This window comes from Nocardiopsis sp. N85 (assembly GCF_028882275.1).
Taxonomy (GTDB): domain Bacteria; phylum Actinomycetota; class Actinomycetes; order Streptosporangiales; family Streptosporangiaceae; genus Nocardiopsis; species Nocardiopsis lambiniae.
Genome location: NZ_JARBUT010000005.1, coordinates 1 through 56954 on the forward strand (window position 1 = coordinate 1; position 56954 = coordinate 56954).

Below are 56954 nucleotides of genomic sequence, written 5' to 3' on the forward strand. Positions count from 1 at the left end.
GGTCCTGTGGTCGCCCCGTTCTGGGTGGCGCGTGGCCTTGACGGCCGTCCTCCGCGAAGGAGCAGAGCCGGTAATCGAATGAGAAGACGACCTCTTGGTGTAGCTCGTGGTGCAGGTTGGCCACCCGCTGGCGCCAGCCGTCCCGCTCAGGCAGCGGCGAAAACGTATCCTGCACGGGGTGTCCAGCTCGGGCGGCGGCTGCCAGTCCCCTTGGCCGAGCCTCCCGCAGCTGATCCAGTGCAGGAACTCCCGCCAGAGATCCCGCTCCGAAGCCCACCCGACGAGGTGGGCCTGTTGGGCCAGTTGCCGTCCTACTCGCTCTTCTCCTCCGTTCACTATCCCCCAAGTATCAACAAAAATTTCTTTCTTCGCTGAGGGCTCTGTAGGCGGGCTCTGGTTTAGGTGGCGGACGGGGGCGAAACCACTGACGGGGTTCGGGCAGGTCAGCATGATTCAGATCTACGGCTGCCGACCCGCCATCTCACCCGTTCAAAAATACCTAGGTCAGGATGTTGGGGAGAAAGCCAGCAGGCCATTGAGGTGGATCGTCAGGGTCCCACACCGCTGGAAGGCCGCGAGCTGATTCCACTACGAAATCCTCGCCTTTGAAGTCGCAGTCAATGAAGACCGATGTGGAGAAATCCGCTCCAGTCAAAACTGCCCGTGAGAATTGGCACTCGCGGAATTCTGTTCCCGGGGCGTTGACGTAGCTTAAGTCTGTGCCCGTGAACAGAACTCTCCTGAATCGACAGTTGCCGAGCCAGGACCGTTCCATGAACATGTCCTGCCAGTTACCCGAACCAATCAGAACGTTGACCAGGGTCGCGTCTTTGAGGCTGGCACCGTACAAGGGAATGCCGTCAGCGAACTCGAGTCCGCTGACATCGATGCCGTCGAGATAGGAGTAGCGCAGGTCGATCTGGTCGGATGGCACTTGGGCGAGTCCCAACGCAGTCAAGGTATCGCTGGCCTCTGCGACCGTGCTCCCATCGTCCGGGAGACGAGCACTGAGATGATTAACCAAGGCAGCTATCCCCGCATTTCGATCGGGGTGATCGAGCGGCAACCTCTCAGCGATTAGAGCGATAGCGGCGGAGCGGCGTTCGGCGCTCGACGAAGACAGGTCCTGTGCCAACTCTCCGATCAGCGGAGGTCGCATGCTCTGCGGTTCTTCGGAGGGAAGGAAGTATCCAGCCAGGGAAATACCGGTGACGGTCACAATACCGACCAGGAACGTTCTGCGACCGAGGGGGACACCTCCGCCAACGAAGATCTGTATCAGATGGCCGCCGACCGAACTGTTCTGGACCGACTGTCGATCTTGGCTCCGACTCGGCGGATCGGCGTTCCCGGAGGTCATCGACCGCGTCTCCGCTGGCGGAGGTTCTGCCGGACCTTGCTCTTGGAGACTGTTTGCTGCTCGGCCCCGTGTTGTTCAAGACTCCCACCGACCTCGGTACCGGAGACCGACTGGCGAGATGGCGGGTTCGAGTCCGGCTGGCCGGTGAGTGTCAACCATGCCTGAAGGGCCGCTCCCACCACTACGAGTGCGATCACCGCGGCCAGCCAGGCCAGGTCCCAACGCTGAGTGAGCATGCCTGTGGCGACGTTTATCGCGGCGGCGATGGCAACGGTCGCACCTGCAGCCAAGCCTTGCCGCGTTCTGAAAGCCACCACATCACCCCGAATCCTGTCAGTAAGGGAGCATCCCCTGGGTCATGAGGGAGCAAACCCGCGCCCATGTACCAGACAGAGATCCAGGACGGCCCATCGCGGCCTACGTCATGCACCTCCGAGGCTAGCCAGGGGGCACCGGTAGCCATCTGATGAGCCCCCAACAGGCGCGGAGGCTGGACCGGAGGCTGCGGAGGCTACCGGAGGCTGAGAGTCAAGTTCAGCCTCCGCAACGTTCTCGCAGGTGAGGCTCCGTCTCTCTAGCAGTGCGGAGGCTGCGGAGGCTAGTTCTTCTTACTCTCTAAAAGGTGAAGTACAGCAGGTGCCCCCCAATGGCTAGCCATGGAGGGGGGAGCGCGCTGCCGGGAGCGGGCCTTCGAGGGGGCTCTGGTCGGGTGGCGGACGGGGGGAGCGTCTGGGGCGGTGTTCGGGTAGGTCAGCGCGATTCAGCCCTACGGCCTCCGGAGCCGTGTGCGCAGGTTCGAATCCTGCAGGGGGCACACAAGACGGACCAGCGAATTCACCTCGCTGACCAGGCGATACGGCGTCCTTTGGGGCGCCTTTCGTGTTTCCGGGCCCGTTCCTCCCCCGGACACGCGACGGACGGGACGCGCCGGGGCCCTGCGGCCCCGCACCCGACGGGGCGGGCAGGTGCGCGGGAGTCGCCGATGGGGCGCCACGGGAAGCGGACCGTAGGATGACGGCACCGTGAGGCGACGAGGGGACAACGGAGGGCCTGCGCCGTGAACGAGTCGAGTACGGGTGATCCGCTCCCCGCGGAACCTTCCTGGCGGCCGGTCTCTCGGAGCCGTGCCTACGAGCTCGTGGTCGACCGCGTCGAGGAGCAGATCATCGGCGGGGCGCTCAAGGTGGGCGACCACCTGCCCCCGGAACGCGAACTCGCCGCCTGGCTGGAGGTCAGCCGCGCCGCCGTGCGCGAGGCCATCCGGACCCTGGAGGCGCACGGGGTGGTCCGGTCCTCGGTCGGTTCCGGAAAGGGCGCCGGCACCGTGGTCACCGCGATGCCCAGCGGCGCGCTCACCCGGATGCTGCGCCTGCACGTGGCGCTGACCAGCTTCCCGCTGGTGGACGTCATCGAGGCGCGGGTGATGCTCGAACGCACCAGCGCGGCCCTGGCCGCGCGCGAGGCCGACGCCGGGCACCTGGCGCGGATGCGCGCCCCGTTGGACGCCATGGACGACGTGACCCTCACTCGCGAGGAGTTCAACGAGTTCGACACCCGTTTCCACGTGGCGATCGCCGAGGCCGCCGGGAACCGGCTGGTCTCGGACATGACCATCGCCATCCGCGAGTCGATGAAACAGCAGGTCCTCTCCGGTTTCCGGAGCGCCGGGGACTGGGCGGACCTGGCAGAGGTGCTGCGCGGACACCACCGGGATCTCCTGGAGGCGATCGAGGCGCGCCGGGGCGAACGCGCGGCGGACCTGGTGGAGGAGCACATCCGCTACGCGTACGCGCGGCTGCCGGGGCTGCGGGCCGGCGACCGGTGACACCCCCGAGGGGCGGTGACCGGGTTCAGCCCGCGGCGATGGGCCAGCTCCCGTCGATGACCGCCTCCGGGTCGCGGCCACGGCGCAGGTAGGCCTGGAAGGACGCGGCCTGTTCGGCCTTCCACCCGACCTGGGCGGTGTGCAGCGCGTCCAGGTCCAGGGCGGTGAGCTCCTCGTGGGCCGTTCCGATCCGCCAGGCCAGCCGGGCGGCGGCCAGCGCGTCGGCCGCGGCCCCGTGCGCCTGCCGTTCGTCCAGGGACACGCCGTGGTGGGCGCACACGTCGATGAGCCTGCGGCCGCCCCGCCGGTAGGGGTCGGTGTGCTTGTCGAGCACCAGGGGGTCGATGACCCGCAGGTCCGCCAGGAAGCCGGTGGACAGTCCGTGGCGGTCCAGTTCGGCGGAGAGCAGACCCAGGTCGTAGGGGGCGTTGTAGACCACCACCGGGACCCCGTCGGCGCCGAGCTTCTCCAGGGCGGCGGCGATCTCGGTGACGACCTGCACCGCCGGCCGACCGTGTTCCCGGGCCTGGGCCGTGGTGATGCCGTGGATGGCGGTCGCCTCCTCGGGGATCTCCACACCCGGGTCGGCCAGCCAGGTCCGGGCCTCCTTGGTCCGGGCGGTCGGATCGATCAGCCACAGTGCGGCGGTGACGATCCGGTCGGTGGAGACGTCCAGCCCGGTGGACTCGAAGTCCAGTGCGGCCATGGGGCGGGTGTGCCAGCTCATGTATGCCCTTCCGTTCGCGGTGCAGTCCTATCGTGCCCCCTCTCGATGACGTTCGGTGCCCGATCCCGCCGGGCGGCCGGGCGGCGGCGGCCATGGCGGCGACGCCGAGGACGGTGATGGCCGCTCCGGTCCACGGCGGTGAGGGGCGGCCGGGCCCGGCCGCCCCGGTGTCGAGCGCGGCGATGTCGGCGCACGAGGCGAGCGCGGGCGGACCCCACGACGAATCCGCCGAGGCCGGTGTCGAAGCCCCGGTGGCGGGGGCGTGGAGCGCGAGCGGCGTGGAAGTGCTCCTCGGGGGAGGACGCCCCGTTCCGCGCGCCCTGGTCGCCGGCGCGGCGAAAATAGTTGCACGCGCCTTCTATCTGCGCAAGCTGCTAGCCTTTGCCTCCTGATACCGGGAGGCCGACATGGGCATCGCCGACGACGCCGTCGAGATCCGAGCCCACGGCTGGCGCACCCTCGCCGCCGTGCACGCACTCGTCGAGACCGCCTTGGAGAAGGCGCTCCAAGGCGGGCACGGGATCTCGGTCGTCGAGTACACCGTTCTGGACGCCCTGGACCGCCAGGACGGCCGGCACATGCGGATGCGCCGGCTCGCCCACACCGCCGCCCTGTCCAACAGCGCCACCACGCGCCTGGTCACCCGTTTGGAGGACCGGGGACTGCTCACCCGGGTCCTGTGCGCGGACGACCGGCGGGGCATCCACACCGAGCTCGCCCCGGCCGGCGTGGAACTGCTCGCCGAGGCCCGGCCCACCCACGACCGGGTGCTGCGCGGAGCGCTCGACGAGGCCGGGGCCACGCCGGAACTGGCCCCCCTGGTGGGCGCCCTGCGTGCTCTGGAGCCCCGTCCGAGCCGCTGAGACCCGTTGTCCACAGGGGACCCGGTCCCTCTGGTGCGCCCGGTCCGCGCGACCTAGTTTGGACACATGAAATTCCTGGTACGCGAACGCGTCTTCGACATCGGTGACGACTACTGGGTCACCGACGAGAACGACCGCAAGGTCTACCTCGTCGATGGCAAGGCCCTGCGCATCCGTACGACCTTCGAACTACAGGACATCGAGGGCAACGTCCTCACCACCATCCGCCGCAAACTGTTCAAGGTGCGCGACCAGATGCGCATCGAGCGCGACGGCAGGACCGTGGCCACCGTGCGCGAGCGGTTCTTCGACCCCCTCAAGGAGAAGCTCATCGTGGAGATGGAGGACGCCCCCGACTGGGAGGTCACCGGCGACTTCTTCGGCAAGGAGTACGTGATCTCCGACGAGCACGGCACCGTCGCGCACATCTCCCGCAAGTGGTTCCGCGTCCGCGACACCTACGCGGTGGACGTCAACACCCACCGGTCCGACATCGGCGGCGACCCGGCCCTGGCGATCAGCGTCGCCGTCGCGGTGGACACCCTCACCCGCGACGACAAGGACGACAAGGGTGAGAAGGACGACGACTGACCAGGCGGGTCGGCCCCCCGAGGTCGGGCCCCCACCCGCTCGGCCCGACCTCGCCCAAGCCGCTTGACATCCATAGGAGCGTCCTCCGAGGGAGCGTCCGGGCGCGGAGCCCACTGAACCGGGTCGCCGCCCGGGGCCGTCCGGCGGACCGGACGGCCCCGGGGCCCGCCGCTCCGCGGGAATCCCCGGCCGTGCACGGGGACCCCGCGCACGGCTCCGGCCGCCGAGGCCGGTCTCAGGTGTCGCGGCGGACGAACAGCACCGCGGCGAGCAGCCACACGGCCAGCACCCGGGCCCGCCATCACCGCTCCGCCCTCGATGGCGGCCAGGGGGTGTTCTGGAATCCGTCCAGCGCGAACATCTGTGCTCCGGTCCGGTCGGGGAGGTAGTCCGCCAGACCGGTGAGCATCGAGAGGTGGAAGGACAGTGCCATCGCGATCAGCACGACCATCGACACCGCCGTGTTGCGCACGACCGCGGTGAGACCCGCGGACAGCAGGGCGAGGGGCACCCGGTAGACGACGGCGCCGGCCATCGCGTCCAGCACCTCCGACTCCGGGAGTCGGTCCGTGGGCAGGCCGTGCTCCCCCAGCCCGATCTGGGTGGCGGTGAACGAGGCGACCACGGTGACCGCGGCCACGGCAAGGGCGGCGGCCGCCGGTACCACGGCCTTGCCTCCCAGCGGGCGCGGCCGTCCGGGCACGGCGAGCAGCGCGGTGCGGATCTGCCCGCCGCGGTACTCGGTGCCCACCGCCAGAGCGCCCAGGGTCACCATTACGACCTGCCCGTAGGAGACGGGCGTCGAACCCGCTCGACTCGGGGGTGAAACCGGCCACGATCAGCTCCGGACGGTGGGTCGGCGCATCGCCGACCGACCAGGCGGACAGCCACGCGAGTCCGATGCTGAGGAGCGGGGTCGCCGGCATCGTGAGCACGGGGGCGGTCAGGGCGCCGAGCTCGTACGCCTCGGCGCGGACGACGGCGAGCACCGGTCGCCCTCGGTGAGCGCGAAGAACGCCTCCTCCAGGGAGGGGTGGGCCGCGGTGACCTCGCCGGGCGTGTGGGAGACGATGTCGTGGACCTCTCCGGCCAGGTGCAGCCGCTCACGGGTACGCGCCTCGGCCGCGACCGCCTCGACGGCGCGCCGCTCCTGCTGGTGGCGTTCCCGGACCGAGCGCCCCAGCAGCCACGACGGTCCCATGAGCACCGCACCCGTCACCAGGGCGGGAAGAGGCCCCTCCTCCAGGGGTCGCCGACGGAGACCGGGATCAGCACCGCGACCAGCAGGTACATCCCGTGCCGGGGTCGTGTCCTCACCCGGTCGGCGGTCAGGGCCCGGAGGTACAGCGCCCAGGCCGCGGGCAACAGCGGGAACGCCCCCGGCCGGCGAACGCCGCGACCAGCCCGGCCGCGGTCACGGTCACGGTGAAGGCGGCCGGGGGCAGCCGCCGGCGCAGGAGGATTCCGAGCGCGCAGATCCCGACCACGGCGGCGTGCGCCCAGGCCGCGGGGCGGAGGAGGCCCCGGCGGGGAGCACCTCGGGCAGAGGAACAGGTGGCCCAGGGCGACCGCACCGTCCAGGGCGTACCGGCGGGGCGTGGCCCCGTCCTCGGCCCGGAGTTCGGTCCAGTGCCGGCCGGTCACCCGGTCGGCACGATCAGGTCCCGTTCCCAGGGCAGGAAGGGTTCTCGGCGGCTGTGCAGGACCGGCCGCGGGGGCCGGTCCTCGGCGACGCAGCGGGAGAGTTCCAGTGCGGCCATCTCCCCCGTCGTGTGGAAGGCCCGCGGAGTGGAGTCCTCACCGTGCCAGCGGGCGTCGACCAGTCGCACGAGGGCTTCCAGCGGTGGCGTCGCGGTCCCCTCCGACCAGGCCGACCGGACGCCGTCGGCGAAGGCCGCGACGAGCTCGCCGGGCATCCGTTCACCGCGGGGCCCGTGAGGGGGGACGGCGGCGACGAAGACGAACCCGTCCGGGGTCCCTGCGGGCAAGGGCTCGGCTTCCGCCCAGGCCACGGCGAAGTGTCCGCCGCAACTCTGGAGGACGTTGCGGACGTAGACGCCCGAGACCGGGCGTATCAGGGGTGTGCGGCTCTGGGAGGGCACGTGGCCCCTCCTTCCGGCGGGCTGACTCCGACGATTCCGATGAGGTCGTCTTTCCCGATCAAGGCACCGAAGATACCTTTTCGTCCCTTCGTCGTCCGAACCGGGACCGAAGCCGGTCACGTCCGGGCCGGAATCGGCCGACACCCGGTCGTGTCAGTACCCGGTCGCGCCGTCGATACGTTCGCGCAGCAGGTCCGCGTGGCCGTTGTGGCGGGCGTACTCGCCGATCAGCTTCACCAGGATGACCCGCAGTTGCGTGGGTCCGCCGTGGACGGCGTCGGCCCCGAGGTCGTCGAGCGAGGAGGCCGCCGTGATCTCCCGTGAGCGCTCGACCTCGGCGCGCCATCGGGCGAGCGCCTCGACCGGGTCCCCGGACAGGTCCTCGAAGTCCTGGTCGGGGTCGTCGTCGGAGTAGTGGAGCATCGGCACCTCCTCGCCGGCGAAGCGGATGCGCAGCCACCACCGCTCCCCCCCGGCCAGGTGGCGGATCAGGCCGTGCAGGCTCAACGTGGAGGGCGGCACCGCCCGCCGGGAGAGCGGTTCGGCGGCGAGCCCTGCGCACTTGGCCTCGAAGGTGGTGCGGTGCCAGTCGAGGTGGGTGGTCAGCACCTCCCTTTCGCTCCCGTGCGGGGGCGGGGACGGCCGGTCCGCGTCGATGCGGGGGGAGAGGTTCCTCTCGGGGATGCGTGTCATCCCCCCATCCTTTCCCAGGGCACCGACGATCACCCGACCGGTGGACCGGCGGCCCGTCGTGGTTCGGCCGCGCGCCCGCCGTGGTGCCGGGCCGGCGCGCATGCCGCAGACCGTCGGGGGAACAGGAAAAGGCGCACGAAAGAGGATGAATCGGATGCTCGGGATAGGGGGCCGTCGCGAGATCGGTCGGCTACCCGTCGACGACCCCGGGCGCGGCGTTGGTCTCCCCGGTCGCCCCGCCGGTGACCCTGATCCTGGTGGCCACGCCCCGGTGGGCGGGCCGGGGCCGTTCCCGTCGCGCCTCTGGGCGCGGACCGGCACGGAGGACGGGCCGCCCGACCGCCGGGCTCACCCGCCCCGGAGCCCGCGCCGGCACCGGAAGCGGATCCGCGCCGCCCGTGGCGGTCGCCCTCGACCCCGCGCCTCACCCGCCGGCTCCCCCGTGTCCGCCCTGCTCGGCGTCCCCCTCGGTCTGCTCGGCCCGTGCGCCGCGCTGCTGCCGGTGAGCGCCCTCCGGTACCCGTTCCGGTGGGCGCTGCCGGGGGGCACGCGGTTCCTGTGGATGCGGGTGGCCGACCCGGCCACGGCCGTGCTCGCGACTTCGGTGGAGATCGTCCTCGGGCTGTTCCCGCTGCGTTGGGCGGTGATCCCCGCGGCGCGTGTGCACGCCCGGCTCACCCTGGCCCGGCTCCTCCCCTCCCGGGCGGAGCCGCTCGCGGCCCGGGAGGGCGGGGCGGGTCGCTCCCGGGCCGACGGCGCGGACCCCCCTCACGCGGACCGGTGAGGGTGCGGTCCGGTCAGTTCGCGCCCTCCCGCACGACGTCCTCCCGGGCGGAGCGGCGGGCCAGGAGGACACCCGTGGCGGCGGCGGTGAAGAACATGAGCACGCCGTAGACCGCGGAGGGGATGGCGATCTCCGTGCTGTTGAGCAGCGCCGGGCTGAGGGCGATGGCCAGGGACAGCGTGGTGTTGTGCAGACCGATCTCCATGCAGGAGGCGATGGACTCGGGGCGACCGGTGCCGATCAGGCGCGGCGCCCAGTAGCCGATGACGAGGCCGGCGATGTTGAACAGCAACACCATGAGGCCCACCGACACGATGTAATCGCCGATGTTGTCCAGTTCCTGGTAGACGGCGACGGCGATGACGCCGAACAGCACGAACACCGAGGCGATCTTGACGGGCTTCTCCATGCGCAGCGCGAAGGACTCCGCCTTCGCCCTGATGAGCATGCCGATGGCGACGGGGATGAGGATGATCGCGAAGACCTGGAGGACCTTGTCCGCCTGGAGGCCGAGGGTGTCGCCGTCGCTCATGAAGTAGGCCAGCGACAGGTTGGTGATGAGCGGCAGGGTCACCATCGCGGTGAGGGAGTTGAGCGCCGTCAGCGAGATGTTGAGGGCGACGTTGCCGCGGAACAGGTGGCTGTACAGGCTCGCGGTGGTGCCGCCGGGCGAGGCGGCCAGCAGCATCATGCCGACCGCGAGGGCGGGCGGCGGCTGGAAGAGCAGGACCAGGCCGAAGCAGATCAGCGGCAGCAGGATGATCTGGCAACCGAGGATGAGCGCCACGGTGCCCGGGACCCGGATCAGTCGGGTGAAGTCCGCGAGGGTCAGGCTGAGGCCCAGGCCCAGCATGATGATGGCCAGCGCGGCGGGCAGCGCGATCGTGGCGATGGTGGAGTCCAAGGGTGTCGGCTCCTCGTGGTCGGGCCGCGGGGGACGCGGCTCGTGGTCGGGGGATCGCCTTCGACGGCGAATGCGGGGGCGCGGCGGGTGGACGCGACCCGATCGCGCCTTGCGGTGATATGCGTCACACCCGACCTACTGGCCGGTATGTTCCCATGTCGTGGGCGGACATGACAAGACCCCGGTGGGGGACCGGGGTCGGGTGGGACGGGCGCAGCGGACGGGCTCGGAGGGACGAACGGGGGCCGTGGGACGACCGGTACGGGTTCAGGCGGCGGGCCAGGAACTGCCGGTCATGTCGTAGGCCAGGTGGAACCACACCTTGCGGATGCTGGGATGGCCGTTGTCGCCCCAGGTGGTGGCGAAGCTGTCGACGAGGGCCAGGCCGCGGCCGTTCTCCGCGGTGAGCCGGTCTCCCGTGGGCGGCACCGGGACCAGCGGCCCGTCCCCACCGCCCAGGGACCGGGCGGGCGTCCCGTTGTCGCGGCAGACCAGGGTCAGCCCGGTGACGTTGCGCGCCACCCGCAGGACGAAGGTCTGCCCCTCCTCCCCCGACCTGCTGTGCCGGATCGCGTTGGTCGCCAGCTCCGTGCCCAGCAGCGCGAACACGTAGCGGAAGTCGCTGTCGCGGGTGGCCGCGCAGGTGTCCAGGAAGGCGCGGGCCAGGGGGATGCTCGCGGGCTCGCCGGAGAACTCCCAGTGGCGTTTGGTGAAGGGCACCGGCGGGCGCCCGTTGAAGTAGTGCCGGTACTCGTCCGGAACACCCGTGAGGACGCTGTCCTCGGCCTCGGCCAGGGCGGGCACGGCAACGAGTGAGGGCATGGATGACTCCTTCGGCGGGGCGGCTCAGTGGGCAGGCGAACCGTGGGAGGGGGCGGCTGCGGGAGTGTCCGGATCGCCGCGGGGGACGGGGCGGCGCGGGACCGGTATGACCATACGCGATCCGCCCCCCCTGGGACAGGGGATGTCGGTGTGGCGCGTTCCTCCAGCGTCACCGGGCACCCCTCCGGAGGCCGCCGCCCCTCCCGTCCGCGCCCTTCCGTCCGCGCCCTTCCGGTCCATGCCCTCCGGTCCGCCCCCTTCCGTCCGCGCCCGTCAGACCGACGCCGCCAGCGCCTCCTCGGCCGCCTTCTCCGCCTTCGCCCTGTCCTCGTCCACCAAGGCGATACGGGTGCGCCGGGCCAACAGGTCGTCCACGTCCAGGGCGCCCTCGTGACGGACCCCGAACCGGAGTTCCGCCCCGGTGACGCCGGCGGCGATCGGCTCCGACAGGGTCGGGTCGTCGTCGGCCTCGGCCAGGACGGCGAGCGCCTCGGTCCCGTAGCGGGCGACCAGCCGTCGCGGTGCCGCCAGGGCGTCGAGCCCCTCCCTGGACGCGGCGCCGACCAGGGGCAGGGAGCGGGTCCGGCAGGGACCCGCGGGCATCCGGTGCCGGTCGACCACGGTGTCCACGGCCTTCTCCGCCATCGCCCGGTAGGTGGTGAGTTTGCCGCCGACGACGGTGACCATGCCGTTGGGGGCGACCGTCACGGAGTGCTCGCGGGACAGGTCGGAGCTGACGCCGTCGCCGTGCAGGAGGGGGCGCAGCCCCGCGAACGCGCCGATGACGTCCTCGCGGCGGAGCGGGACCCGCAGGGCCCGGTTGACCTGTTCCAGCAGGAAGTCGACGTCCTGCGCCGGGACCTCGGGGATCCGGGGCGCGGGCCCCTCCACGGGTTCGTCGGTGAGTCCGAGGAAGATCCGCCCGTCCGGTTGGGGCAGGGCGAACACGAACCGGGCGGCGCCGCCCTCCACCGGGACGGTGAGCGCCACCTTGGGATGCCCCAGGACGGCGCCGTCGAGCACCAGGTGGCTTCCCCTGCTGGGGCTGAGCCGGATGCCGGGGTCGAGGTGGTCGGCGTGGACGCCGGTGGCGTTGACGACGGCGCGCGGCCGCAGGGGCACCAGACGGCCGGTGATCTCGTCGCGCAGGACGACGCCGTCGGCGGTGACGTTCTCGGCCGAGCAGCGGGTGATGACGCGGGTGCCCAGCCCCGCGGCGGTGCGTGCCAGCGCCAGGACGAGGCGGGCGTCGTCGATGAGCTGGCCGTCGAAGGACAGGACGCCGCCGAGCAGTCCTTCGGGGTCCACCCCGGGCAGCAGTCGCCGGGTGCGGCGGGCGTCGAGCAGGCGAGGTCGGGGCAGCACGGAGTCGGGGGTGCCCGCGAGGCGGCGGAGCACGTCGCCCAGGCCCATGCCGGCGCGGGCGAGCAGTCCGCCCATCGGCCCGGCGAGGTCGCGGTGGACGGGAACGACCATCGGCAGGGGCCGCACCAGGTGGGGGGCGGTGACCCGCATGAGGACGTCGCGTTCGCGGGCGCTCTCGTAGGCGATGCCGATCTGTCCCCTGGCGAGGTAGCGCAGACCGCCGTGCACCAGTTTCGAACTCCACCGGCTGGTACCGAAGGCCAGGTCGTGGCGTTCGACGAGCACGGTGGACAACCCGCGGGAGACGGCGTCCAGGGCCACGCCGGCACCGGTCACGCCCCCTCCGACGACCAGGACGTCGACCCGGGGGCCGGCCTCCAGCGCGGCCAGATCGGCGCTCCGACGGGCTGCGTTCAGGGAGGTGCTGGTGCTCATGCGAGCGGTCCTTTCCTGGGGATGTGCGAAGGGCGGGGGTCGGTCAGGGGGCCAGGTATCCGTCGACGAGGGTCGCGAGTTCGTCCACGATCGCCTCCTCGTCCAGGAGGTCGGCGAACAGGTGGCGTGAGGTGACGGTGTTCTGCGCGGTGACCAGGACCAGGCGGGCCAGGACGCGCGGGTCCCCCGAACGGATCGAACCGTCCGCCTGGCCTTGGGAGACCGCGGGTTCGAGGATCTCCAGGGCGGAGTGGTGACTCGCGCCCAGCCGCTGGAACGTGTAGGTGGTCATGAGTTCGGGTTCGGTGTCGACGATCCGGGTGAAGAGCGGATGGCGCAGCATCGCCCTGGCCACACCGGCCACGTGCAGAACGAGGCGGACCCGCACGCTCTCGTCGGCGAGGTCGTGCTCGTCGGCCATCTCCTCGTCGAGGAGGATCCGCCGCAGTTCCCGGGTGAGCAGGTCGGCGACGAGCGCGGTGACGTCGGGCCAGCGCCGGTAGACGGTCGGCCGGCTGACCCCGGCGCGACGGGCGACGTCGGTCAGCGTGGTGCGGCGCACCCCGAAGTCCACGACGCAGGCCCGGGCCGCGTCGAGGATCTGATCTTCAACGTTACGTTTTGACGCCATGTGTAAAACTGTAGAGCATGGCTGACGACACCACACCCCGCACCTCCCCCGAGATGAGCTGGTTCGCCTGGGGCGATCCGGCCAAGGCCCGGGAACTCGACCCCGGCCTGCGCGATCTCATCGCCCAGGTGCTCCGCGCCCGGTTCACCGAACGCCCCCCTGTCGCCGAGGAGCGGGTGGAACTTCCGCCCGCCGCCCTGACCGGCCCGGACCGCGCCGCCCTGTCCGCCGTGGTCGGCGAGGAGCACGTCGTCGACGACGCGGCCTCCCGGCTGCGTCATTCCGGTGGCAAGAGCACCCCCGACCTGCTGCTGCGCCGGGCCGGCCGGGCCGACCCCGCGCCCGACGCGGTCCTGTACCCGGCCGACCACGACGAGGTCCAACGTCTGCTGGAGGTGTGCTCGGCACGGCGGATCGCGGTGGTGCCCTTCGGAGGCGGCACCAGCGTCGTGGGCGGACTGACGCCGTTGCGGGGCCGCTTCGACGCGGTCGTCGCGCTGGACCTGCGCCGACTGGACCGACTGGTCTCCCTGGACGCCACCTCGATGACCGCCGTCCTGGGCGCGGGTGTGCGCGGTCCGCACGCCGAGCGGCTCCTGGCCGAGCACGGCCTGATGCTGGGGCACCTGCCGCAGAGCCACGAGTACGCGACCATCGGCGGATACGCGGCGACGCGTTCCAGCGGTCAGGCCTCCTCCGGGTACGGTCGGTTCGAGGACATGGTGGTGTCGTTGCGCGCGGCCACTCCGCGCGGGACCCTGGAGGCGGGCGGGGTCCCGGCGTCGGCGGCCGGCCCGGACCTGCGCCGCTTGCTGATCGGCTCGGAGGGGACCCTCGGTGTGATCACCGAGGTCGGTCTGCGGGTGCGACCCGTACCGGAGACCGTCCTGGACGAGGCCTGGTCGTTCCCCGACTTCGCCACGGGGGTGGACGCCCTGCGCGCCCTGGCCCAGTCCGACACCCGCCCCACGATGGCGCGGATCCTCGACGAGTCCGAGACGTTCGTGGGCGCCGCGATGGGCGGTCGGGCGGCGCAGCCCGGCTGCCAGGCCGTCCTCGGTTTCGAGGGTTCCGAGGCCGAGGTCGCGGCCCGGTCCGCGGTGGTCCGCGAGGTGCTCGTCCGGGCGGGTGGAACCCCGTCGGGTCCCGAACCGGTGGCCCACTGGCGGGAGAACCGCTTCTCCTCCCCCTACCTGCGCGACACCCTGTTGTCGGCGGGCATCCTCGCCGAGACCCTGGAGACCGCGGCGACCTGGACCGATCTGCTGCCGCTGTACGCGGCCGTCACGCGCGCCCTGACCGGGGCCTTGGAGGGGGACGAGGGCGGTGTCGTGGTGATGTGCCACGTGTCGCACACCTACCCGACGGGTGCGTCCCTGTACTTCACCGTGGCGACGGCGGCGGGCGCGGACCCGTTGGCCCGGTGGGAGGGCGCCAAGCGCGCCGCCTCCGACGCGATCGTGGCGCACGGCGGCACCATCACCCACCATCACGCGGTGGGCACCGATCACCGGCCGTGGATGGCCGAGGAGATCGGTCCGCTGGGCGTGGAGGTGCTGCGGTCGGTGAAGGCGGCGCTGGACCCGGAGGGCGTGCTCAACCCGGGCAAGCTCATCCCCTGAGGGAGGGGTGCGGGCGCCGAGGGCGGCGCCCGCGCGCCCCGCGCCGGTCAGGTCCCCGGAACCGGTGGATCCGAGCGCTCACACCCGTTCGGCGGTACGGGCGAGCCGTCGTTCGACCTGGCGGGCGAAACCGTTCAGGAAGTCGATGGCCTCGGCGTCGTCCATGCTCTCGGGGACCGGGTGGTCGATCGCGATCCGGGTGTTGACGTCGAGGAAGTAGGAGCTGCCCGTCCGCTCCCCCTCGTCGAAGTCGAACGAGTAGAGGACCGTCATTCCGGACTCGCCGGCGCCGCTGGGCTCCCACGCGAGGACGGCCTCGTCGTTGCGGCCGCGTTCCCAGTCCTCCACCGTGTCCTCCATCTCCTGCCGCATCTCCTCGAACCCGTCGAGGTAGACCTCGTGGTCGTACAGGGCGACGTCGACGCCGAGCAGCCGTGAGTCGTCACGGTCGGTGACGGCGCAGGAGATCCTGCCGAGGTAGCCCTCCTCGTCCGTGTCGGGGTACCAGTCGGAGTCCTCGGCCGAGAGGAACTCCCCCTCCGCCCGGGGCCGGTCGGCGTCCGGAACGGTGTCGATCACCTGGGAGGGCAGCAGCTCACGACAGGAGGGCAGCTCACCGTAGGGGCGCCCGCCCATGGCATCCCACGCGACGAACCCCAGCAGGCCCGCCACGAGCACACCCGCGAGCACGCCGGCGCCGATCGCCCATCCCCTGCGGGAACGGCGCGGCGGCCCGGGCGGGCCCACCGGACCCTGCGGCGGGTGGGGGCCGCCGGGATACCCACCGCCGGGCGGGGGCGGCGGGCCGGGCGGCGGGAACCCGCCGCGCCCGGAGGCGGGCCGAACCCGGGCGGGGCGGGAACGCCGCCGGGCGTTCCCGGTACGCCCGGAAAGCCCGGGTCGCCGGGTCGGCCGGGGAAGGAACGGTCGTCAGGGGGATACGTCATCGGTTCCGCGGCGTCCGGCGCGGACGGACGCCGCACCTCCTCACCGGGGGTTCGTCGTCTCGGAGGACGGATCAAGGGGACGTTCTCAAGGTGGATACCCACCGGCCGCGGAAACGGATCACGCGAGGGGCGTGTCGGGCTCAGGCGACCTCGCCGGCGCGGCCGAGGCTCCTCTCGACCTCGCCGCCGAGCGAGCGGACCGCCCGCATGGCCTCCTCCGTGTCCAGGGCATCGGGGTCGAACATGTAGACGACGGTCACCGCCAGGTTGTCCACCAGGTAGACGTTCACGGCCATGCCCAGGGAGAAGTAGTCGGACTCGTCGGAGAACCCGACCACGACACCGTTCTCACCGGCGGAACTCGGGCCCCACATGGCGTTGGGGAGTTCCTCGTCGTCGAAGGTGAGCGTGCCCGGTTCGCCCGGGGCCAGGTCGTCCCGCAACCCCGCCAGGTGGTCGTCCATCTCCTCGGCGCGGTCCCGCCAGGTGTCGCCTGTGGGATCGAGCACCTCGACGGAGACCATGAAGCCCATGAAGGCCTCCTCCGCGTCCGGGGTGATCTCGCAGGAGAGGTCGCCGTGGTCGTCATCGTCGGGGTCGAATCCCCCGTCGACCGTGAGCCCCGTGCTCCCCACCACGGTCTCGTACCGCTCGACGTCGAAGACCTCGTCACAGTCGGGGAAGGACACGTACTCCTTGGAGCCGGTCAGCGCCAGGGTCAGGCCGATGCCGACCATCAGCACCACCGCGCCGGCGATCGCACCGCCGACGACGAGTCCCGTGCGCTTGGGCCTGGACGCCGGCGCGCCCGGATACCCGCCCGGTGGGAAGGGGCCGCCCGGCGGGAAGGGACCCTGCGGCGGCACGCCGCCCGGTCCGCCGGGGAATCCGGGGCCGCCCGGCGCGGGGGGCGGGGCCCACCCCTGCGGGGGCCGCCGTGGATATCCGCCCTGCGGGGGGCGGGCTCCGGCAGCGTAGGGGCCTTGGGGGTGCGGTGTGCCCGGCGGGAGGTACCGGCCCTGGTTCGGGTCCGCAGGACCGTGGGGCGGCTGGACCGACATCGGTGGGGCTCCAAAACGGATCGATCGGGGGAACGGGCGGGGACCGCGCTCTTCATGACACGGCGCTCCGTGCGATCCACGAAGCGCGACCACAGGCTTTCACGGATTCCCCGCGCGTCCCGGGCCGGAAAGGCCTCCGCGTGCGGCCGGTAGCGGCCACGCGCACACCCGCCGAGGGCGACAATGGACCCGTGGGACGAGGAAAACTCCGTGTCTACCTGGGATCGGCCCCCGGGGCGGGCACCACGCACAGTGCCCTGGCCGAGGCCGGGAGGCGGGCCGCGGACGGTGCGTCCGTGGTGGTCGCCGCGGTCGACACCCAACGCCGGGAGCGCACATCGGCGCTGCTCGACGCCTTGGAGACGGTCCCCCTTCACCCTTCGGGGTCGGTCGACACCGCGGCTGTGATATCTCGCACACCGAAGCTCGCGGTCGTGGACGACCTCGCCCGGCCCAACCCGGCCGGTTCGCCCAACCCGGCCCGCTGGCAGGACGTGGAGGAGCTCCTGGAGGCGGGGATCGACGTCCTGTCCACCGTGGGCATCCACCACCTGGAATCGCTCAACGACGTCGTCCACCAGATCACCGGGGTCCGCCCCGACCGGACCGTCCCCGATCACGTGGTGCGCCGGGCCGCCGAGATCGAGCTCGTCGACATCACCCCCCAAGAACTGCGCCGACGCATGGCGCACGGCGACATCCACCCCGCCGAACGGGTCGACGCCGCCCTGTCCGACTACTACCGCGAGGGCAACCTGGCCGCGCTGCGCGAACTGGCGCTGCTGTGGACCGCCGACCAGGTCGAGGCGGGGTTGGCCCGGTACCGGGGCGAACACGAGATCCGTCGCACCTGGGAGGCCCGCGAACGGGTCGTCGTCGCGCTGACCGGCGGGCCCGAGGGGGAGACGCTGATCCGACGCGCGGCCCGGGTCGCGGCCCGCTCGCGCGGCGGGCATCCCCAGCCCAGCCACCTGTTGGCCGTGCACGTGATGCCCCCGAACGGAATGGCGCGGGCCCCGGGCGACGACCTGCTGCGACAGCGCCGGCTGCTCGCCGAACTCGGCGGTACCTACCACCAGGTGGTCGCCAACGACGTGCCGACGGGGCTGCTCGAATTCGCGCGGGGGGTGCACGCCACACAGATCGTGCTGGGCTCTTCCCGGCGGCGCGCCTGGCAGTACGTGCTCGGTCCGGGCGTGGGCGCCATCGTCGCCCGCGAGTCCGGGGACATCGACGTGCACATCGTCACCCACGAGGAGGTGGGCAGCGGTCGCTGGCCGCTGCCGCCGCCGGGGCGGGGGCTGGGCGAACACCGCAGGCTCGCGGGGTGGTCGCTGGCGCTGCTGGCACCCACCCTGATGTCCCTGGTCCTGGCGCTGCCGTTGTTCTCCGACGGCGCCGCCGACGCGACGCTGCTCCTGCTCATCACGGTGTCCACGGCGGCGGTGGGGGGTCTGCGCCCCGCGTTGGTGTCGGCGCTGTGGAGTGCGATCCTGCTCACCGCCCTGCTGTCCCCGTTGCACGGGCGACCACCGATATCGGTCGACAACGTGCTGGCGCTCATCGCGTTCACGCTGGTGGGGACGTTGGTGGCGATGGTCGTGGAGATGGCCGCCCGGAGGGCGGCACAGGCGGCCCGGGCCCGGGCCGAGGCCGACGCCGTGACCCTGCTGGCGGGCAGCGTCCTGGCGGGCAATGAACCCCTGCACGCGCTGTTGCGGCGTATCCGGGAGACCTTCGGACAGCGCTCGGCGACGCTCTTGGAGCGGGTCGCCCCCTCCCACGAGGGCGACTCCGGCGACGACGAGGGCGAACCGCTGGACGGCGAACGCTGGCGTCCGGTGCACGGCGTCGGGAGCCCGGCCGCCGACTCCCCCGAGGAGGCGGACGTGCTGGTGTCGATCTCCGACACGTTGGCGCTGGCGTTGCGCGGGCGGGTGCTGCCGGCCGCCGACCGGGGGGTGCTGCGCGCGTTCGCGGCGCACATCGGGATCGCCCTGGAGCACCAGCGGCTGGAGTGGGACGCGGCGGAGGCGCGGCGGCAGGCGGCGGGCAACCGGATCCGCACCGCCCTGTTGGCCGCGGTCTCCCACGATCTGCGCACCCCGCTCACCTCCATCAAGGCGAGCCTGTCGAGCCTGCGGGCGACCGACCTGGCGCTGACGGAGGAGGACCGGGAGGAACTGCTGGAGACCGTGGAGGAGTCCACGGATCGGCTCAACCGACTCATCGACAACCTGCTCGACATGAGCAGGGTGCACACCGACAGCGTGCGCCCCAAACTGTGCCCGGTGGGCCTGGAGGAGGTCGTGCCGATCACCCTGTTGGGGTTGCCGGGCGACGCGGTGACGGTGGACGTCCCCGACGGCCTGCCCCGGGTACTGGCCGACGCCGGCCTGCTGGAACGGGCGGTCGCCAACGTCGTCGCCAACGCGGTCCGGTACAACCCGGACCCGCGCGTCCCCGTGCTGGTGGCGGCGAGCGCGCACGGTGACAACGTGCAGTTGCGCGTGGTCGATCGCGGGCCGGGCGTTTCCGACGAGGGCAAGCAGCGGATGTTCGAGGCGTTCCAACGGCTCGGGGACGCGCCCCAGGGGACGGGGGTGGGTCTGGGGTTGGCGGTCGCCCGTGGTTTCGTGGAGGCGATGCACGGCACCCTCGCCCCGGAGGACACCCCGGGCGGCGGTTTGACGATGGTGTTCACACTGCGGGCGGTGGAGCCGGGCGTCGACGGTTCCGTCGGAGGCACGGACGACGAGAACGTGAGGGGGGCCGATGCGGGTCCTGGTCGTTGACGACGACATCCAGATCATCCGGGCGATGAAGATCAACCTGCGGGCGCGCGGGCACGACGTGGACACCGCGGGGGAGGGCGCCGACGCCCTGCGGTTGGCCGCCGAGCGGCACCCCGACGTGGTCCTGCTCGATCTGGGGCTGCCCGACATGGAGGGTCTGGACGTCATCCGTCGGCTGCGCGGCTGGTCCCAGGTCCCGATCATCGTGCTGTCCGCACGGCATTCGGCGGGTGAGAAGGTGCGCTGTCTGGACTCCGGCGCCGACGACTACGTCACCAAGCCGTTCGGGATGGACGAACTGCTGGCCCGGATGCGGGCGGCGGAACGGCGGTCGGTGCGGGGTGAGGAGGCGCCGGTGGTGCGCACCGCCTCCTTCAGCATCGATCTGGGCGCCAAGCGGGTGCTGCGCGACGACGAGGAGGTGCGGCTCACCCCCACCGAGTGGCACATCCTGGAGATCCTCGCCCGCAACGCCGGGCAGTTGGTGAGCCAGCGCCGGTTGCTGCACGACGTGTGGGGTCCCGCCTACCAGAGCGAGACCAACTACCTGCGGGTGTACATGGCGCAGCTGCGGCGCAAGCTCGAACCCGACCCCGGGCGGCCCCGGTATCTCATCACCGAGGCGGGCCGGGGGTACCGGTTCGAGAACACGTCCTGACCCGGCCGGGTCAGCGGACGGCGTAGGGCCTGCCCTCGGCGAGTTCCATGAGGACGTCGAACTCGTCCGTGCCGGCGTGGCCCCGGTTGACCTTGGCGACGGCCTGGCAGGGCGCGAAGGCGCGCACCCACGCCATCACCCGGTCGGCGTCCACCCCCATGACGGCGGCGAGGACGGTCACCCGGCGCTCCACCTCGTCGAGATCGGTGACCTTCCACACCGCCCAGTCCACCGCGTCCACGGCCCCGTCGCCCAGGCAGCCGCGCGGGTCCACGGCGACCAGGCCGCGGGGTCCCCCGTCGATGACGTTGCCGGGGTGCAGGTCCCCGTGGACGGGGACGACGTTCTCCCGGCCGTTGGCGAGGTCCCGGGCGCGCGCGAACCCGCGGTGCATCACCGAGGCGGGCACGACGTCGGCGGCGGGGCCCTCATTGCGTTCGCGTTCCCACTGGTCGAAGACGAACTGGACGCGGGAGGTCAGCGGCGGCAGTTCGCGGATCCGGGCGGATGGCGCCTCGACGGAGTGCAGGGCCGCGATGAGCGATCCGACCGTCTCCATGTCGGGGACCGTGCCCCCGGCCGCGACGGTGTCGCCCTCGATGCGCTCCATGAAGACCGCGCCGCACCGGGGATCCAGGCCCCGGACCTCGGGGACCCGACCGGAGGGGGCCCACAGGCGCAGTAGGCCGGCCTCGGCGACGATCAGCCCGCTGTCCGGAGAGAGCTTGACCACGCCCTTGCGGCCGTCGACGTCCAGGACGTGGAGGACCACGGAGGTCCGGCCGTGGGGCGCGGGGCCCTCGACGGTCAGGCGCCACTCGGCGGCGAGTTTCTCGATGATGGCGGGCAGCTCTGTCAGCCATTCGCCGACGTGGACGCCGAAGCGCCGTTCCAGACGCCGGCGCTGCCGGTCATCGACGAACTGCTTCGTGCCGTCGTTCATACATCCACCTTCGGTCCGCTCACGTCGATGCCTGTCGAGGTCGAGCCCCCGATCCGCGTGAGCGTGTTCGGGGCCCGGGCCGATACCGGTTCGTGTGTGCCGTCGACATCGGCCGCGCGGTCGTGAAGGGGCCGCGTCCAGGCGTTCCGTGCTCCGCCGGCACCGGCACGGGGCGAGGCCGCGTGCCGTGGGTGCGGGGAGTTCCCGCCCTAAGAGCACATACCCATCCCGTCGAAGGGGTAACGGACTCGGGCCGCGCCGGGTCCGGTTCGGCCCGTCCGATCACCCCATCGCCGCCCCGCGGAGCCGTGATGCCACTCCGGGTGGGGCCGGCGGGTCGTTCGGCGCGTCTCAGGCCAGCCTCCCCTTGGCGGCCCGGTGCTGGGCCAAAAGCGTGTCGACCACCAGATCCGACGGCCACAGCGGCGCGGTGATCGCGGTGGCGTCGAGTCCCCGCAACAGGTCGAAGTCGGGGCCGTCCACGAGTCTCCAGGCGGCCACGGCCACCTTGTCCTGTCCGTCGCGACGCAGACGGTCGACGGCGTCGAACACCGAGGGCGCCCAGGTCCGCAGGTAGCCGACCTGGACCGGGGAGTTCAACCGGCGGCTGAGCATCCGCGCCACATCCATCACGACCTGGCGTTCCTCGGTGCCGGTGGTGCCGTCGGCGGCCAGGACCACGCCGTCCTTGACGCTCCACCCGGAGTCGGAGAGTCGGGTGGCCAGGTCGGCGACGATCGAGGGCACCGCGCCCAGGGGCGGGGTGTGACAGGAGTTCTCCAGTCGACCGAGGTCGAGACGGGAGAGGAGGTGGGCGCTGGCCACGTCGCCCCCGGCGACGAAGGCCGGGACGACCACCTTGGGACCGCGCACCGAGCGCAGGGCGGCGGCGACCTCGGTGGGGCTACCGAAGGCGGCCTTGACGGGCGCCTCCCCCCGGTTCGCCACCGCTTCGGCCAGGCCGCACAGGGCCTCCCTTCGCTGGGCGTCACGCGAGTCATCGGCTACGAGGACCATCGTCGGGACCATGCGAGGCTCCTTCGTCGTCTTTCGGATCACTGCCGTTCTCCGGCGAGAGTAAAGGGGCACGGTTTCAGGGGAGTGGCCCCGTGTTACGCGCAGGAAAACAGCGGACAATGGCTGTGATGGTTATCGCCAGAGGATCTCTTGGTGAACCATAACAATCGCCGAAAAACCGGGGCGTGTCCACTTCTCCGAGCCGTGGTCTACACCTCATCGAATCCGTTATGGGGACGGGGTTTCGCGCACCCCGAGGCCCCGCCCCCCGGCAGGCCTGCGCAGATACCCCCGGAACCGGGCGACACACGGCGTTACCGGCCGGTAGGACATGACGAACGACACCCCCGATCACACCATCGAAGGGCATCCCGAAATGTGCCGGACAGTTCTCTGGAGAAATCCGAGGCAAAGAAATTCTCATGCATTCGCCCTGTGCGGATGCACGTGCCGCAGAATGTGCGCTCCGACACTGTCCGATATGAAAGCACAAATGGCACCGGGTACCGATTCATCACGGAACGTCCTGGCTTGTCCGTGACACGGAGCACACAGAAGTCGCTTCTCACATCACATGGCCACATGTCAAGGGTGTTTGCTCCCTTTTTAGAACCTGGACCGCGCACCACCACCGTGTAGGGACAGGGTGCGGGTGCGGCGCGATCACTTGCAATCGGCCCGAAAGGGCACTCACACTGAGAAGTGGAACACGGGTGTCACCACAGGCCCGGGGGTCGCACACGCCACTTCCGGCACACCGGTCGCGGAGTCCTCCCCCGTACTTCGCGAGTCGTGTTCCATGGAAGCACCGCACTCGTCAGACTGGAGTGAGCATGGCCGTCCACCCTCGGGTACGGACACTCGCGCAGACCTTCCTCGACCACACCGACCGGGCCGCTCCCGGCCTGGTCGAAGGCCTCTACCTGACGGGTTCGGTGGCCTTGGGCGACTTCCGTCCGCACACCAGTGACGTCGACTTCGTCGTCGTCACCGCCGCGCGCCCCGGACCGGAGGAGACCGACCTGCTCCGGCACGCCCACGCCCGGACCCGCGTCGACGTCCCCCGCCCTCAGTTCAACGGCATCCACGTCACCTGGGACGACCTCGTCCGCGACCCGGCCTTCTGCGGCCCCGTCGCCTCGGTCACCGGTGGCCGGTTCCGCACCCACGCCACCGCCGACGTCAACCCGGTCACCTGGCACACCCTCGCCCGGCACGGGGTCACCGTGCGCGGCCCGCACCCGCTCGAACTCGACGTCTGGGAGGAGCGCGAGGTCCTGCGCACCTGGTCGCTCGGCTCCCTCGACGAACACTGGAGCCGCTGGCGCGAGAAGGCCGGTCGACTGGTCACCCCGCGCGGCCTCGCCGCCCTCGGCTCACTCGCGCCGTCCTGGAGCGTGCTGAGCGTCAGCCGCCTGCACTTCACCCTCAAGACCGGGGAGATCACCTCCAAGTCCGGCGCCGGCGCCTACGCCCTGCACGCCTTCCCCGAGCGGTGGCAGCGCATCGTCAACGAGTGCCTGCGGGTCCGCCGCGGCGCCCACGCCCCCTCGCTGTACGAGAACGCCCTGGCCCGCCGCCGGGCCGCCCTGGACTACATCGAGATGGTCCTGGACGACGCCCTGCGCCCGGGTCTGACGACCGTCTGACCGGCCCGGAACACCGGTGTGGCGCAGCGACTACCCTGTGGGCATGACCATGCGCCCCATCGTCCGCTTCGGCGATCCCGTTCTCGTCACCCCGACCACGCCCGTCACCAAGTTCGATCGGCGCACCGAAGCCTTGGTCGAGGACCTGCTGGACACCGTCGAGGCCCCCGGCCGGGCCGGTGTCGCCGCCACCCAGATCGGGGTGGGCCTGCGCGTGTTCTCCTACAACGTCGAAGGGCGCATCGGCTACGTCATCAACCCCGAGCTCACCGAACTCTCGGAGGAGACCCAGGAGGGCGAGGAGGGCTGCCTGTCCATCCCCGGGCTCTGGTACCCGACGCGGCGGGCCATGCACGCCACCGTCACCGGGGTCGACCTGCGCAACGAACCCGTCACCGTGTCGGGCGAGGGCCTCATGGCGCGGGCCCTCCAGCACGAGACCCAGCATCTGGACGGGGTGCTCTACATCGACCGGCTCACCCCCGAGCTGCGCAGGCGGGCACTCCGCGACATCAGGCGTTCGGACTGGTTCATGCCCACCGACCCGGTGTCGTCCGGCGATGTCCGGCTGCCGAGCGCGTTCGGTGGCGCGGGCTGAATCGGACGAATCCGGTCGCTCCGGTCCTCCGGGACGGGTATCTTCGGACACATCCCCGCGCACTCCCCCACAGTCACGTGAGTCAACGCACTAGGCATGTAACGCCAAGATCTCATAAGGTCTGCTGAGCATCCTCCGTCACGGCGCCCCCTGCGAGAGGCCGCGCCGCCGGATGCCCCCAGACCCTTCTCGGAGCAGATATGACATCCACGCCCCGTTTCCAGCGCGGTAGGCGCGCCGCGCTGTCCCTCTCTACCGCCGTCGTCGCCCTCCTCGTCGCACTGCCCGGGACCGCCCTGGCCGAACCCGATGACGACGAGGTGGACATCGAAGAACTGGAGCGGCGCGCCGAAGAACTGGAAGAGACCTACCAGGGCGAACTGTTGCAGTTCACGGAGATCAAGGATCGGGTCGAAAAGGCCGAGGAGGACCTGAAGGACGTCGAAGAACGTCTGGACGCCTCACGCTCCGGGGTGTCCACCATCGTGGCCACCCAGTACAAGAGCAGCAGCAACGGGTTCGACCCCTCCTTCTCGGTGATCTTCTCCAGTTCTCCCGAGGACCTGTACGGCGACGCCGCCACCCTCAACTACCTCGGGCAGACCCAGGCCGAGCAGATCTCCGGCCTCCTGGACACCCGCGACGAGGCCCAGGAGATCCGCGACGAGCTCGAAACGGAGCTCAAGGACGCCGACGACCTCATCGACGAGCTCGAAGAGAAGAAGGACGAGGTCGCGGCGAAGATCAAGAAGTACGAAGAGGAGCAGGTCCCCGAACCCGAGACCGAGACCGGTGGGGGCGGCGGCACCGGCGGCATCCCGCAGAGCGCCGTCGGCAGCGGCTGGGAGCAGACCACCCCGCGCATGGCCGCGGTCCGCGACGAGATCATCCGCAACGTCGGTGTCCCGCTCCCCGTGAGCTGCTGGCGCAGTAGCGCCGACGACCACGGCGAGGGTCGGGCCTGCGACTTCATGGTGAGCTACGGCACCCACCCGACGGCGGACAACAAGGCGTGGGGACAGCGGATCGCCGATTACGCGATCAACAACGCCGACCGGCTCGGCGTGGAGTACGTGATCTGGGAGCAGAGGATCTGGCACTCGGCCAACCGGCAGTGGCGGTTCATGAACGACCGGGGCGACCTCACCCAGAACCACTACGACCACGTGCACGTCACGGCGTACTGACCCGGGCCCGGGCCAAGGGCAGGACCGCCGCCAGGGCGATGACGGTGACCGCGAAGGCGGGACCGTAGCCCCAGAGCTGGATGAGCAGGCCCACGGCCATCGCCCCGGCTCCGGCCCCGGCGTCGTAGCCGATGTTCCACACCGCGCTGGCCCGACCCTGACCGGTCGGGCCGGCGCGGTTCAGCATGAGGGTGACGGCCTCGTTCTGGACCGCGCCGAACCCGATCCCGAACAGCCCGGCTCCCACCAGAACGAGAACGTGCGTACCGTCGCCCCACAGGCCGGCGGTGACCAGGGCGGTACCGCAGACCGCGGCGATCATGCCGGGCAGGAGCAACAGCGTTCGGTGATGGCGGTCGTACAGCAGGCCGGCACTCCACCGGCCGATCACGACCATCGCCGCGTAGGCGGCCAAGGCGGCGCCCACCAGCCATGGAGTGCCCTCCAGGGGCACCGCGACGAAGGTGACGATGGCGCCCGCCGAAGAGGCGGTCAGCAGCATCAGGATCAGCGGGGCGGCCAGGGAGACCCGCTCCGTCGGAACCGTCCCGGTATCGCGGGCCGCGCGCAGCAGCGGGCGGTTGCGACCCCCGTCGGCGAACCAGATGCCCACCGCGAGGACGGCGCCCGCCAGGGAGCACAGACCGGTGATCCAGAAGACGGCGGTGAAACCGATGTTCAGGGCCAGGGCGACGCCGCCGGGCAGGATGAGGACCTGGGGCAGGCCGACCGCGAGCCCGTAGTAGCCGGTGGCGCGGCCCACCTGGCCGGGTGGGACCAACCGGGCGGCAAGGGCGGTCCCCGCGACACTGACCATGCCGAAGCCCACCCCGCGCACCGCGGAGATCGCGATGAGGACGCCCAGGTCGGTCGTGAGGGCGAACAGCGGCGCGGGCAGACCCATGATGAGGGATCCCACGGGGAACGCCCACCGGTAGCCGCCGCGTTCCAGCAGCCGAGGCATGGCGAGCTGGGTGAGAACCGTCGTGAGCATGAACGCGGCGGTGGTGCTCCCGGCGCCGAACTCGCCCGCGCCGCCCCGGATCGCCCACAGGGGGACCAGGGGGAGGACTGCCGCGAAACCGCACAGTCCGATGGCGGTGGCGGCGATGAGCAGGGCGAAACCCCGGCCTTTGAGGCCGGGCCCCGCTTCGACCGGCAGAGAAGGGATCATCCTCTCTTTCTAGCGCACAAGGGGCGTACCCGTCAGGCGGGAATCCGCTCTCGCAGCCAGGACCGCAGCCGGGCCCTCAGCTCGGGCGAGACGGCGCGTTCGGCGTGGCCCATCCCGGGGACGAGCCACAGTTCCTTGGGTTCCCTCGCCGCGTCGTGGATGGCGGTGGCGTGGGAGACGGGGAAGTAGGTGTCGGCCTCGCCATGGATCACCAGTAGCGGTGTGGGCGCGATCTCGCCGGCGATCTCCCTGGGTTCGGCGGGCCGGACCTCCCAGCGGCGATCGGTGACCCGGACCTTGCGGAAGCTGCGCAGGAAGAACCGGCCGACGCCGCGGCCGACGCCCAGGTGGATCAGGCGCATCCGGCGGGTGCCCCGGTAGTACCAGCGGCTGGGGCAGCTGATGGAGACCGCGGCGCAGACCCCTCCGTGGACGGCGGCGTGGCGGACGACGACGGCGGCGCCCATGGAGAAGCCGACCGTCGCGATGGAGGTGTACCCGAGCCCGCGCAGGTGGGCGACGACGGCCTCCAGGTCGTGGATCTCGGCGTTGCCGACGGTGCTGTACCCGCCGGAGCCGTGATGGCCGCGGAAGTCGAAGGTCATGACGTCCGCGATGGAGACGAGTGACTCGGCGACCGCCCGGGTGTGGGGGCTGCGGTAGGTACCGGTGAAACCGTTGGCGAGCACGACGGCCGTGGTGCGAGACTCGGCGCCGCGCAACAGGACGGAGTCGATGTCGACCCCGTCGGCGGTGGTGAGCCGGTAGCGGCGGGGTGTCGGCTGCGGATGGTCGATGGTGTCGGACACACCACCATCGTGCCCGATGCGTCCCCCGCGGAACACTCACGGGGGTGTGTCGGACACGACTCCCGGAGCGGGAATCGACGGGGTCAGCGGTCGCCGTAGCGGCGGTCGATCCGCTCATCGGGGTAGAGGCGTCGGCCCTCTTCCTCGGCCGGCGCGTCGCCACCGAGGAAGTCCCCGGGGTCCCGGCCCCGTGCGCCCTCGCCGCCGGGCACGGGCCCGCCCCGCGCGGGTGTCCCCCACCGGGGCTCGGCGTGCCGGGGCCCGCCGTGCGAGCCGGTGCCGGTCTCGTCCCACGAGGGCGTACCGGCCCGGTCCTCGGCCCCGCCGGGAGCGGGGCCGCCCCGCGCGGGAGTGTTCCGGGACCCGGCGTCCGGTCGCGGGCCGTTCCACGTACCGGCGCCCCAGGTGGCGGCGTCGGCGGGTGACGAGCCGTCGAAGGAAGGGGCGCCCTGCGCGGGCGTGCCCCACGCGGGCGCGGCGGGGTACGGACCGGAGGTCCGGGAGGCGTCCCCCCGAGGAGCAGGGTCGGCCTGAGCGCCGAAGGGCCGCCCCGAAGGGTCTCCATGGGCGGACGGTCGCGTCCCGTACCCGGGGCCGTCCGGATATCCGACGCCACCGAAGGAGGGCGTGCCCTGGACCGGGGTCCCCCGTTCGGGAAGAGGCGCACTCCCCGAAGGCCCGTCCGCCCCGTGTGCCCCGGGGCGGTGCTCACCACCGCCGAGCCCGGGGGCCCCTGGCGCGGGGGCGTTCCACGACCCGGCGGACGGCTGCGGACCGCTCTGCACACCGGAGTTCCACGAGGAGGCGTCCGCACCGTGCGCACCGGGGCGGTACTCACCACCGCCGAGCCCGGGGGCCCCTGGCGCGGGGGCGTTCCACGTTCCAGGGGAAGCGTGCGCACCCGTACCCCCGGCCCAGGACCCCTCACCCGAAGACGACCCGCCACCGAAGGAAGGCGTGCCCTGGCCCGGTGTTCCCCACCCGGGAGCGGCAGGACCGACACCGCCGTCCCCGTCGGACCGCGGCACGTCCACCGGAGACCGGTGCGCCCCGGGGCGGTACTCACCACCGCCGAGCCCGGGGGCCCCTGGCGCGGGGGCGTTCCACGTTCCAGGGGAAGCGTGCGCACCCGTACCCCCGGCCCAGGACCCCTCACCCGAAGACGACCCGTCAGCGAAGGAAGGCGCGTCCTGACCCGCGGCCCCCCACCCGGGGAGAGGCGCGTTCCCCGAAGACCCATGCGCCCCGTGCGCACCGGGGCGGTACTCACCACCGCCGAGCCCGGGGGCCTCTGGCGCGGGGGCGTTCCACGACCCGGAGGGCTGCGCACCCGGGCCCCGAACCGAGGGGTTCTCATCCGTCGGCGGCCGCTCCGCGCCGCCGAGCGCGGGGGCGCCCTGAGCGGGGGCGCCCCATGTCGGCGCGGCGGGATACGGACCGATGTCCCCGGCGGGCAGAGCCGTTCGAGCATCGTCCCGAGAAGGCGAAGGGCCACCGGGAACGGGCGCACCGGCTCCACCCGGGTACCCGGCGCCGCCGAGGGCGAGGGTGTCCTGGGCGGGTGCGAAGGGCTGAGCCGCGCCAAGGGCGGGAGCGGCCGGGTGACCGGCGCCGTCGGGGGTTTCGTCCGACCCGGAGTCCGGGTCGTCGTAGGGCTCGTCGTCGTAGGGCTCGTCGTAGGCGTACGACTCCTCCCGCAGGGCCGCCGGGGGGAAGGCGAGCGAGCGCAGGTTCAACGCGATGTGCACCAGGACCGGGATCCACAGACTCCCCGTGCCCAGGTACAGCACCACGAACAGGGTGCCCGAGGCGCCCGCGCTGACCAGCCCCCACCAGCCCTGGTACAGGTAGGCAACGGCGAAGAGCAGCACCGACAGCACCGCGCCGACCCACAGCGGCACGCCCATGCTCGTCACCAGGACGATGAACAGCCCCCGGTAGAGCAGTTCCGCGCACAACCCGCCGGTCACCGCCACGCCGATCGCCGCCGAGCGCTCGTTGCGGGTGTAGGGGATCAACAGCCACCGGTCGCGTTCCGGTTCGGGCAGCGACACCGGCCGGTCCGCGGCCGCGCGGCGGCCACCGCCGCGTTTGCCCTTCTTCGGCCGGTCGAGCGCCCGTTTCGGCAACCGGTCCTTGATCTGCGCGGGCAGGCCGTTGACCATCACCCACAGCACGCCGAGGGCGATCAGGCCGCCCAACGCACCGCCCACCACCGGCCCCACCGCGTGCGGAAGCCGGAGGCCGAGGTCGGCGGCGGTCACCTGCGGCGAGGTGAACAGCACGACCATCACCAGCACGCCCCACAGCGCGTGCACGCCCATGGTCACCGAATGCACCCGGACCAGCGCCTTCGCGTCGGTGTCCCGGCGTCGGGACAGCCACGCGAAGGCGCGCCTGCCCAGATAGGGCTCGCCGAACGCCGCGAAGAAGAGCAGCAGGACCGTCAGCAGGGTCCCCGCGAGGCTGAACTGAGGAAGTGTCTCGGACCATGGCACGGGGCAATAGTAGGGGTCCGAAACGAGTCATAGGGCACATGTCGTTTCCCGCGCCCGAATGACCTCTTGTGGTAATCCCGGCGAAGGGCGACCGTAGAGAGTGTCACAGGTCACATCGAGGACGGTGGCCACCGCCCCGAGGTGGCCCTCGCACGGAACCTCGGAGGGTTGGGCAGCAGGGATGGTAGATCGAACCGTAGCCGTACCGAGGGCCGATGGGCCCACCTCCATCCGCAACATCGCGCTGGTCGGCCCGACCGGCGCCGGAAAGACGAGCCTGGTCGAGGCGCTCCTCTCCGCCGCCGGCGCGATCCACCGCCCCGGCAGCGTGGAGGAGGGCACGACCGTCAGCGATCGTGACGAGGTCGAGATCCGTCAGAGGCGTTCGGTGCACCTGACGGCCAACGCCGTCATGGTCGGCGACGTCAAGGTCAACCTGCTGGACACACCCGGTTACGCCGACTTCATCGGCGCGATGCGCGCCGGCCTGCGCGGCGCCGACGCCGCGCTGTTCGTCATCTCCGCCCTGGAGGGCGTCGACGGGCGTACCCGGGTCCTGTGGGAGGAGTGCGCCGCCGTCGGCATGCCCCGGGCGGTCGCGGTCACCAAGATCGATCACCCTCGCGCGGACTTCGACGACATCGTCGCCCAGTGCCAGGCCGCGTTCGGCGGCGGCGTCCACCCCGCCTACGTGCCCGCCTTCGAGGGCCCACGGGAGGACCGCCGGATCGTCGGCCTCTGGGGCCTGGTCTCCGAGCGCTACCACGACCACGACTCCACGGAGGGCCACGTTCCCCCCGAGGGCTTGGGCGACACCGCCGCCGCGCTGCGGGAGATCCTCGTGGAGGAGGTCATCACCGAGAGCGAGGACGAGGTCCTCATGGAGCGCTACATGGAGGGCGACGCGCTCGACCCGGACCTGCTCATCGCCGACCTCCAGAAGGCCGTGGCCTCGGGGGGCTTCCACCCGGTACTGGCGATCAGCACCACCACCGGTGTGGGCGTGCCCGAACTCCTGCGCGAGCTGCCGCTGTCCTGCCCCGACCCCACCCGGCGCCCCTTCCCCGAGGTGACGTCCCCCGCCGGTGTCCCGGTCCGGGGTCTGTCCTGCGATCCGAACGGCCCGTTGGTCGCCGAGGTCCTGGCGACGGCGAGCGATCCCTACGTGGGCCGCACCAGCCTGATCCGGGTGTTCTCCGGGACCCTGGACCCGGACTCGGTGGTCCACCTGCACGGCCACGGCGTCCCCTCGGGGCTGACCGGTTCGGACGAACTGGACCGCAGCGGCCGCGACGAGCGGGTGGGCGCCCTGTCGGTGCCGGTGGGCAGGGAGAACCACCCGGGGGGCTCGATCGGCGCCGGCGATGTCTGTCTGGTGACGAAGCTTCCCGACGCGCGCACCGGTGACACCCTGTCCTCACCGGACCGTCCCTTGCGCGTGGCGCCGTGGCGGTTCCCCGAGCCCCTGTTGCCGGTGGCGATCACCGCGGCCTCCTCCGCCGACGAGGACAAGCTGTCGCACGCCGTGGCCCGACTGGTGGCCGAGGACCCGTCCCTGCGGGTGGAGGTCAACCCGGAGACGCACCAGATGGTGTTGTGGACCTTGGGCGAGGCACACCTGGACGCCGCCCTGGACCGGTTGGAGCACCGTTGCGGGGTGCGTGTGGAGACCGACGAGGTGCGCGTCCCGTTGCGCGCCACCTTCTCCGGCCCGGCCGAGGGCATGGGCCGCAACGTCAAGCAGAGCGGCGGGCACGGCGAGTTCGGCGTCTGCCGCATCAGGGTGGAGCCCCTGGCGTCCGGGGCGGGTCTGGAGTTCGTCGACCGGATCGTCGGCGGCGTGGTACCGCGCCAGTTCATCCCCTCCGTCGAGAAGGGCGTGCGCGCCCAGATGGCGGACGGGGTCGACAGCGGGTATCCGCTGGTGGACATCCGGGTGACCCTCTACGACGGCAGGGCCCACTCGGTGGACTCCTCCGACATGGCCTTCCAGAAGGCGGCCCGGTTGGCGCTGAAGGACGCGGCCGCCACGGCGCGGTTGGCGATGCTGGAACCGGTGGACGTGATCGAGGTCGAGGTCGACGACGAGCTGTTGGGCACGGTCATGAGCGACCTGTCCGCGCGACGCGGGCGGGTGGTGGGCTCCGAACCCGCCCCGGGCGGGCGGGCGATCATCCGGGCGGAGGTCCCGGAACTGGAGATCACCCGCTACGCGGTGGAGCTGCGTTCGCTCTCCCACGGCACGGGCGTGTTCACCCGTCGCTACCTGCGCCACGAGCCGCTGCCCCCGCAGATCGCGGTGGCGCTGCCCGGTCCGCGCGAGGGCGCCTCTTGACTTCCTCCTCCTCGTGAACGAGGAGGGTTCCGACCGGGTCTGACGGCCCGGTGGTGCTGTCCGCCTCGCGGCCACAGCGGGTTCCTGCTTCATCGACACGGCATCCCAGAGGTCGGCACGGTTCACCCCGGTGGGGGGGCTGTTCGTCCATCCGCGCGCAAGGGTGTTCCTGGCCGCGTTGACGTCGGCGTCGGCCACACGTCCGCACGCGACGCACCGCGGCTCGCCGTCGCTGGTGGCCACCGCCACACCCCGGTCCACCCCCACCGCGCCGCCGGACGCGACATGGGTCTGGGGTGTGCTCGCCGTCCTCGCACGCCAGCGAGACGTACCAGTGCCGACCGTCGAAAGAGACGGTGGCGGACCGGACCCCTGGGCGCGCGACCACCGGAACCGCACCCACCCCGGCCTGGGCGGTTTCACCCGACCCCACCGGCGGCCCAGCCGCTCCACCACCGGACGCGACCCGTCGGGGAACCGGAACGAGGGCCTCCACCGGCCCTCGACCCGCCACCGCGGACCGAACGTACCGTGGTCCCGGCAGGCGCGATCCAGGTCCCTCAACCTCTGCTGGAGGATGTGCGAGGGGGCCGCTTTCAGCCAGGTCTCCTCGGCCTCGGGGCCTCGGCGAGCCGGGCGGCTTGCAGCCGGTGGCCACAGAACGGGACCGCGTGCCCGCGCCGCCACCGCTCCAGGGTCCGGCGGCGCTGGTCCAGGGCGGTGTTCCACACCGCACGACGGATCGCCCCGTAGGTGGTGCACTGCTCGGCCCGCTCATCGGTGAGCGACAGCCGGTACCGGAAGCCCGTCAACACCGGAACACCCCCTCTCCACCACGGAACAGCGCCATGACGAAGGGGGCGACGACCCGCGTCCGGGCGACCACTCCCCGCCCTGAAGAACGGAGTCCACGCCGCCGACAGACCTGATCACAGGACGCGGCCCGGCCGGCCGCGGTCGGCCAGGGCCGCGAAGCGGAACGTGTTCACCGGGTGGCTGGAGAGGAGGTTGACCAGCGTCACGAAGAACCCGGTGTCCGTACGGGCCCGGTCGACGATGTCGTCGAAGTCGACCTCGGGGTACAGGTACTTGCCGGCGGCCAGCACCCGCATCCCCTGCACGCCCTCGGGGTGGAAGGCGTAGGCGTGGTTGTCGGCGGTGTACTCCTGGGCGCGCCCGAGGGTGCTGCCCACCCCCGGGATGACGTTGGCCACGGAGATCCCGAACTGCCGCCAGAACGACGTGTGCCCGGCGGCGATGTGACCGACCTCGTGCCCGATGAAGAACCGCAGCGCGTCGGGGTCCGACAGGCGCCCGCCCACCTCGAACAGGTCGCTGTTGAGCGCGACGTAGCGACGCGAACCGTGCCCGGAGGCGAAGGCGTTGATCACGCCGTTGCCCAGGACGACGTACGCCTCCGGGACCCGCGGCATCCCGAAGGCCCGCGCCGCCTCGACCACCATCCGGTGCGCCTCGGGGAACTGGTGGGCGGTGATGCGCACCCCGTTGACCCGTTGGCGCGCGTACAGCTGGCCGCGCACGAAGTAGACCAGGGCCGGGATGCTGAGCAGCAGCAACGGCTCGTTGGGGTCGCCCGAGTAGGCGCGGCTGAGCGCGCCCAGCACCGCGAGGAGGGTCACCCCCACGCACATCACCAGCAGCGGGATCTCCCGCGGATGCCGCAGTCGGCGGACGGTCCGGGGGTCGCCCCATCGCCGTGGGAGGACCCCCACCGGCGGTCAGTGACGGTAGTCGGAACCGGGACGGTCGTCGTCCGGTCCGGGCGGGGGCGCGTGGTGGGCGCTGCCCTGGGGCGGCGGCCCGCCGAACGCCGGTCCCGCCGGGGGCCTGCGCGGTTCGTCGTCCTCAAGGAACGCGGCCATGTCCGCCGACAGCGTCGACTCCTCGACCTTCTCGTTGCGCCACTCCTCGCGCAGTTCCTCGTCCTGGGACTGGAACAGGACGCCCATGTCGGCGTCGTGGGTGGAGTCGGCCGGTTCGGGCTCGTCCCAGGAGGAGGCCAGGAAGGCGCTGTCGTAGGCCTCGTTGTGCTCGTTGTGCTCGGTCGGCTGCTGACGGGCCCCCGAGGGCGGTCCGAGCGGGTCGGCGGGCGGTGCGGGCGCTTCGTGGGCGCCGACCAGGTCGGTGGAGGGGATCGGGATGGGCACGTCGTCCGGGACGGGGCCGGGGAACATCGCGCCCGACGGCGCGGGCTCGGATGCCTCCTGGCGGTCCCGACCCAGGTAGGACAGGGCGGCGACGGTGAGCGCGGCCAGTCCGGCACGCAGGGCGGGTTCCCGGGCGGGCGCGAAGAACGGCGAGTGGTTGCTGGGGACGTTGCCCATCTTCTCGTACGGGGTGCCGCCGGGGGCGGCCTCCCACACGTCGTGAGGGGTGGCGCCCACGAACCAGTAGACGTACGGGATGGGCCGCGGGTCGTCGGGCAGCCCGAGGTACCCGAAGTCCTCGGTGGCCGGGGACGGGTCGGGCAGGTGGATGACGTAGGTGTCGCCGAAGTAGGCGCGGTGGGCGGCGGCGACGGCGTTGACGGTGTCGGGGTCGTTGCGGGTGACCCCGGCCCCCTGGAAGCGCTCGAACTCGGGCTCGCGGACGGCGCCGGAGGCGGCGGCCTCGGCGCGCACGATCCGTTCGATGGCCGTTTCGAGTCGTGCGGCGACGACCTCGTTGAGGGCCCGGGTGTTGATCTCCAGGTAGGCCTCTTCGGGGATGATGTTGGCCTTGGTCCCGGCCTGGATGCGACCGACGGTGAGCACGGCCATCTCGCTGGGGCTGATCTCGCGGGAGACCACGCCCTGGAGGCGGGTGACGATGTTGGCCGCGATGAGGACCGGGTCGACGGTGGTGTGGGGCTGGGAGGCGTGACCGCCCTCGCCGTGGACCCGGATCCGGTAGGAGGCGGAGGATCCGAGGATGACCCCGGCGCGGTGGGAGATGAGGCCCGCGGGCTGGGGGCCCAGGTGCTGGCCGAGGATGACATCGGGGCGGCCGAAGCGTTCGTACAGTCCGTCGTCGAGCATCCGCTGGGCGCCGTCGAGGGACTCCTCACCCGGTTGGGCGACGATCATCACCGTGCCCGACCATTCCTCCCGGGTCTCCGAGAGGAGGTCGGCCGCGCCGACCAGGCAGGCGGTGTGCGCGTCGTGGCCGCAGGCGTGCATGACGGGGACCTCGTGGCCGTCCTCGTCGGTGGTGCGCGTGGTGCTGGCGTAGGGCAGCCCGGTCTTCTCCTCGACGGGGAGCGCGTCCATGTCGGCGCGGAGCATCACCGTGGGTCCGGGGCCGTTGCGCAGGACGCCGACCACGCCGGTGCCGCCGACGCCCTTGTGGACCTCGTAGCCGGTGCGGGTCAGCCATTCGGCGACGCCGCTGGCGGTGCGGTACTCCGCGTGGGAGAGTTCCGGGTTCTTGTGGAGATCGACGTAGAACCCCTCCACGAGCGGGAAGAGCTCGTCGAGGAGTCGCATCACCACACCCCCGTGCTGGGCTGCACGGTTGGGGTCCACCGCGTGCGGCACGGTATTCCACCGCCTTCTTGATTCTCGACCGGGACTGTCGCGCCCGGTGGGCGCCACTGACGGCACAGCTTATCGACGTGACCGTCACGACCCCACACTGACACGTTCGTGCCGGTCCGCACCACTGCCGAGGACCCTGGGGTGCGGAGCGGTGAATCGGATGGGTTAGTGTCTGCACACGGAACGGCATCTTCCCGGCCCAAATGCGCTCACATGTCACACGAGCGCTCACACCTCCCGCCCTCACCACCGGCCCGGGAGAAATCGAGAGAACTTCCCGCCGATCCGCGAGAACCGCTGGCACACATCCTTACATCACAGTAAGGTAACGCAGCACAGTCGATTCACCCGATGTCCCGGTGCCCCCCCTCGCGCGCCACGCGGCACCGACCCCCTCCCCCTGCCCTGACGGCGGAGCCCGTTCTCCGCTTACATGGAGCGATGAGGGGAACACCCACAGTCCCTGAGAAGTCCACCGACCCCGGAGTCCACTCGTGGCCTCATCCATGACCAGACCGGAAACCGACCGTACGGAGCCCGAGCGCGGCGCCAACGCCCCGGCCGAGAACGACACCGTGGCGGGGGCCGGCCGGGCCCCGCGACGCGACGCCCGCCTGGACAACGCCAAATTCCTCTTGATCGGGCTGGTCGTCGTCGGCCACGCGATCGAACCGCTCCGCGACGTCGGGGCCGTCAGTGCCCTGTACTACTGGATCTACTTCTTCCACATGCCCGCGTTCATCCTGATCAGCGGGTACCTGTCGAGATCCTTCGACGGTTCGTCCAACCGTGTGGAGAAGCTGGTCCTGACCGTCGCGGTCCCGTACCTGATCTTCTGGACGATCCACCAGTCGATCTACACGGTCGAACGCGGCGGGTTGCCCGACTCCCTGTCGGTGCTCAAGCCCACCTGGACCCTGTGGTTCCTGATCGCCCTCTTCCTCTGGCGACTCAGCGTCCCGGTGTGGAAGCGGCTGCGCTGGCCGGTGCTGGTCGCGGTGCTGATCTCCCTGTTCGCCGCCACCACCAGCCTCAGCGACACCCTGTCCCTGGGCCGGGTCGTGAGCTTCCTGCCGTTCTTCGTCCTGGGGCTGAGCCTGCGCCGGGAGCACTTCGCCCTGCTGGACGCGCTGTGGGTGCGGCTGACCTCCCTGGTGGTCCTGGGCGCCACCGCCGCGCTGGCGGTGCCCATCTCCGACCGGCTCAGCCGCGACTGGCTGTTCTGGCGGGACAGTCTGACCGACCGTGACATCGACCCGCTGCTCCCCAGCATCGGCATCCGGCTGGCGTTCATGGGTCTGGCCCTGGCGATGACCATCGCCTTCCTGGCCCTGACCCCCAAGCGGCGGACCTGGTTCACGGCGCTGGGCGCCTACACCCTGTACATCTACCTGGGGCACTCCGTGGTGCTCATCCTCTTCAAGGCGTCCCCCTGGTACGACGTCATGAACAACCCGATCGGGGCCGTGCTCACCGTCCTCGTCGCCGCGGGGCTCACCCTCGCGCTGTGCGCCCCGTGGGTGCGCGCGGGCATGCGCTGGGCCGTGGAGCCCCGGCTCACCTGGTTCCTCAAGCAGGACGACCGGGGCGCGGACGCCGACGAGGCCGCGTCGGGGCCCGGGGAGAAGGACGAGAAGAGGAACGAGCGGACCTCGGGGGTCTGACCCCGGTTCTCCGGCTCCCGACACACGAAAGGGGCGGCGCGCGTCGTCGTGCGCACCGCCCCTTCGTCGTGTCCGGGGGTCAGCTCCCGCCGAGCGTCGCCCCGGCCCCGACCGCGCCGGCCGCGATCAGTTCGCGGCGGCGCTCCTCGAAGCGCCGGGTGTCCTTCCACAGCCTGTACACGAGCACGACCTCGAAGAACCCCAGGGCCAGGATCGAGAACACGGCGATCGGGAGGATCAGGCTGTGCACCGGGGTGAAGAGGGAGAGCAGGATCGTGATCGGCGCGACCACGCACAGGAACATCTCGTACTCGATGCCGCTGAACAGGTGCGGGCGCACCCGGTGGCGCAGCAGGAAGGCGCGGGCGCGACCGTAGATCCCGCGCGGCGCCGGCGCGTCGACCCGGCCGGGGGCGTCCGACATCGCGTCGTCCTCGGGGCTGGCGTCGCCCGGTCCGGCGGCCGCGTCGGCGCGCAGCCGGTCGGTGTCGCCGACCAGCTCGGCCAGGGAGCGGTTCATCCCCCGACGGGTCTTGGCGACCTGGGAACCGTTGAGGTAGCGCAGCAGGTCGAAGAAGACGATGACCGGGGCCGCGATCAGGTAGGCCGCCTGGCCGGTGACGATCCACTGGCCGACGAGCAGCGCCATCACGCACATGAAGAACCGGATGCGGTCGAACACGAAGTCGACCCAGGTGCCGAAGACCGATCCGGTGCCCTTCAGCCGGGCGATCTTGCCGTCCATGCAGTCGAGTACGAAGCTGAGGTGGAACAACAGCGCGCCGGCCACCAACCAGGCCCACTCCGCCCCGATCCCGGAGGCGGGCATCGCGAAGCCCACGGCCGAGAGCAGGCCGAGGATTCCCGCCCCGGCGGTCAGCTGGTTGGGGGTGATGTCGGTGCGGTTCGCGGTCCAGACGACCAGCCGACCGGCGAGCGGGTCGACCAGGAAGACCGTCCACCAGGCGTCTTTGGCCTTGTAGGTCTCTTCCTTCACCTGCGCGAACGTGAAACGCGGCATGCGTGTGTCTCCATGGAGGGACGCCCCGACCTGCCGGTTTTCGACAACACGCTGCCAAGACCGGGGAAGGGCTGTTTCGGCGGGAATCGAGTCATCATGCCAGATGGGGTGTCGTGCGGGCCAATCGATGACGGCATACTTGACTGGTAAGAGGGGGATCAACAGGCGGCCGTGTGCACTGGCACAGGATGGTCCACCCCCTTCGGTCTCGACCGAGGTATGAGGCATTGCGTTTTCTCAATGACCAGGCGCCCCAGCAGGACCTGACCTACAGCGACGTGTTCATGGTCCCGAACCGGAGCGCCGTCGGATCCCGGCTCAGTGTCGACCTGTCCTCTCCGGACGGTACCGGCACGACCATTCCACTCGTCGTGGCGAACATGACGGCGGTGGCCGGCCGCCGGATGGCCGAGACCGTCGCCCGGCGCGGCGGCATCACGGTCATCCCGCAGGACATCCCCATCGACGTGGTCTCCGATGTCATCGCCTGGACCAAGCGACGGCACCTGGTGCACGACACCGCCATCACCCTGAACCCGGGCAGCACCGTCGGTGACGCCCTCAACCTGCTGCCCAAGCGGGCGCACAACGCCGTGATCGTCATCGACGAGGACCGCCGTCCCATCGGTGTGGTCACCGACGCCGACTGCGCGGGCGTCGACCGGTTCTCCCAGCTGCGCGACGTCATGTCGAGGGAGCTGGTGACCATTCCGGCCGACACCGACCCCGAGGCGGCGTTCGGGATCCTGCACGACTCCCGGCACCGGTTGGCGCCCGTCGTGGACGGCGAGGGCGCGTTGGTGGGCGTGGTCACCCGTACCGGGGCGCTGCGCTCCACCCTGTACAAGCCGGCCGTGGACGACCTGAACCGGCTCCGGGTGGCCGCCGCCGTCGGCATCAACGGGGACGTCGCGGGCAAGGCCTCGGAGCTGTTGGAGGCCGGGGTGGACACCCTGGTCATCGACACCGCCCACGGTCACCAGGAGAAGATGCTCTCCGCGATCGCCAAGGTGCGCGCCCTGTCGCCCTCCGTACCGATCGCGGCGGGCAACATCGTCACCGCCCGGGGCACCCGTGAGCTCATCGAGGCGGGCGCCGACATCGTCAAGGTCGGTGTGGGCCCGGGCGCGATGTGCACCACCCGCATGATGACCGCGGTGGGCCGGCCCCAGTTCTCCGCCGTGCTGGAGTGCGCGGCCGCCGCGCGCGAACTCGGCGGGCACGTGTGGGCGGACGGCGGCGTGCGCCACCCGCGCGACGTCGCCCTGGCGCTGGCCGCCGGCGCGTCCAACGTGATGATCGGATCCTGGTTCGCGGGCACCTACGAGTCGCCCGGCGATGTCATGCGCGACGCCGAGGGACGCCAGTACAAGGAGAGCTTCGGCATGGCGTCGGCGCGCGCGGTGCGCCTGCGCACGGCCGACGACTCGCCCTTCGACCGGGCCCGCAAGGCCCTGTTCGAAGAGGGCATCTCCACCGGCCGCATGTACCTGGACCCGGAAAGCCCCGGGGTGGAGGACCTGATCGACCAGATCATCGCGGGTGTGCGCAGCTCGATGACCTACGCGGGCGCGAACTCGCTGGAGGAGTTCCACGAGCGGGCCGTCGTGGGCGTGCAGAGTTCGGCGGGTTACGCCGAAGGACGTCCGGTGCACACCAGCTGGTGACACGGACGTGTCGTGCGAGGGGAGGCGCCGGGCGCCTCCCCTTTTCGCGTTCCCGCGGCCCTCACTCCCCGTGCGCCCGCCGGGCAGCCAGGGTCTCCCTGCGGTGTTCACCGCAGAGACGGTCGGCGTGCCGCACGGGCTCGGGCACCCGGTAACGCGGTGACAGGCGCAGCACCAGGTCGGCGGCGCCTTCGAGGTCGACCCGGTGACCGACGGAGACGTAGACGGGTTTGACGCCGGTGCGGGTGCGCAGGGCGCGTCCGATCACCTCCGCTCCGTCGGCGGCCAGGGCCGCGGAGTCGGGGACGACCTCGGAGCGGCCGGCGACCATGGGCGTCCACGAGCCGCGTTCGTCGCCGGGCACGGAGTGCCTGCCGTAGAGCACCGACTTGGCGGAGCCCACGACCGGGAGGTCGAGGAGGACGCCCAGATGGGAGGCGACCCCGAAACGGCGCGGGTGGGCCAGGCCGAACCCGTCGCACAGGTACACGTCGGGCGTGGTCCGCAACCTCCCGAGGGCCTTCAGCACCGGCGGCAGTTCCCGGAAGGAGAAGAGCCCGGAGATGTAGGGGAAGGACACCTCGGAGTCGATGGCGACCGACTCGACGACCTCCAGGGTGGCCACGTCCACGACGACGGCCGCGGCCGCCAGCGCCGTGTCGTCCTTGGCGTAGCTGACGTCGAGGCCGGCGATCGTGCGCACCGCCGCGGCGTCGAGGGGTTCCTCGCGCACCAGGGCCGCCTTGCGCCGTTGCAGGGCCACGGCCTCCTTGGGGTCGCTCGGCCAGTTCTCCGGGTCGTCCAGGATCCGACCGACCCGTTCGGCGATGTCCGACACCCGACGCCTCCGCTTCTCTCCGCCTCATCCCATCGACGACGGGACCCGTTCCACCCCATCCAACCGCACGGGTGTCCCGGCCCGCCCGAGGAGACCGGGGCACCCCGGCCGTCGCGTCCGCACGACTCCTCCGGCCGGCGGTGCGTGCGTCGCGTTGTGCCCGACGTCACCGGCTCCGGTGCCCGAAGCGGCCGGCCGGAGCGATACGGTGAACCCGCTGGTTTTGCACTGACCGGTCAGTTCAAAAAGGAGGCAGGGAATGCGTCTGGCCACCGGGGCCCGGGTCATGGCGGAGGACGTCGCGCTCGTCACCCGGGAGGGCCCCGTGTACACGGGCGTCGACTTCACCGCCCGGCCCGGGACCCTCACCGTGTTCCAGGCCGACTCCGGTGGCGGCCGCAGCGCGCTGCTGCTGACCCTGACCGGACGCATGCGCCCCACCTCCGGGACCGTGTACGTGGACGGTCACGAGCTGCCGGGGCGGGCCCGCCGGGTGCGCCGGATCAGCTCGCTCGGCCTCATGGCCGAGGTCAACGCCCTCGATGAACGCCTACGGGTCCGCGAGCACCTGTCCGAGGCCGCGCTGCTGCGCTTCCGGCCGGCCGCCCGGGGACTGGCCGACGCCGCCGTGGAGGCCGCCGAACTGGCCGACCTGGACCGCGACACGATGGTCAAGGAGCTGCCCGCGTTGGAGCGCCGCAGGTTGGGCGTGGCACTGGCCCTGATGGCCGAGCCCCGTCTGTTGGCCGTGGACGACGTCGACGGCGGGCTGTGCGACGAGCACCAGGTGCTGATGTGGCGCACCCTCAAGGGCCTCTCCGACGCCGGCCTGACCGTGATCGCCACCTGCGCCGACGCCGACGCCCTGGTCGACGTCGCCGACGCCGACGTCCAGGGCCCCCTGCCCATCGGGCAGGGGGAGGAACCCCACGACCCCCCGGAGGACCCCGGAGAGATGCGCCCGTCCGCCCCCTTCGACGAGCCCGCGAGGGCCGAGGGACCCGGGGAGAGGAACACGGAGAACGAGAGGGAGAAGGGAGGCGACCACCGTGACCGATGACGAGACCGCCCCGAACCGCCCCCGGTTCCGCCCCTTCGCCGTCCCCCGCCTCGGGCTGCTCACCGTGCGGTCCTTTCTGCGCTCCCCCCTGCCCACCGCGGCGCTGGCCGCCCTGTTGCTCATCCCCCTGCTCTACTCCGGCATGTACCTGTGGTCGTTCTGGGACCCGTTCGGGCGGATGGAGCACCTGCCCGTCGCCCTCGTCAACGAGGACCGCCCCGTCGAGGTGGACGGGGAGCGGGTGGACGCGGGCGGGGAGTTGACCGACACCCTGCTGGAACGCGGTGACCTGGACTGGCACCCGGTCGACGCGCGGGAGGCCGCCCGCGGGCTCGCCGAGGGCGACTACTACGTCTCCCTGACCGTCCCCGAGGACTTCAGCGCCGACCTGACCTCCCCCTCCCGCGACCGCGAGGCCCCGGCGCAGGCCATGCTGATCGCCCACTACAACGACTCCAACAGTTTCGTCGTGCGCCAACTGGCGGGCGCGGCCTTCAAGGAGATCCGCGACGCCGCGGAGCAGACGGCGATCCGCGGCTACCTCGACGAGATCTTCCTCGGCTTCAACGAGATCCACGGCAGGACGGAGGAGGCCGCCGACGGAGCGGACCTGCTGTCGGAGGGCGCCGGGGAGGCCGAGGAGGGGTCCGGGGAGCTGTCGGGCGGCCTGGGTACCGCCCACGAGGGCGCGGGGGAGCTGTCGGGCGGCCTGGACGAGCTGTACACGGGGTCCAAGGACCTGGCCACGGGTGCCGAGACCGCCTCCACCGAGGTGTCGGCGCAGGCCGAGAAGATCGGCGACCTCGCCGACGAGTGGCTGCCCCGACTGGAGGAGGACGCCCCCGACGTCCAGGAGCGGGCCGAGCTGGTCGCCGAACTCTCCGGGGACCTGGCCGAGGTCCTGAACGGGCTGCCGGAGGACATCGACACCGAGGGCCTGTCCGAGGTGGACCGGCGACTCGACGAGTACCTGGAGGCCCACCCGGAGCTGGAGACCGAGCAGCCCGACCTGTACCTGCTCCTATCCGACCTCCGGGACGGGATGGACGTGGCGCTGTCCACCGCGCGGTTCGTCGAGGACAACCGCGACGACATCGTGTCCACCGCCGATGAGGCCGCCGACCTGAGCGAGAAGGCCGCCGACCTGGCCGAGGACCTGCCCGATCACGTCGAAAGCGCCGAGGACGCGCGCGATCGGGTGGACGAGCTCGCCGAGGGGCTGGAGGACCTGTCCGAGGGCGCGGCCGCGCTGCGCGACGGGCTGGAGACGGCGTCGACGGCCTCCGGCGAACTCGACGAGGGGCTCGGCCGGCTCAGCGAGGGCTCCGACGATCTCCACGAGGGTCTGGGCGAACTGTCCACCGGCTCGGACGAACTGGCCGGTGGGCTGACGGAGGGGGTCGACCGGATCCCCACCTACGACGAGAGGGGGCGGGAGAACGCCGGCGACATGATGAGCTCTCCGGTCCGGCTGAGCAGCGAGATCGACAACGAGGCACCCGACTACGGCACCGGATTCGCGCCGTTCTTCGTCCCCCTGTCCCTGTGGGTGGGCGCGATGGTGGTGTTCATGGTGGTGCCCGCCCTGTCCTCACGGGCCCTGGCCTCCTCCGCCCCGTCGTGGCGGGTGGCCCTGGCCGGGCGGACGGTGCCGATGCTGCTCGGCTTCGGGCAGGTCCTCGTGATGATGTCCGCGCTGCACCTGCTGCTCGGACTGGAATCGCGGAACTGGCCGCTGCTCATCGGTTTCCTGCTGTTGACCGCCGCGGCCTTCGCCGCCACGGTGCAGTACCTCAACGTGCGCTTCGGCGCGGCCGGCCGGGTGGTCGCGCTGGCGCTGCTGGTGCTCCAGTTGACGTCGGCGGGCGGAACCTACCCGATCGAGACGAGTCCGGCGTTCTTCCAGGCCATCGGCCCCTACCTGCCGCTGCACTGGGGGGTGACCGCCATGCGCCAACTGATCGGCGGTGGTGACATGGTCCTGGTGTGGCAGGCGTTCGGGGTGATGTCGCTGTGGTTCGTCGTGCCCCTGTCGCTGACCTGGCTGACCGTGGAGCGCAAGCGCATGTGGACGATGAGCGCCCTCTACCCCGCCTTGAGACTCTGAGTACGACGCCCGGGGGTCGGCGCCGGGACGCGGGTGTTCCGGCGCCGATCAGGGGCAGAATGGACCGGATGAGCGTGAGCACCCCAGATCGACCGATGAGCAGCCGACGCGAGGCCACTCGCAAACGGCTGTTCGAAGCCGCCGTGACCCTGATCTCGGAACAGGGTTACGGTGCCACCAGCGTCGATGAGATCGCCGAGCGCGCCGGGGTCGCCAAGGGCACCGTCTACTACAACTTCGGCGGCAAGAGCGAGCTGTACACGGCACTGATGGAGTGGGGCGTCACCCGGCTGGCCGACACCCTCAAGGACGCCGTCCCCTCCGCCGAGACGGACCCGGGACGGGCCCTGGTCGCGGTCCTGCGGGCGGGCGTGGAGTTCATCGGCGAGCACGAGGCCCTGGCCCGTCTGCTCATGGCCGAGACCTGGCGTACCCACCAGGTCTGGTACACCACCATCCGGCACATCCGAACCGAAGCCATCGGTGTCGTCATCGGACTGTTGGACGCGCTGGCCGAGGCCGGTCGCCTCAGACCGGACCTGGACACGGGGCTCGCGGGGTCGGCCCTGTTCGGCATGGTGGTGACGGTGGCCCTCGACTGGCGCACCCTCCAACCGGATCGACCGGTGGAGGAGATCCACGCGACCCTGACCCACATGATCGACGGCTTCCTGGGGACGACGGTCTCCCCCATGGACGCCTGAGAGGACGCCCGATGATGGCCTCGCTGTATCCGCTCCTGCCCCTCCTGTCCGGCCTGGTCATCCTGGGTGTGGTCACCCGCGACACCCGGATCGAACTGCGTCTGATCCGGTACGGGGTGCGCGCCAAGGGCAGGGTCATCGGCTACAACGAGACCTCGACCGCCTCGCGGATGATCGTGCAGTTCCGCACCGAGGACGGTCGGGAGGTCCACGCCGAGCACGAGAACACGGGGTGGACGGCCTCCCGCGCGGGCGAGATCGTCACGGTCTCCTACGACCCGGACACCCCCGAGCTGGCCCGGATCGTATCGGCGCCCTGGCTGTCGCACTGGGTGCGCGGCATGTTCGCCACCCTGGGCGCGATCCTGGTCGCCGCCGGCCTGCTCCTGGGCTACCTGGCCTGGGACTGGAAGTGATCCGGTCCCTCCCGCACCCGCCGCCGACCTCGACGGGCGACCTCCGGCCGACGGTGTTCCCGCGCCCGCGCCCTCCTCAGGCGGCGGTGACGGGTGCGCGGGGTCCGGTGTAGCGGACCAGGCGGGTGGGCAACGAGCCGTCGATGAGCGCCCGGGTGCGCACCCGGGTGCCGCACAGGAGGTCGACCACGCCGACCCGGTCCGGTCGGACGACGGCGGCGCTGCCGTGGACGACCATGACGGCGAGCGCGATCCAGGGGTGCCCGTAGGCGATGAGGAGCGCCATCGGCACCGTGAGCAGGGCCGTGCGCGCCAGCACGCGCGGGCGGGACGCCGGGGCGGGCCGGGTGGGCTCGGTCAGCGCCAACCGGACGGCGGCGTGGCCGGGGGTGCAGCGGTCGCGGCGCAGCTGCGGCACGAACACCCCGAAGACGGCGGCCAGGCCCAGGAGCACGGCGGTGCGGACGTGGCCGTAGGGATCGGCGCCGATCACACCGACGACGCCCATGACGGCGACGAGCGCGGTACCGCCGTACCACCACAGGCACAGGTCGATGAGGACGGCCAGGGTGCGCCGGGTCGGATCGGGGGAGACCCGGTCGGGGACCGCGCCGGGCCAGCCCCGGGTGGAGCCCCACGGCCGCAGCGGTACCAGGAGACGGGCGAGCGGCCAGCCGACCGCGGTACCGGCCACGCCGAGCGCGACGAGCAGCGGGGAGGAGTCGGCGTAGGCGCACGGGTACACGCCCAGGAGACCGGTGCCCCGGATCGCGTCGACGGCGAAGGCCAGGACGGTTCCCGCGGCCAGGGTGACCAGCGGTCCGCGACGGAAGCGGTCGCGGGCGAGCCAGCCGACGGGCAGGAAGAGCGCGAAGGCCAAGACCGGTCCGTACCGGTCGGCGCCGTCGGCGCCGGGTCCGGGCCGGCACAGTCCGTCCACCGACAGGGGCAGTGGCCAGACGGCGTAGGCCGCCAGGGCCAGACCGCACGCCAGCGCCGCCAGGGTGGACCGCCCGGGGCGGCCGTACAGCCGGCCGTAACGTCGATGCTGTCCACGCAGGTAGAGGGCGGCGAAGGCGGTCACGAGCAGGGGCACGACGGCGACCGCCACCTCGATGGCCTCCTGTCCCGTGCCGAACGGTCGGATCACGAACGCACCCCCTGTCTCACCCGGCCCAGGGCGCAACGCTAATACGGGGAGCGCGTGCCCGGGTGCCGAACGCCGTTTTGAACCGGTATCGTCGCCACCGGAAGTCGTCACACGGAGCACTCCTCACACTCCGCTCCGCAATATGTGACATTCGTCCCATAAGACTCAGAGAGCAACGAGGCAGCCGAAGCCCCCACCCACCATGTGGACATTCCGTCTCTTCATGGCAGACTGCCTTCACCACCCGGATATTTGGTCGTTTCTCTGTCGAGATACGATCCTCAACGCCGAAATGCCGCGTTTGTGGTTACCCTGCGGTACGTCCCGCGTCGAGCACCCCCGAAATGGACGTGGCCCGCGGGGATCAGGAGGCCTCCCACCGGCCGACGATGCCGTCACCCGGGCATCGGGCGGGACAGCGCCCCTGATACCGCACCCCGAGAAGACGTTCGACGCGGATCGACAGGAGAACCGTGCAGGCAGTACCCGAACGACGCGGGCGGACGATCGCGTCCCGCATCCGCGCAATGGTCACGATCCCCACCGCGGCCCTGATCGCGCTGTGGCTGATCCTCACCGGGGCCCTGGCCGTGAACGCCGGGCTCCAGCTGATCCGCGCCGCGGCGACCAACGACATGGTGACCCCCGCCGCCGTCGGCCTGGTGAGCGCCATGCAGGAACGCGCCCGGACCATCTCCCACATCGAGAACCCCGACGACGAGACGTTGATCGCCGAGCTGGCCGAGGCCCGGCAGGAGACCGACGCCTCCCTCGGCGTCGTCATCAACGACCTCATCGGGTTCGCCGACCTGGCCCCCGGCCAGGCCGGCGGTCACATCGAGCTGCTGCACGCGCGGTACGGGGAGATCGGCGACATGCGCGCGGCGGTCGACGACGGCTCCGCCACACGCGGCGAGGTCCTGGAGTACTACAACGAGCTGATCCTGCACGGCGCGGACAGCTTCGACAGCCAGGCCCGCTCCGGCAACGTGATCGACGCGTTCAACTCCTCCATCAGCGCCACCTACATGTTCCGCACGGTGGACCTGTTCGCACGGTCGGACGCTCAGCTCGCCCGCGCCTTCGCCATGGACGAGCTGAGCTGGGAGGACCAGCGCGCCTTCGCCGAGCTCGTCGGTTCCTACCAGAACATGCTGGAGGCCAACGGCCCCTACCTCTCCGGCCCCGGCCAGCAGGAGCGGCTCACCGCGGTCCTGGAGAGCCCCGAGTACCAGCGGCTCACGACGATGCAGGACGAGATCATCGACCGGCGCATCGAGGTCGAGACCGTCACCGACCCGAACACCTTCCTCGCGGTCGAGGTCGAGGACCTGTCCGTACCGGTCGACGGCGCCGCCTGGCAGACCGACTACGAGTACGTCCTCGCCGAGTTCACCGACATCGGAGCCGACGAGGCCCTGAACGCCGCGGCGCTCACCCGCGCCGAGGCCCAGCGGTCCGTCCTCGTCGCCGTCACCGGCAGCCTCGGCGTCGCGGCCGTCATCATCGTGGTGTTCCTGCTGGCCCGCCGCTCCTCGCGTTCGCTGACCAACCGGCTCCTGCGCCTGCGCGACGACGCCAACGACCTCGCCGAGAAGCGCCTGCCCGAACTCATGGAGCGACTGCACCGGGGCGAGCGCGTGGAGACCGAGGCCGCCCTGCCGCTCATGGCCACCAGTGACGACGAGATCGGCGATGTGGCCCACGCGTTCAACACCGCGCAGCGGGCCGCCGTCAACGAGGCCGTCCAGCAGACGGAACTGCGCCAGGGCATCAACCGGGTCTTCCTCAACATCGCCCACCGCAGCCAGACGCTGATCCACCGCCAGCTGCGCCTCCTCGACAAGATGGAGCGCGAGCAGGAGGACCCGGAGCAGCTCGCCCAGTTGTTCAAGCTCGACCACCTGGCCACCCGCTCCCGACGCAACGCCGAGAACCTGCTCATCCTCGGCGGCGAGGCCCCCGGACGGACCTGGCACCGGCCGATGCCGCTCATCGACGTACTGCGCGGCGCCATCTCCGAGTCCGGCGACTACACCCGGGTCAAGCGCGAGCGCATCGCCCGCGTGCACCTCAACGGTCCGGCCGTCGCCGACGTCATCCACCTGGTCGCCGAACTGGTCGACAACGCCGCCATGTTCTCTCCGCCGCACACCCACGTGCGCCTGAGCAGCGACGACGTGCCCAACGGTGTGACGATCGAGATCGAGGACCGCGGTCTGGGCATGACCGAGGAGGAACTCGCCTCCGCCAACCGCCTGTTGGCCGATCCGCCCGAGTTCGACGTGATGCGCCTCAACGAGAAGATGCGCCTGGGCCTGTTCGTGGTCTCCCACCTGGCGCACCGGCACGGCATCAAGGTGCACCTGCGTCCCTCGCCCTACGGCGGCGTGCAGGCGATCGTGCTGCTGCCGCACGACCTCATCAGCGGCGAGCGGACCTCCCTGCCCGTCGCCGAGGAACAGGACGGCGACATCTGGGAGGTGCGCGAGATCATCGAGCACGCCCCCGGCGGCGCGTTGGAGTCCGGGGCCGCCCCGGTCCTGACCCCGGTCCCCCCGACGCCCGCGAACGCCCCCGCCACCGAGGAGAACCCCGACGCGGTGCCCCGCGGCACCGAGGCCCCCTCGGCCGCCAACGGCTCGACCGCCGACGGACACGGCGGCACCGACCTCCTCGACGGGGACTCCGCACGTCCTCCCCTGCCGACCCGCCGACCCACCATCAGCGCGGTGTCCGCCCCCGGTCCCGGGGACACCGCGCCGGAGACCGTCGACGCGGGCGGCGGGCGACCCCCGCTCCCCAAACGCCGTCCCCAGGAGAACCTGGCCCCGCAACTGGCGACCGAACCCGACTCTCCCGCTCCGGGTGGGACCGCCGAAGGAGAGGCCCCGGCCTCGAAGGGGAACGGTGTCGACGGCACCGAGCGGCTGGCGCGCCTGCGCCGGAACATGACCGCGTTCCAGAAGGGGACCGACCGCGGTCGGCGCGAAGGCAAGCAGCAGACCAACGAGACCGACAAGGACTGACCGTGACGAGTACTCCCCAAGGCGTCGAGCGCGAAGGCTCGGGCAAGAAGGACATCGACTGGCTGCTGGACGAGTTGCTCGACCGCGCGGTGGGCTCCAAGCACGCCATCGTCCTGTCCGCCGACGGACTGCTGATCGGACGATCCCGCACTCTGGCCAAGGAGGACGCCGAGCACCTGTCCGCGGTGGCCTCGGCGTTCCAGAGCCTGGCACGGGGCACCGGTCGCCACTTCAAGGGCGGCGACGTCCTCCAGACCGTGGTCGAGATGGAGCGCGCGTACCTGTTCGTGACGGGCGCCGGTCGGGGCGCCTGCCTGGCGGTCCTGGCCGAGGAGAGCGCCGACGTGGGCCTCATCGCCTACGAGATGAACGTACTGGTCGAGCAGGTGGGCCGCTACCTCGACGCGGCACCGCGCCATGAGGGAGCCACCGGGGAAGCCACGCGATAGGGGACGGTCATGCAAGCGCACAACGAGTTCGATCCGGGCGGGATGTCCCGGAGCCCGTCACGTCGCGATGTGACCGGCGGATACTGGGCCGAGGCGGACGGGCCGGACGCCGGCCCGCTGGTCCGTCCCTACGTGATCGCGCAGGGACGCGACCACGCCGACACGGTCCGGCTGGACATGATCAGCGTGGTCATCGCGGCCAAGCGCGCCGAGGTCGACGAGATGGCTCTGGAACCCGAGCAGATCCGGATCCTGGAACTGTGCCGCCGTCCCCTGTCGGTCGCCGAACTGTCCGCTCACCTGGACATCCCGGTGGCCGTCGTCAAGGTCCTGCTCAGCGACCTCCTCAACCGCGGCCTCGCCTTGGCCCGCGCCCCCTACACAGCGAAGAGCCCGGTCAGCCGGGACGTACTCCAGGCGGTTCTCGATGGCATCCAGCGACTCTGACCACCCACATGACACCGTTCCGTCCGCGTTGAAGATCCTCGTCGCGGGCGGCTTCGGCGCCGGTAAGACCACCCTGGTGGGCGCGGTGAGCGAGATCGCCCCGCTCAGCACCGAGGAGGTGATGACCGAGGCCAGTTACGGCGTGGACGACCTGTCCGGTGTGGAGTCCAAGACGACCACGACCGTCGCCCTGGACTTCGGGCGCATCACCATCAGTTCCAGCCTGGTGCTGTACCTGTTCGGCACGCCGGGGCAGGAGCGGTTCTGGTTCATGTGGGAGGAGTTGTCGGAAGGCGCCCTGGGCGCGATCGTCATCGCCGACACCCGTCGCCTGGAGACCTGCTTCGCGGCCGTCGATTTCTTCGAGCGGCGCGGGGTGCCGTTCGTGGTGGCGGTGAACTGCTTCGACGGCGCCCACCTCTACGAGGCCGATGAGGTGCGGGCCGCCCTGACCCTGGATCCGGCGATCCCGGTGGTCCTGTGCGACGCGCGGGTGCGATCCTCCGCGAAGGAGGTCCTGCTCACGCTGGTCAACCGGGTGGCCGAGCGCATGGCCGCCTGATCGGGGGCAGACCCGGGCGGAGGCGGGTGGGGAGGGATCCCACCCGCCTCCGCCCGTTTTCGGGACACGATCCGGACGCGGTCGGAGGCCGGGGAAACGGTCGTCGGGACCGGATCCCCTGTACGCGGGGACATTCCGGGTAAAGTGCGGCCCGTGGGACGTCGACGACGTGCCACGCCCGCAGGCCGGAGGCCCCGTCCGGGCGGGCCCGCCCGAGGTGACTGGAGTTCCCCCACATGAAGCGGTTCGAGTGGCGCGACCGGATCCACGCGCTGGACGCCGAGGCCGACTGCGAGGAGATCGTGCGCGTCCTGGGCACCCACGAGTTCCCGTGGGACATCGAGCAGGCGCTCGGGCTGGCCCTGTACCGGACGTACGCGGTGCCGAGCATCGGTGAACTGCTGGCGCGCACCCGCGAGTTCACCGAGCGCACGCAGCACCGCTACGACGACACGGCGCTCATCCTCAACGACATCTTGGAGCACGGTTTCGGGCAGGGGCGGGGCAGGGACGCCCTGCGGCGGATGAACCAGATGCACCGCTCCTACGACATCTCCAACGACGACTACCGCTACGTGCTCAGCACCTTCGTCGTCATGCCGGTGCGCTGGCTCAACGACCTCGGGTACGGCTGGCGCAGGCTGTCCGACCACGAGATCGCCGCGAGCACCAACTACTACCGCAGGCTCGGCAAGCACATGGGGATCAAGGACATCCCCGAGACCTACGCCGACTTCCACGAACTCTTCGACTCCTACGAGCGCGAGCACTTCGCCTTCACCGAGGGCGGCCGGGCCGTCTCCGACGCCACGCTGGAGTTGATGGTCGACTTCTACCCGGCCTGGCAGCGCCCGCTGGTGCGTCCCTTCACCAAGGCGCTGCTCGACGAGCGCCTCATCAAGGCCTTCGACTACCCCGAGCCGTCCGCCGCCTGGCGCGCCCTGGCCGCCGGCGCGCTGCGGCTACGGGCGAAGGTCGTGCGGTTCATGCCGCCGCGCGTCGAGCCGCGCTGGGCCCGCCAGAGCCCCAACATCCGCAGCTACCCCGAGGGCTACGACCCGTCGCGCATCGGCACCTTCCCCCAGGGCTGCCCGGTCCCCCACGGCATGGCCACCGTCGAGGTGCCCGCCACCGGCGCCCGGGTCCCCGCCCCGGAGCAGACCGTCACCTCCGAGGGCGCGGCCGCCCCCTCCCCCACCGCGGAGGCCGCCGACGCCGAGTGACGCCCGCGAGCGCCCCGAAACCTCCCCCAGCGACCCCCGACCTCCCCTAACCCCGAAGGAATCGCCCATGAAGCGTTTCGATTTCCGCGACGAGATCCATCGCCTGGACCCCGAGGCCGACTGCGTGCGGATCATGCAGATCCTCAACGCCCACGAGTTCCCCTGGGACATGGGCCGCGCGCTGGGCATCGCCCTGTACCGGACGTACGCGGTGCCGAGCATCGGTGAACTGCTCGGCAGCACCGACCAGTTCACCGGCCAGACGCAGAAGCGCTACGACGACACGGCGCTCATCCTCAACAGCATGATGCGGTACGGCTTCGAGCCCGGTCAGGGGCGCGACTCCCTGCGGCGGATGAACCAGATGCACCGCTCCTACGACATCTCCAACGACGACTACCGCTACGTGCTCAGCACCTTCGTCGTCATGCCGGTGCGCTGGCTCAACGAGTACGGGTACGGCTGGCGCAGGCTGTCCGACCACGAGATCTCGGCGATCGTCCACTACTACCGCAGGCTCGGCAGGTACATGGGCATCAAGGAGATCCCCGAGACCTACGAGGGGTTCCGAGACCTGCTCGACGCCTACGAGAAGGAGCACTTCGCCTACACCGAGGGCGGCCGCAAGGTCTCCGACTCCACCCTCGACCTGATGGTGACCTTCTACCCGCCGCGGGTGGCCGGGCTGGCCCGCAGGTTCTCGATGGCGATCCTGGACGAGTCCCTCATCGAGACCTTCCGCTACGAGCCGCCGTCCAAGGCCTGGCGCAGGAGCGCCGACATCGCGCTGAAGATCCGCGCCAAGGTCGTGCGCCGGATGAAGCCGCGCGAGGAGCCGTTCTGGGCCGACCAGAACCCGAACATCCGCAGCTACCCGGACGGCTACGACGTCAACAGGATCGGCACGTTCCCGGCCGGCTGCCCGGTCGCGCACGACGTGGACCCGGTCGCGCACGAGGAGCTGTACGGGAAGAAGGACGGTGACACGGCCGAGGCCGCCGGGACCGCCGAGGCCGCCGCGGACGGGCGCGCGTGACCGCCACCTCCGAACCCGCTCCGGAGAGCCCGGTGGAGACCGCCGAGGGGCCGCGGCCCCGGAGCGGTCCCCTTCCCCGGTCGGTGCACGCCTGGTACGGCAGCGGCGCGGTGGCCACCGGCATCTTCAACACGGTGCCCGGTCTGCTGCTGCTCATCTACCTCACCGACACCCTCGCGGTGAGCCCGCTGGTCGCCGGCGCGGTGGTGCTCCTGCCCAAGCTGGTCGACCTCGCGATCAGCCCCTACATCGGGGTCTGGTCGGACCGGACCCGGTCCTCGTGGGGACCGCGCCGGCCGTGGATGCTGGCCGGTGCGCTGACCCTGCCGTTGCTGTTCGCGGCGATGTTCGCCGGCCCGCCGCTCCAGGGGAACGGAGCGGCGGCGTACGTGGCGGGCGTGTTCGTCCTGGCGGCGCTGGCGTCGTCGGTGTTCCAGGTGCCGCACGCGGCCATGCCCGGGGAGATCACCTCGGACTACCACGAGCGGTCCACGTTCACCGCGTGGCGGACCGTGTTCGTGGGCCTGGCCCTGATGCTGGGCGGGGCGCTGGCCCCGGTGCTCAAGGACATCCCCGCGGACGAGGTGACCGGCTACCGGCTGATGGGCCTGGTCATGGGCGTCGTCGTGCTGGCGTCGATGCTGGGTTCGGTGATCGGCACGCGCGGCGCGCCGCGCACCGTGTTCCCGCACCGCACCGAGGGCATGGTCGTCCAGTTGCGGACGGCGTTGACGCACCGGTACTTCCGGGTGCTGTTCCCCGCCAACCTGCTGATGGCGGTGGCGAGCGGCACGATGGTGGCGGGCGTGCCGTACGTGACGGCGAACGTCATGGGCGAGCCGGCCTACACCAGCATCCTCATGGTGTGCGTGCTGGTCCCGTTGATGGCCACGGCGCCGCTGTGGCGGCGGATCTCCGTGCGGGTGGACAAGCGCCGGGCTGCCGCCTACTCGGCCCTGGTGTTCTCCCTGGGCGGCCTGGGACTGCTGTGCATCCCGCTGGGGGGCGTGCCGATCGCGGTCGTCTCCTCGGTGCTGGTGGGCATCGGCCTGTCGGGGTCGATGCTGCTGCCGTGGTCGATGCTGGCCGACTGTCTGGCCGCGAGCGAGGACGGCCGCCGACAGGGCGGTGTGCTCTCGGGCGTGTGGACGGCGGGCGAGGCGCTGGCCCAGTCGGTGGGCACCGGCCTGCTGTCGCTGTCGCTGGCCCTGAGCGGCTACGTGGAGTCGGGCGCGGGCGAGGTCGTCGTACAGTCCGACGAGGCACTGCGGGGCATGCTGATCGGCAGCACCCTGGTCCCGGCCGCGGTCATGCTGCTGTGCCTGGTCCCGTTGGCGTTCTACCGGCTCACCGCCGACGGCGTCGAGAAGTGAGGAAGTGACGCGTGGGGCCCGCCGTCCGGCGGGCCCCACGGTCGTCCTCGGACGGTGAGGCCGAGGGCTCCCGCGACTCGTGACCGCGCGGGTCCCGTGGGCGCGGGAGGCCTCGCTCAGCGGCCCAGGCGGCGCCAGAGCGGGCGCGGCATCAGGCGCAGCCCCGCGAAGAGCGGCTGGAGCACTCGGGGCGCCCACACCGTGGTCGCGCCCGAGCGCAGCCCCGCCGACACCGCGTCGGCGACCTGTCCCGGAGTGGCCGGGAACGGGGCGGGGTCCACGTGCGCCGACATCCGGGTGGGCACGTAGCCGGGGCGGACCACCAGCACCCGCGCCCCGCTGCCGTGCAGGGAGTCGGCGAGGCCCTGGGCGAACCCGTCCAGGCCGGCCTTGGCCGAGCCGTACACGAAGTTGAACCTGCGCACCCGCACGCCCGCCACCGACGACAGCACCACCAGGGCCCCGTGACCCTGTTCGCGCAGCCGGGCGGCCACGGCCAGACCCGCCGAGACGTGGCCGGTGTAGTTGACCGCCGCCGCCCGGGCCGCGGACGCCGGGTCGGCCTCGTACCCGGCCTGGTCCCCCAACACCCCGAAGGCGTCCACCACCACGTCCAGGTCTCCCACCAGGGCCACCGCCTCCTTGACGGTGGCGGTGTGGGTGTCGGGCGCGGTCGCGTCGAACTCCAGGGAGTGGACGGTGGCGCCCAGCGCGGCCGGCGCGCTCGGAGGTTCCTCCACGCCGCCCCGGGCGGCCAGCACCACCTCGCGGGCGCCCTCGCGGACCAGCCGTTCGACGATGGCCAGACCGATCTCGCTGCGGCCGCCGAGCAGCAGCACGGTCCGCACGGTTCCCACCGAGTCGCGCATGGTTCTCAGTTGTCCTTCCGGGTGAGGCGTCACAGGAGCCGCAGTCGGCGGGCCAGGTCGGAGACGAGCACCCCGTCGGGGTCGGCCCGCTCCCGGACCTTGCGCCAGGCGGGCAGGTCGGGGTACATGGCGTGGATCGTCTCGGCGTCGGCCCGGCCGTCCTTGGCCAGGTAGAGGCGGCCGCCCGCGGCGAGCAACCGTTCGTCGAAGCCGCGCAGGAGCCCACCCAGACCGGGCAGGTCCGCGGGCAGGTCCACGGCGAGCGTCCACCCGGGGCGGGGGAACGACAGGTGGCCCTCGGTGGCCGCGCCCATCCGCTTGAGGACGGTCAGGAACGACGGCGCGCCCGCCCGGGACAACCCCTCCATGATGCCGACGAGGGTCTCCTCCGCCCCGAACGGGACCACGAACTGGTACTGCGTGAGTCCGCGCGGGCCGTACAGCCGGTTCCAGTCGCGAACGGCGTCCAGCGGGTGGAAGAACCCGCCGATCGGCTGGGCCTGTCCGCGTCGGCGCCGGGGCGCGGCGCCCCGGTAGACGGTGTTGAACGCGCCCACGGTCCAGGAGTTGAGGAGCCCGGGAGGCACCCACGGCGGTGCGGCCAGCAGGGTCCCGGAGCGATGGCGCAGCGGATCGCGGCGCAGCGGCGGCGGCAGGTCGCGCAGGCGCGCGTGGTCGGCCCGGGTGACCACCCCGCGCCCCATCGCACCCCCCTGGGCCAGCAGGTCCACCCAGCACACCGTGTACCGGTAGTCGGCGTCGGTGCGCGACATCAGGTCCAGGGTGGCGTCCAGGGAGTCGGTGCGGTCGGTGTCGACGCGCATGTGGGAGGTCTCCACCGGCAGCACCGCCAGGGTGGCCTCGGTGATGACGCCGGTCAGGCCCATCCCGCCCAGGGTCGCCCGGAACAACTCGGGGTCGTCGCCGGCGGGGGTGAGCCGCAGCGCCTCCCCGGTGGGCAAGGCCAGGGTCAGGGCGCGCACGTGCGCGCCCAGGGACGAGTCGACGTGGTGGTTCTTGCCGTGGACGTCGGCGGCGATCGCCCCGCCCACGGTGACCTGGCGGGTGCCGGGGGTCACCGGAACGAAGTGTCCGCGCCGGAGCAGGTGGGCGATGAGCCGGTCGAAGGACACCCCGGCCGGGACGGTGACCTCGCCGCGTTCGGTGTCCAGGCGGATCGGCCCGGTGAGCCCGGTGCAGTCCAGGACCGTGCCCCCGGCCGCCTGCGCGGCGTCGCCGTAGGAGCGGCCCAGACCACGGGCGAGGACGCCGCGCGGCCCGGCCCCGGCCAGGGCCTCGGCGACCTGCGCCGCCGTGCGCGGACGGACGACGCGGGCGGCGGTGGGCGCGGTGCGCCCCCACCCGGTGAGGAGTACGGGGCGTTCCGGCTGCGATGGCACGGAGGGTT

51 protein-coding genes are annotated in these 56954 nt (G+C 71.7%); 25 read left to right on the plus strand and 26 right to left on the minus strand.

Annotated elements, in window-relative coordinates; translation table 11 throughout:
* Window positions 1–499: 499 nt before the first annotated feature.
* The gene (locus PWG71_RS08930) at window positions 500–1219 is read right to left on the minus strand and encodes a pentapeptide repeat-containing protein (protein WP_274809108.1); all 720 of its coding nucleotides are present in this window, start codon (window positions 1217–1219) and stop codon (window positions 500–502) included.
* Between the two features lie 1198 nt (window positions 1220–2417).
* On the opposite strand from PWG71_RS08930, the gene PWG71_RS08935 reads away from it, so the two are divergent.
* On the plus strand, window positions 2418–3185 hold the full coding sequence (locus PWG71_RS08935; protein WP_274809110.1) for a FadR/GntR family transcriptional regulator: 768 nt from the start codon (window positions 2418–2420) through the stop codon (window positions 3183–3185).
* A 25-nt stretch (window positions 3186–3210) separates the two neighbouring features.
* Here the strand turns inward: PWG71_RS08935 and PWG71_RS08940 are convergent, their stop codons facing one another.
* Complete coding sequence (locus tag PWG71_RS08940) at window positions 3211–3912, minus strand: exonuclease domain-containing protein (protein WP_274809111.1); 702 nt, start codon at window positions 3910–3912, stop codon at window positions 3211–3213.
* 116 nt (window positions 3913–4028) lie between these two features.
* On the opposite strand from PWG71_RS08940, the gene PWG71_RS08945 reads away from it, so the two are divergent.
* From PWG71_RS08945 to PWG71_RS08955, 3 genes are all read left to right on the plus strand, one after another.
* Window positions 4029–4304, plus strand: a complete 276-nt coding sequence (locus tag PWG71_RS08945; protein WP_274809112.1) for a hypothetical protein — start codon at window positions 4029–4031, stop codon at window positions 4302–4304.
* Between the two features lie 15 nt (window positions 4305–4319).
* A complete protein-coding gene (locus PWG71_RS08950) occupies window positions 4320–4775 on the plus strand; it encodes a MarR family winged helix-turn-helix transcriptional regulator (RefSeq protein ID WP_274809113.1) in 456 nt (151 codons plus the stop codon).
* A gap of 66 nt (window positions 4776–4841) precedes the next feature.
* Entirely contained in the window at window positions 4842–5366 is a 525-nt protein-coding gene (locus PWG71_RS08955; protein WP_274809114.1) for an LURP-one-related/scramblase family protein, read from the plus strand.
* Between the two features lie 301 nt (window positions 5367–5667).
* Here the strand turns inward: PWG71_RS08955 and PWG71_RS08960 are convergent, their stop codons facing one another.
* The 5 genes from PWG71_RS08960 to PWG71_RS08980 all read right to left on the minus strand — a co-directional run bounded on the left by PWG71_RS08960 (window position 5668) and on the right by PWG71_RS08980 (window position 8161).
* On the minus strand, window positions 5668–6141 hold the full coding sequence (locus PWG71_RS08960) for a hypothetical protein (protein WP_274809115.1): 474 nt from the start codon (window positions 6139–6141) through the stop codon (window positions 5668–5670).
* A gap of 168 nt (window positions 6142–6309) precedes the next feature.
* A complete protein-coding gene (locus PWG71_RS08965) occupies window positions 6310–6567 on the minus strand; it encodes a hypothetical protein (protein WP_274809116.1) in 258 nt (85 codons plus the stop codon).
* A gap of 14 nt (window positions 6568–6581) precedes the next feature.
* Window positions 6582–6731 (minus strand): hypothetical protein, encoded by a 150-nt coding sequence (locus PWG71_RS08970; protein ID WP_274809117.1) that lies wholly within the window; start codon window positions 6729–6731, stop codon window positions 6582–6584.
* 275 nt (window positions 6732–7006) lie between these two features.
* Window positions 7007–7468, minus strand: coding sequence for a hypothetical protein (locus tag PWG71_RS08975; protein ID WP_274809118.1), 462 nt, complete (start codon window positions 7466–7468; stop codon window positions 7007–7009).
* A 153-nt stretch (window positions 7469–7621) separates the two neighbouring features.
* Window positions 7622–8161, minus strand: a complete 540-nt coding sequence (locus PWG71_RS08980; protein ID WP_274809119.1) for a DinB family protein — start codon at window positions 8159–8161, stop codon at window positions 7622–7624.
* A gap of 442 nt (window positions 8162–8603) precedes the next feature.
* Between PWG71_RS08980 and PWG71_RS08985 the strand changes: the two genes are divergently transcribed.
* Window positions 8604–8945 (plus strand): hypothetical protein, encoded by a 342-nt coding sequence (locus tag PWG71_RS08985; protein WP_274809120.1) that lies wholly within the window; start codon window positions 8604–8606, stop codon window positions 8943–8945.
* A gap of 13 nt (window positions 8946–8958) precedes the next feature.
* Here PWG71_RS08985 and PWG71_RS08990 read toward each other — a convergent pair whose 3' ends face one another.
* From PWG71_RS08990 to PWG71_RS09005, 4 genes are all read right to left on the minus strand, one after another.
* The gene (locus tag PWG71_RS08990; RefSeq protein ID WP_274809121.1) at window positions 8959–9849 is read right to left on the minus strand and encodes a bile acid:sodium symporter family protein; all 891 of its coding nucleotides are present in this window, start codon (window positions 9847–9849) and stop codon (window positions 8959–8961) included.
* Between the two features lie 267 nt (window positions 9850–10116).
* Window positions 10117–10671 carry an ATP-binding protein gene (locus PWG71_RS08995; protein ID WP_274809122.1) on the minus strand — a complete coding sequence of 185 codons (555 nt, stop codon included), beginning with the start codon at window positions 10669–10671 and terminating at the stop codon, window positions 10117–10119.
* A gap of 273 nt (window positions 10672–10944) precedes the next feature.
* Window positions 10945–12471 (minus strand): glycerol-3-phosphate dehydrogenase/oxidase, encoded by a 1527-nt coding sequence (locus tag PWG71_RS09000; protein WP_274809123.1) that lies wholly within the window; start codon window positions 12469–12471, stop codon window positions 10945–10947.
* A gap of 43 nt (window positions 12472–12514) precedes the next feature.
* On the minus strand, window positions 12515–13102 hold the full coding sequence (locus PWG71_RS09005; RefSeq protein WP_274809124.1) for a TetR/AcrR family transcriptional regulator: 588 nt from the start codon (window positions 13100–13102) through the stop codon (window positions 12515–12517).
* A gap of 17 nt (window positions 13103–13119) precedes the next feature.
* Here PWG71_RS09005 and PWG71_RS09010 point away from each other — a divergent pair, with 17 nt between their 5' ends.
* Window positions 13120–14724, plus strand: coding sequence for an FAD-binding oxidoreductase (locus PWG71_RS09010; protein ID WP_274809125.1), 1605 nt, complete (start codon window positions 13120–13122; stop codon window positions 14722–14724).
* 78 nt (window positions 14725–14802) lie between these two features.
* On the opposite strand, the gene PWG71_RS09015 is transcribed toward PWG71_RS09010, so the two are convergent.
* Window positions 14803–15414: a hypothetical protein gene (locus PWG71_RS09015; protein ID WP_274809126.1), complete on the minus strand. Its 612-nt coding sequence runs from the start codon at window positions 15412–15414 to the stop codon at window positions 14803–14805.
* A gap of 397 nt (window positions 15415–15811) precedes the next feature.
* On the minus strand, window positions 15812–16537 hold the full coding sequence (locus PWG71_RS09020; RefSeq protein WP_274809127.1) for a hypothetical protein: 726 nt from the start codon (window positions 16535–16537) through the stop codon (window positions 15812–15814).
* A gap of 386 nt (window positions 16538–16923) precedes the next feature.
* Here PWG71_RS09020 and PWG71_RS09025 point away from each other — a divergent pair, with 386 nt between their 5' ends.
* Window positions 16924–19527, plus strand: a complete 2604-nt coding sequence (locus PWG71_RS09025) for an ATP-binding protein (protein ID WP_274809128.1) — start codon at window positions 16924–16926, stop codon at window positions 19525–19527.
* On the plus strand, window positions 19508–20185 hold the full coding sequence (locus PWG71_RS09030) for a response regulator (RefSeq protein ID WP_274809129.1): 678 nt from the start codon (window positions 19508–19510) through the stop codon (window positions 20183–20185). Before PWG71_RS09025 ends, PWG71_RS09030 begins: the two co-directional genes overlap by 20 nt.
* A 10-nt stretch (window positions 20186–20195) precedes the next feature.
* On the opposite strand, the gene PWG71_RS09035 is transcribed toward PWG71_RS09030, so the two are convergent.
* Both PWG71_RS09035 and PWG71_RS09040 read right to left on the minus strand, forming a co-directional pair.
* Entirely contained in the window at window positions 20196–21128 is a 933-nt protein-coding gene (locus PWG71_RS09035) for an aminoglycoside phosphotransferase family protein (protein ID WP_274809130.1), read from the minus strand.
* 351 nt (window positions 21129–21479) lie between these two features.
* Window positions 21480–22157 (minus strand): sirohydrochlorin chelatase, encoded by a 678-nt coding sequence (locus tag PWG71_RS09040; protein WP_274809131.1) that lies wholly within the window; start codon window positions 22155–22157, stop codon window positions 21480–21482.
* Between the two features lie 821 nt (window positions 22158–22978).
* Between PWG71_RS09040 and PWG71_RS09045 the strand changes: the two genes are divergently transcribed.
* The 3 genes from PWG71_RS09045 (at window position 22979) to PWG71_RS09055 (ending at window position 25579) form a co-directional block, all read left to right on the plus strand.
* Window positions 22979–23794, plus strand: a complete 816-nt coding sequence (locus tag PWG71_RS09045) for a nucleotidyltransferase domain-containing protein (protein ID WP_274809132.1) — start codon at window positions 22979–22981, stop codon at window positions 23792–23794.
* A gap of 43 nt (window positions 23795–23837) precedes the next feature.
* The gene (gene def, locus PWG71_RS09050; protein ID WP_274809133.1) at window positions 23838–24392 is read left to right on the plus strand and encodes a peptide deformylase; all 555 of its coding nucleotides are present in this window, start codon (window positions 23838–23840) and stop codon (window positions 24390–24392) included.
* Between the two features lie 200 nt (window positions 24393–24592).
* Window positions 24593–25579, plus strand: coding sequence for a coiled-coil domain-containing protein (locus PWG71_RS09055; protein ID WP_274809134.1), 987 nt, complete (start codon window positions 24593–24595; stop codon window positions 25577–25579).
* Here PWG71_RS09055 and PWG71_RS09060 read toward each other — a convergent pair.
* From PWG71_RS09060 to PWG71_RS09070, 3 genes are all read right to left on the minus strand, one after another.
* A complete protein-coding gene (locus PWG71_RS09060) occupies window positions 25566–26753 on the minus strand; it encodes an MFS transporter (protein ID WP_274809135.1) in 1188 nt (395 codons plus the stop codon). The two genes, PWG71_RS09055 and PWG71_RS09060, sit on opposite strands and share 14 nt — an antisense overlap.
* A gap of 32 nt (window positions 26754–26785) precedes the next feature.
* Window positions 26786–27562: an alpha/beta hydrolase family protein gene (locus PWG71_RS09065; RefSeq protein WP_274809136.1), complete on the minus strand. Its 777-nt coding sequence runs from the start codon at window positions 27560–27562 to the stop codon at window positions 26786–26788.
* A gap of 83 nt (window positions 27563–27645) precedes the next feature.
* Window positions 27646–30060, minus strand: coding sequence for a CPBP family glutamic-type intramembrane protease (locus PWG71_RS09070; RefSeq protein ID WP_274809137.1), 2415 nt, complete (start codon window positions 30058–30060; stop codon window positions 27646–27648).
* A 181-nt stretch (window positions 30061–30241) separates the two neighbouring features.
* On the opposite strand from PWG71_RS09070, the gene PWG71_RS09075 reads away from it, so the two are divergent.
* Window positions 30242–32395, plus strand: a complete 2154-nt coding sequence (locus tag PWG71_RS09075; RefSeq protein ID WP_274809138.1) for an elongation factor G-like protein EF-G2 — start codon at window positions 30242–30244, stop codon at window positions 32393–32395.
* Between the two features lie 596 nt (window positions 32396–32991).
* On the opposite strand, the gene PWG71_RS09080 is transcribed toward PWG71_RS09075, so the two are convergent.
* From PWG71_RS09080 to PWG71_RS09090, 3 genes are all read right to left on the minus strand, one after another.
* On the minus strand, window positions 32992–33210 hold the full coding sequence (locus PWG71_RS09080; RefSeq protein ID WP_274809139.1) for a helix-turn-helix domain-containing protein: 219 nt from the start codon (window positions 33208–33210) through the stop codon (window positions 32992–32994).
* Window positions 33211–33324: 114 nt separating this feature from the next.
* Window positions 33325–34047: a M48 family metallopeptidase gene (locus tag PWG71_RS09085; protein WP_274809368.1), complete on the minus strand. Its 723-nt coding sequence runs from the start codon at window positions 34045–34047 to the stop codon at window positions 33325–33327.
* An 87-nt stretch (window positions 34048–34134) separates the two neighbouring features.
* The gene (locus tag PWG71_RS09090; RefSeq protein WP_274809369.1) at window positions 34135–35880 is read right to left on the minus strand and encodes an amidohydrolase; all 1746 of its coding nucleotides are present in this window, start codon (window positions 35878–35880) and stop codon (window positions 34135–34137) included.
* A gap of 557 nt (window positions 35881–36437) precedes the next feature.
* Here PWG71_RS09090 and PWG71_RS09095 point away from each other — a divergent pair.
* A complete protein-coding gene (locus PWG71_RS09095; protein ID WP_274809140.1) occupies window positions 36438–37595 on the plus strand; it encodes an acyltransferase family protein in 1158 nt (385 codons plus the stop codon).
* A 79-nt stretch (window positions 37596–37674) separates the two neighbouring features.
* Here the strand turns inward: PWG71_RS09095 and PWG71_RS09100 are convergent, their stop codons facing one another.
* Window positions 37675–38616, minus strand: a complete 942-nt coding sequence (locus PWG71_RS09100; RefSeq protein WP_274809141.1) for a CDP-alcohol phosphatidyltransferase family protein — start codon at window positions 38614–38616, stop codon at window positions 37675–37677.
* A gap of 227 nt (window positions 38617–38843) precedes the next feature.
* Between PWG71_RS09100 and PWG71_RS09105 the strand changes: the two genes are divergently transcribed.
* Complete coding sequence (locus PWG71_RS09105) at window positions 38844–40283, plus strand: GuaB1 family IMP dehydrogenase-related protein (RefSeq protein WP_274809142.1); 1440 nt, start codon at window positions 38844–38846, stop codon at window positions 40281–40283.
* A gap of 61 nt (window positions 40284–40344) precedes the next feature.
* On the opposite strand, the gene PWG71_RS09110 is transcribed toward PWG71_RS09105, so the two are convergent.
* A complete protein-coding gene (locus tag PWG71_RS09110; protein WP_274809143.1) occupies window positions 40345–41121 on the minus strand; it encodes an endonuclease V in 777 nt (258 codons plus the stop codon).
* Between the two features lie 259 nt (window positions 41122–41380).
* Between PWG71_RS09110 and PWG71_RS09115 the strand changes: the two genes are divergently transcribed.
* From PWG71_RS09115 to PWG71_RS09130, 4 genes are all read left to right on the plus strand, one after another.
* Window positions 41381–42181, plus strand: coding sequence for an ATP-binding cassette domain-containing protein (locus PWG71_RS09115; RefSeq protein WP_274809144.1), 801 nt, complete (start codon window positions 41381–41383; stop codon window positions 42179–42181).
* The gene (locus PWG71_RS09120; RefSeq protein ID WP_274809145.1) at window positions 42171–44288 is read left to right on the plus strand and encodes a YhgE/Pip domain-containing protein; all 2118 of its coding nucleotides are present in this window, start codon (window positions 42171–42173) and stop codon (window positions 44286–44288) included. Before PWG71_RS09115 ends, PWG71_RS09120 begins: the two co-directional genes overlap by 11 nt.
* A gap of 68 nt (window positions 44289–44356) precedes the next feature.
* On the plus strand, window positions 44357–44992 hold the full coding sequence (locus PWG71_RS09125) for a TetR/AcrR family transcriptional regulator (RefSeq protein WP_446724992.1): 636 nt from the start codon (window positions 44357–44359) through the stop codon (window positions 44990–44992).
* A gap of 14 nt (window positions 44993–45006) precedes the next feature.
* Entirely contained in the window at window positions 45007–45408 is a 402-nt protein-coding gene (locus PWG71_RS09130) for a DUF3592 domain-containing protein (protein WP_274809370.1), read from the plus strand.
* A gap of 76 nt (window positions 45409–45484) precedes the next feature.
* Here PWG71_RS09130 and PWG71_RS09135 read toward each other — a convergent pair whose 3' ends face one another.
* A complete protein-coding gene (locus PWG71_RS09135; RefSeq protein WP_274809147.1) occupies window positions 45485–46558 on the minus strand; it encodes an RDD family protein in 1074 nt (357 codons plus the stop codon).
* Between the two features lie 527 nt (window positions 46559–47085).
* Between PWG71_RS09135 and PWG71_RS09140 the strand changes: the two genes are divergently transcribed.
* The 7 genes from PWG71_RS09140 (at window position 47086) to PWG71_RS09170 (ending at window position 54677) form a co-directional block, all read left to right on the plus strand.
* Complete coding sequence (locus tag PWG71_RS09140) at window positions 47086–49587, plus strand: sensor histidine kinase (RefSeq protein WP_274809148.1); 2502 nt, start codon at window positions 47086–47088, stop codon at window positions 49585–49587.
* Window positions 49588–49589: 2 nt separating this feature from the next.
* Complete coding sequence (locus tag PWG71_RS09145) at window positions 49590–50036, plus strand: roadblock/LC7 domain-containing protein (protein ID WP_274809149.1); 447 nt, start codon at window positions 49590–49592, stop codon at window positions 50034–50036.
* 9 nt (window positions 50037–50045) lie between these two features.
* On the plus strand, window positions 50046–50483 hold the full coding sequence (locus PWG71_RS09150) for a DUF742 domain-containing protein (protein ID WP_274809150.1): 438 nt from the start codon (window positions 50046–50048) through the stop codon (window positions 50481–50483).
* On the plus strand, window positions 50464–51045 hold the full coding sequence (locus PWG71_RS09155) for a GTP-binding protein (RefSeq protein WP_274809151.1): 582 nt from the start codon (window positions 50464–50466) through the stop codon (window positions 51043–51045). The genes PWG71_RS09150 and PWG71_RS09155 overlap by 20 nt, the downstream gene beginning before the upstream one ends.
* 236 nt (window positions 51046–51281) lie before the next feature.
* Complete coding sequence (locus PWG71_RS09160; RefSeq protein ID WP_274809152.1) at window positions 51282–52268, plus strand: oxygenase MpaB family protein; 987 nt, start codon at window positions 51282–51284, stop codon at window positions 52266–52268.
* A 67-nt stretch (window positions 52269–52335) separates the two neighbouring features.
* Window positions 52336–53304, plus strand: coding sequence for an oxygenase MpaB family protein (locus tag PWG71_RS09165; RefSeq protein WP_274809153.1), 969 nt, complete (start codon window positions 52336–52338; stop codon window positions 53302–53304).
* Window positions 53301–54677: an MFS transporter gene (locus PWG71_RS09170; RefSeq protein WP_446724993.1), complete on the plus strand. Its 1377-nt coding sequence runs from the start codon at window positions 53301–53303 to the stop codon at window positions 54675–54677. Before PWG71_RS09165 ends, PWG71_RS09170 begins: the two co-directional genes overlap by 4 nt.
* Window positions 54678–54793: 116 nt before the next feature.
* On the opposite strand, the gene PWG71_RS09175 is transcribed toward PWG71_RS09170, so the two are convergent.
* Both PWG71_RS09175 and PWG71_RS09180 read right to left on the minus strand, forming a co-directional pair.
* Window positions 54794–55546, minus strand: a complete 753-nt coding sequence (locus PWG71_RS09175; protein ID WP_274809154.1) for an SDR family NAD(P)-dependent oxidoreductase — start codon at window positions 55544–55546, stop codon at window positions 54794–54796.
* Window positions 55547–55575: 29 nt separating this feature from the next.
* Complete coding sequence (locus tag PWG71_RS09180; protein WP_274809155.1) at window positions 55576–56946, minus strand: FAD-binding protein; 1371 nt, start codon at window positions 56944–56946, stop codon at window positions 55576–55578.
* Between the last annotated feature and the right edge of the window lie 8 nt (window positions 56947–56954).

What these genes read in the sequence shown, in the direction of transcription:
- PWG71_RS09060 (WP_274809135.1), bottom strand. Translation starts at nt 26,753, where the DNA reads ATGATCCCTTCTCTGCCGGTCGAAGCGGGGCCCGGCCTCAAAGGCCGG.
- PWG71_RS09030 (WP_274809129.1), top strand. Translation starts at nt 19,508, where the DNA reads ATGCGGGTCCTGGTCGTTGACGACGACATCCAGATCATCCGGGCGATG.
- PWG71_RS09075 (WP_274809138.1), top strand. Translation starts at nt 30,242, where the DNA reads ATGGTAGATCGAACCGTAGCCGTACCGAGGGCCGATGGGCCCACCTCC.
- PWG71_RS09090 (WP_274809369.1), bottom strand. Translation starts at nt 35,880, where the DNA reads ATGCGACTCCTCGACGAGCTCTTCCCGCTCGTGGAGGGGTTCTACGTC.
- PWG71_RS09045 (WP_274809132.1), top strand. Translation starts at nt 22,979, where the DNA reads ATGGCCGTCCACCCTCGGGTACGGACACTCGCGCAGACCTTCCTCGAC.
- PWG71_RS09165 (WP_274809153.1), top strand. Translation starts at nt 52,336, where the DNA reads ATGAAGCGTTTCGATTTCCGCGACGAGATCCATCGCCTGGACCCCGAG.
- PWG71_RS09175 (WP_274809154.1), bottom strand. Translation starts at nt 55,546, where the DNA reads ATGCGCGACTCGGTGGGAACCGTGCGGACCGTGCTGCTGCTCGGCGGC.
- PWG71_RS09150 (WP_274809150.1), top strand. Translation starts at nt 50,046, where the DNA reads ATGCAAGCGCACAACGAGTTCGATCCGGGCGGGATGTCCCGGAGCCCG.
- PWG71_RS09040 (WP_274809131.1), bottom strand. Translation starts at nt 22,157, where the DNA reads ATGGTCCCGACGATGGTCCTCGTAGCCGATGACTCGCGTGACGCCCAG.
- PWG71_RS09155 (WP_274809151.1), top strand. Translation starts at nt 50,464, where the DNA reads ATGGCATCCAGCGACTCTGACCACCCACATGACACCGTTCCGTCCGCG.
- PWG71_RS09140 (WP_274809148.1), top strand. Translation starts at nt 47,086, where the DNA reads ATGGTCACGATCCCCACCGCGGCCCTGATCGCGCTGTGGCTGATCCTC.
- def (WP_274809133.1), top strand. Translation starts at nt 23,838, where the DNA reads ATGACCATGCGCCCCATCGTCCGCTTCGGCGATCCCGTTCTCGTCACC.
- PWG71_RS08965 (WP_274809116.1), bottom strand. Translation starts at nt 6,567, where the DNA reads ATGGGACCGTCGTGGCTGCTGGGGCGCTCGGTCCGGGAACGCCACCAG.
- PWG71_RS08945 (WP_274809112.1), top strand. Translation starts at nt 4,029, where the DNA reads ATGGCCGCTCCGGTCCACGGCGGTGAGGGGCGGCCGGGCCCGGCCGCC.
- PWG71_RS09085 (WP_274809368.1), bottom strand. Translation starts at nt 34,047, where the DNA reads ATGTGCGTGGGGGTGACCCTCCTCGCGGTGCTGGGCGCGCTCAGCCGC.
- PWG71_RS09160 (WP_274809152.1), top strand. Translation starts at nt 51,282, where the DNA reads ATGAAGCGGTTCGAGTGGCGCGACCGGATCCACGCGCTGGACGCCGAG.
- PWG71_RS08960 (WP_274809115.1), bottom strand. Translation starts at nt 6,141, where the DNA reads ATGGTGACCCTGGGCGCTCTGGCGGTGGGCACCGAGTACCGCGGCGGG.
- PWG71_RS09035 (WP_274809130.1), bottom strand. Translation starts at nt 21,128, where the DNA reads ATGAACGACGGCACGAAGCAGTTCGTCGATGACCGGCAGCGCCGGCGT.
- PWG71_RS09095 (WP_274809140.1), top strand. Translation starts at nt 36,438, where the DNA reads ATGACCAGACCGGAAACCGACCGTACGGAGCCCGAGCGCGGCGCCAAC.
- PWG71_RS09000 (WP_274809123.1), bottom strand. Translation starts at nt 12,471, where the DNA reads ATGAGCACCAGCACCTCCCTGAACGCAGCCCGTCGGAGCGCCGATCTG.
- PWG71_RS08940 (WP_274809111.1), bottom strand. Translation starts at nt 3,912, where the DNA reads ATGAGCTGGCACACCCGCCCCATGGCCGCACTGGACTTCGAGTCCACC.
- PWG71_RS08995 (WP_274809122.1), bottom strand. Translation starts at nt 10,671, where the DNA reads ATGCCCTCACTCGTTGCCGTGCCCGCCCTGGCCGAGGCCGAGGACAGC.
- PWG71_RS09115 (WP_274809144.1), top strand. Translation starts at nt 41,381, where the DNA reads ATGCGTCTGGCCACCGGGGCCCGGGTCATGGCGGAGGACGTCGCGCTC.
- PWG71_RS08955 (WP_274809114.1), top strand. Translation starts at nt 4,842, where the DNA reads ATGAAATTCCTGGTACGCGAACGCGTCTTCGACATCGGTGACGACTAC.
- PWG71_RS08980 (WP_274809119.1), bottom strand. Translation starts at nt 8,161, where the DNA reads ATGACACGCATCCCCGAGAGGAACCTCTCCCCCCGCATCGACGCGGAC.
- PWG71_RS09010 (WP_274809125.1), top strand. Translation starts at nt 13,120, where the DNA reads ATGGCTGACGACACCACACCCCGCACCTCCCCCGAGATGAGCTGGTTC.
- PWG71_RS08950 (WP_274809113.1), top strand. Translation starts at nt 4,320, where the DNA reads ATGGGCATCGCCGACGACGCCGTCGAGATCCGAGCCCACGGCTGGCGC.
- PWG71_RS09005 (WP_274809124.1), bottom strand. Translation starts at nt 13,102, where the DNA reads ATGGCGTCAAAACGTAACGTTGAAGATCAGATCCTCGACGCGGCCCGG.
- PWG71_RS09100 (WP_274809141.1), bottom strand. Translation starts at nt 38,616, where the DNA reads ATGCCGCGTTTCACGTTCGCGCAGGTGAAGGAAGAGACCTACAAGGCC.
- PWG71_RS09130 (WP_274809370.1), top strand. Translation starts at nt 45,007, where the DNA reads ATGGCCTCGCTGTATCCGCTCCTGCCCCTCCTGTCCGGCCTGGTCATC.
- PWG71_RS09055 (WP_274809134.1), top strand. Translation starts at nt 24,593, where the DNA reads ATGACATCCACGCCCCGTTTCCAGCGCGGTAGGCGCGCCGCGCTGTCC.
- PWG71_RS09125 (WP_446724992.1), top strand. Translation starts at nt 44,357, where the DNA reads ATGAGCGTGAGCACCCCAGATCGACCGATGAGCAGCCGACGCGAGGCC.